Source organism: Burkholderia sp. AW49-1 (genome assembly GCF_053427845.1).
Genome location: NZ_JBSAXF010000010.1, coordinates 168421 through 226091, shown reverse-complemented (window position 1 = coordinate 226091; position 57671 = coordinate 168421). Strand labels below are relative to the sequence as shown.

Annotated in this window: 52 protein-coding genes and 1 tRNA gene (2 of these 53 only partly in view); 30 read left to right on the top strand and 23 right to left on the bottom strand. The window is 66.7% G+C overall.

Annotation, left to right across the window (positions count from 1 at the left end; genetic code table 11):
• The 4 genes from phaP to ACV22W_RS18065 all read right to left on the bottom strand — a co-directional run.
• Positions 1–167, bottom strand: partial view of a TIGR01841 family phasin gene (gene phaP / locus ACV22W_RS18080; RefSeq protein WP_448020826.1) — the start only. The gene continues 415 nt to the left of window position 1, outside the view; 167 of the gene's 582 nt are visible here — the first part of the coding sequence; it begins with the start codon at positions 165–167; its stop codon lies beyond the left edge, outside the window.
• Between the two features lie 470 nt (positions 168–637).
• Positions 638–1402 (bottom strand): ParA family protein, encoded by a 765-nt coding sequence (locus ACV22W_RS18075; protein WP_448020825.1) that lies wholly within the window; start codon positions 1400–1402, stop codon positions 638–640.
• Between the two features lie 342 nt (positions 1403–1744).
• Positions 1745–2299, bottom strand: a complete 555-nt coding sequence (locus ACV22W_RS18070) for a single-stranded DNA-binding protein (RefSeq protein WP_175815839.1) — start codon at positions 2297–2299, stop codon at positions 1745–1747.
• Positions 2300–2402: 103 nt separating this feature from the next.
• Positions 2403–3590 carry an MFS transporter gene (locus ACV22W_RS18065; RefSeq protein WP_044847451.1) on the bottom strand — a complete coding sequence of 396 codons (1188 nt, stop codon included), beginning with the start codon at positions 3588–3590 and terminating at the stop codon, positions 2403–2405.
• A 267-nt stretch (positions 3591–3857) separates the two neighbouring features.
• Between ACV22W_RS18065 and uvrA the strand changes: the two genes are divergently transcribed.
• Positions 3858–6743, top strand: coding sequence for an excinuclease ABC subunit UvrA (gene uvrA, locus ACV22W_RS18060; protein ID WP_059526073.1), 2886 nt, complete (start codon positions 3858–3860; stop codon positions 6741–6743).
• A gap of 255 nt (positions 6744–6998) precedes the next feature.
• Complete coding sequence (locus ACV22W_RS18055; RefSeq protein ID WP_448020822.1) at positions 6999–8081, top strand: AI-2E family transporter; 1083 nt, start codon at positions 6999–7001, stop codon at positions 8079–8081.
• Between the two features lie 108 nt (positions 8082–8189).
• Here ACV22W_RS18055 and purU read toward each other — a convergent pair whose 3' ends face one another.
• The 5 genes from purU to ACV22W_RS18030 all read right to left on the bottom strand — a co-directional run bounded on the left by purU (position 8190) and on the right by ACV22W_RS18030 (position 13325).
• Entirely contained in the window at positions 8190–9074 is an 885-nt protein-coding gene (purU, locus tag ACV22W_RS18050; protein ID WP_448020820.1) for a formyltetrahydrofolate deformylase, read from the bottom strand.
• An 88-nt stretch (positions 9075–9162) separates the two neighbouring features.
• Positions 9163–10020, bottom strand: coding sequence for an NUDIX hydrolase (locus ACV22W_RS18045; RefSeq protein ID WP_448020818.1), 858 nt, complete (start codon positions 10018–10020; stop codon positions 9163–9165).
• A 4-nt stretch (positions 10021–10024) separates the two neighbouring features.
• A complete protein-coding gene (locus ACV22W_RS18040; protein ID WP_060273314.1) occupies positions 10025–10639 on the bottom strand; it encodes a LysE family translocator in 615 nt (204 codons plus the stop codon).
• A 34-nt stretch (positions 10640–10673) separates the two neighbouring features.
• Positions 10674–11240 carry an adenine phosphoribosyltransferase gene (locus ACV22W_RS18035; RefSeq protein WP_059526281.1) on the bottom strand — a complete coding sequence of 189 codons (567 nt, stop codon included), beginning with the start codon at positions 11238–11240 and terminating at the stop codon, positions 10674–10676.
• Between the two features lie 78 nt (positions 11241–11318).
• The gene (locus ACV22W_RS18030; protein ID WP_059819992.1) at positions 11319–13325 is read right to left on the bottom strand and encodes a monovalent cation:proton antiporter family protein; all 2007 of its coding nucleotides are present in this window, start codon (positions 13323–13325) and stop codon (positions 11319–11321) included.
• Positions 13326–13450: 125 nt separating this feature from the next.
• Here ACV22W_RS18030 and kdsD point away from each other — a divergent pair, with 125 nt between their 5' ends.
• The 11 genes from kdsD to ACV22W_RS17975 all read left to right on the top strand — a co-directional run bounded on the left by kdsD (position 13451) and on the right by ACV22W_RS17975 (position 22684).
• Positions 13451–14434 carry an arabinose 5-phosphate isomerase KdsD gene (gene kdsD / locus ACV22W_RS18025; RefSeq protein ID WP_448020816.1) on the top strand — a complete coding sequence of 328 codons (984 nt, stop codon included), beginning with the start codon at positions 13451–13453 and terminating at the stop codon, positions 14432–14434.
• Positions 14434–14970: a KdsC family phosphatase gene (locus tag ACV22W_RS18020; protein WP_448020814.1), complete on the top strand. Its 537-nt coding sequence runs from the start codon at positions 14434–14436 to the stop codon at positions 14968–14970. The genes kdsD and ACV22W_RS18020 overlap by 1 nt, the downstream gene beginning before the upstream one ends.
• Before the next feature lie 3 nt (positions 14971–14973).
• The gene (gene lptC / locus ACV22W_RS18015; protein WP_059451451.1) at positions 14974–15588 is read left to right on the top strand and encodes an LPS export ABC transporter periplasmic protein LptC; all 615 of its coding nucleotides are present in this window, start codon (positions 14974–14976) and stop codon (positions 15586–15588) included.
• A 20-nt stretch (positions 15589–15608) separates the two neighbouring features.
• A complete protein-coding gene (lptA, locus tag ACV22W_RS18010) occupies positions 15609–16274 on the top strand; it encodes a lipopolysaccharide transport periplasmic protein LptA (RefSeq protein ID WP_059464489.1) in 666 nt (221 codons plus the stop codon).
• Positions 16271–17047 (top strand): LPS export ABC transporter ATP-binding protein, encoded by a 777-nt coding sequence (lptB, locus tag ACV22W_RS18005; RefSeq protein WP_021162599.1) that lies wholly within the window; start codon positions 16271–16273, stop codon positions 17045–17047. The genes lptA and lptB overlap by 4 nt, the downstream gene beginning before the upstream one ends.
• A gap of 167 nt (positions 17048–17214) precedes the next feature.
• Positions 17215–18720, top strand: a complete 1506-nt coding sequence (locus ACV22W_RS18000; protein WP_448020812.1) for an RNA polymerase factor sigma-54 — start codon at positions 17215–17217, stop codon at positions 18718–18720.
• A 159-nt stretch (positions 18721–18879) separates the two neighbouring features.
• Complete coding sequence (hpf, locus tag ACV22W_RS17995; protein WP_006477786.1) at positions 18880–19239, top strand: ribosome hibernation-promoting factor, HPF/YfiA family; 360 nt, start codon at positions 18880–18882, stop codon at positions 19237–19239.
• Between the two features lie 169 nt (positions 19240–19408).
• Positions 19409–19948 carry a PTS sugar transporter subunit IIA gene (locus ACV22W_RS17990; RefSeq protein ID WP_059526091.1) on the top strand — a complete coding sequence of 180 codons (540 nt, stop codon included), beginning with the start codon at positions 19409–19411 and terminating at the stop codon, positions 19946–19948.
• 119 nt (positions 19949–20067) lie between these two features.
• Positions 20068–21036 (top strand): HPr(Ser) kinase/phosphatase, encoded by a 969-nt coding sequence (gene hprK, locus ACV22W_RS17985; protein WP_011353227.1) that lies wholly within the window; start codon positions 20068–20070, stop codon positions 21034–21036.
• Between the two features lie 77 nt (positions 21037–21113).
• Entirely contained in the window at positions 21114–22022 is a 909-nt protein-coding gene (rapZ, locus tag ACV22W_RS17980; RefSeq protein WP_059526093.1) for an RNase adapter RapZ, read from the top strand.
• 26 nt (positions 22023–22048) lie between these two features.
• Positions 22049–22684 carry an LON peptidase substrate-binding domain-containing protein gene (locus ACV22W_RS17975; RefSeq protein ID WP_059526095.1) on the top strand — a complete coding sequence of 212 codons (636 nt, stop codon included), beginning with the start codon at positions 22049–22051 and terminating at the stop codon, positions 22682–22684.
• Positions 22685–22807: 123 nt separating this feature from the next.
• Here the strand turns inward: ACV22W_RS17975 and mutY are convergent, their stop codons facing one another.
• Positions 22808–23914 carry an A/G-specific adenine glycosylase gene (mutY, locus tag ACV22W_RS17970; protein WP_448020810.1) on the bottom strand — a complete coding sequence of 369 codons (1107 nt, stop codon included), beginning with the start codon at positions 23912–23914 and terminating at the stop codon, positions 22808–22810.
• Between the two features lie 37 nt (positions 23915–23951).
• Positions 23952–24779 (bottom strand): bifunctional DNA-formamidopyrimidine glycosylase/DNA-(apurinic or apyrimidinic site) lyase, encoded by an 828-nt coding sequence (mutM, locus tag ACV22W_RS17965; RefSeq protein WP_059526099.1) that lies wholly within the window; start codon positions 24777–24779, stop codon positions 23952–23954.
• An 86-nt stretch (positions 24780–24865) separates the two neighbouring features.
• Here mutM and ACV22W_RS17960 point away from each other — a divergent pair, with 86 nt between their 5' ends.
• From ACV22W_RS17960 to hisC, 8 genes are all read left to right on the top strand, one after another.
• Entirely contained in the window at positions 24866–26689 is a 1824-nt protein-coding gene (locus ACV22W_RS17960) for a tetratricopeptide repeat protein (protein ID WP_448020808.1), read from the top strand.
• Positions 26689–27309: a lipoprotein insertase outer membrane protein LolB gene (gene lolB / locus ACV22W_RS17955; protein WP_448020807.1), complete on the top strand. Its 621-nt coding sequence runs from the start codon at positions 26689–26691 to the stop codon at positions 27307–27309. The genes ACV22W_RS17960 and lolB overlap by 1 nt, the downstream gene beginning before the upstream one ends.
• A gap of 27 nt (positions 27310–27336) precedes the next feature.
• Entirely contained in the window at positions 27337–28218 is an 882-nt protein-coding gene (gene ispE / locus ACV22W_RS17950) for a 4-(cytidine 5'-diphospho)-2-C-methyl-D-erythritol kinase (RefSeq protein ID WP_448020806.1), read from the top strand.
• Between the two features lie 53 nt (positions 28219–28271).
• Positions 28272–28348 (top strand) — tRNA-Gln (locus ACV22W_RS17945).
• Between the two features lie 44 nt (positions 28349–28392).
• Complete coding sequence (locus tag ACV22W_RS17940; RefSeq protein WP_059526106.1) at positions 28393–29355, top strand: ribose-phosphate pyrophosphokinase; 963 nt, start codon at positions 28393–28395, stop codon at positions 29353–29355.
• A gap of 162 nt (positions 29356–29517) precedes the next feature.
• Entirely contained in the window at positions 29518–30126 is a 609-nt protein-coding gene (locus ACV22W_RS17935; RefSeq protein WP_059526288.1) for a 50S ribosomal protein L25/general stress protein Ctc, read from the top strand.
• 120 nt (positions 30127–30246) lie between these two features.
• On the top strand, positions 30247–30846 hold the full coding sequence (gene pth / locus ACV22W_RS17930; protein WP_059451462.1) for an aminoacyl-tRNA hydrolase: 600 nt from the start codon (positions 30247–30249) through the stop codon (positions 30844–30846).
• Positions 30847–30975: 129 nt separating this feature from the next.
• Positions 30976–32043: a histidinol-phosphate transaminase gene (gene hisC / locus ACV22W_RS17925; RefSeq protein ID WP_448020804.1), complete on the top strand. Its 1068-nt coding sequence runs from the start codon at positions 30976–30978 to the stop codon at positions 32041–32043.
• A gap of 75 nt (positions 32044–32118) precedes the next feature.
• Here hisC and ACV22W_RS17920 read toward each other — a convergent pair whose 3' ends face one another.
• The 3 genes from ACV22W_RS17920 to rsmD all read right to left on the bottom strand — a co-directional run bounded on the left by ACV22W_RS17920 (position 32119) and on the right by rsmD (position 33668).
• On the bottom strand, positions 32119–32385 hold the full coding sequence (locus ACV22W_RS17920; protein ID WP_059681674.1) for a YfhL family 4Fe-4S dicluster ferredoxin: 267 nt from the start codon (positions 32383–32385) through the stop codon (positions 32119–32121).
• A gap of 59 nt (positions 32386–32444) precedes the next feature.
• Positions 32445–32942: a pantetheine-phosphate adenylyltransferase gene (coaD, locus tag ACV22W_RS17915; RefSeq protein ID WP_006398238.1), complete on the bottom strand. Its 498-nt coding sequence runs from the start codon at positions 32940–32942 to the stop codon at positions 32445–32447.
• Positions 32943–33053: 111 nt separating this feature from the next.
• Entirely contained in the window at positions 33054–33668 is a 615-nt protein-coding gene (gene rsmD, locus ACV22W_RS17910; protein WP_059703347.1) for a 16S rRNA (guanine(966)-N(2))-methyltransferase RsmD, read from the bottom strand.
• 201 nt (positions 33669–33869) lie between these two features.
• On the opposite strand from rsmD, the gene ftsY reads away from it, so the two are divergent.
• Complete coding sequence (gene ftsY, locus ACV22W_RS17905) at positions 33870–35030, top strand: signal recognition particle-docking protein FtsY (protein ID WP_448020801.1); 1161 nt, start codon at positions 33870–33872, stop codon at positions 35028–35030.
• Positions 35031–35123: 93 nt separating this feature from the next.
• On the opposite strand, the gene maiA is transcribed toward ftsY, so the two are convergent.
• Positions 35124–35768 (bottom strand): maleylacetoacetate isomerase, encoded by a 645-nt coding sequence (gene maiA, locus ACV22W_RS17900; RefSeq protein WP_448020800.1) that lies wholly within the window; start codon positions 35766–35768, stop codon positions 35124–35126.
• Positions 35769–35951: 183 nt separating this feature from the next.
• On the opposite strand from maiA, the gene ybiB reads away from it, so the two are divergent.
• Together ybiB and leuA are read left to right on the top strand one after the other, a co-directional pair.
• Positions 35952–36926: a DNA-binding protein YbiB gene (gene ybiB, locus ACV22W_RS17895; RefSeq protein WP_448020799.1), complete on the top strand. Its 975-nt coding sequence runs from the start codon at positions 35952–35954 to the stop codon at positions 36924–36926.
• Positions 36927–37327: 401 nt separating this feature from the next.
• Positions 37328–38974, top strand: coding sequence for a 2-isopropylmalate synthase (gene leuA, locus ACV22W_RS17890; RefSeq protein ID WP_448020798.1), 1647 nt, complete (start codon positions 37328–37330; stop codon positions 38972–38974).
• Between the two features lie 143 nt (positions 38975–39117).
• Here the strand turns inward: leuA and ACV22W_RS17885 are convergent, their stop codons facing one another.
• Both ACV22W_RS17885 and ACV22W_RS17880 read right to left on the bottom strand, forming a co-directional pair.
• Complete coding sequence (locus ACV22W_RS17885) at positions 39118–39501, bottom strand: nuclear transport factor 2 family protein (protein ID WP_059526129.1); 384 nt, start codon at positions 39499–39501, stop codon at positions 39118–39120.
• A 45-nt stretch (positions 39502–39546) separates the two neighbouring features.
• Entirely contained in the window at positions 39547–40116 is a 570-nt protein-coding gene (locus ACV22W_RS17880) for an acyloxyacyl hydrolase (RefSeq protein ID WP_448020797.1), read from the bottom strand.
• Positions 40117–40478: 362 nt separating this feature from the next.
• On the opposite strand from ACV22W_RS17880, the gene rpoH reads away from it, so the two are divergent.
• From rpoH to ACV22W_RS17850, 6 genes are all read left to right on the top strand, one after another.
• Positions 40479–41414 (top strand): RNA polymerase sigma factor RpoH, encoded by a 936-nt coding sequence (gene rpoH / locus ACV22W_RS17875; RefSeq protein ID WP_448020796.1) that lies wholly within the window; start codon positions 40479–40481, stop codon positions 41412–41414.
• Positions 41415–41741: 327 nt separating this feature from the next.
• A complete protein-coding gene (gene cydP, locus ACV22W_RS17870) occupies positions 41742–42020 on the top strand; it encodes a cytochrome oxidase putative small subunit CydP (protein ID WP_059526138.1) in 279 nt (92 codons plus the stop codon).
• The gene (locus ACV22W_RS17865) at positions 42010–43590 is read left to right on the top strand and encodes a cytochrome ubiquinol oxidase subunit I (protein ID WP_059819811.1); all 1581 of its coding nucleotides are present in this window, start codon (positions 42010–42012) and stop codon (positions 43588–43590) included. The genes cydP and ACV22W_RS17865 overlap by 11 nt, the downstream gene beginning before the upstream one ends.
• A 31-nt stretch (positions 43591–43621) precedes the next feature.
• Positions 43622–44758, top strand: a complete 1137-nt coding sequence (gene cydB, locus ACV22W_RS17860) for a cytochrome d ubiquinol oxidase subunit II (protein WP_175909327.1) — start codon at positions 43622–43624, stop codon at positions 44756–44758.
• A gap of 54 nt (positions 44759–44812) precedes the next feature.
• Positions 44813–44935: a cytochrome bd-I oxidase subunit CydX gene (gene cydX / locus ACV22W_RS17855; RefSeq protein ID WP_006483737.1), complete on the top strand. Its 123-nt coding sequence runs from the start codon at positions 44813–44815 to the stop codon at positions 44933–44935.
• 560 nt (positions 44936–45495) lie between these two features.
• Positions 45496–47979 carry a family 20 glycosylhydrolase gene (locus ACV22W_RS17850; RefSeq protein ID WP_448020793.1) on the top strand — a complete coding sequence of 828 codons (2484 nt, stop codon included), beginning with the start codon at positions 45496–45498 and terminating at the stop codon, positions 47977–47979.
• Positions 47980–48153: 174 nt separating this feature from the next.
• On the opposite strand, the gene nagE is transcribed toward ACV22W_RS17850, so the two are convergent.
• The 6 genes from nagE to ACV22W_RS17820 form a co-directional block, all read right to left on the bottom strand.
• Entirely contained in the window at positions 48154–49917 is a 1764-nt protein-coding gene (gene nagE, locus ACV22W_RS17845; protein WP_448020792.1) for an N-acetylglucosamine-specific PTS transporter subunit IIBC, read from the bottom strand.
• Positions 49918–50003: 86 nt separating this feature from the next.
• Complete coding sequence (gene ptsP, locus ACV22W_RS17840; protein WP_448020790.1) at positions 50004–52586, bottom strand: phosphoenolpyruvate--protein phosphotransferase; 2583 nt, start codon at positions 52584–52586, stop codon at positions 50004–50006.
• Between the two features lie 15 nt (positions 52587–52601).
• Complete coding sequence (locus tag ACV22W_RS17835; RefSeq protein WP_448020831.1) at positions 52602–53609, bottom strand: SIS domain-containing protein; 1008 nt, start codon at positions 53607–53609, stop codon at positions 52602–52604.
• Complete coding sequence (nagA, locus tag ACV22W_RS17830; RefSeq protein WP_448020788.1) at positions 53602–54705, bottom strand: N-acetylglucosamine-6-phosphate deacetylase; 1104 nt, start codon at positions 54703–54705, stop codon at positions 53602–53604. Before nagA ends, ACV22W_RS17835 begins: the two co-directional genes overlap by 8 nt.
• 121 nt (positions 54706–54826) lie before the next feature.
• Positions 54827–55561 carry a GntR family transcriptional regulator gene (locus ACV22W_RS17825; protein WP_448020787.1) on the bottom strand — a complete coding sequence of 245 codons (735 nt, stop codon included), beginning with the start codon at positions 55559–55561 and terminating at the stop codon, positions 54827–54829.
• A gap of 320 nt (positions 55562–55881) precedes the next feature.
• Positions 55882–57671 carry the 3' portion of an error-prone DNA polymerase gene (locus ACV22W_RS17820; protein WP_448020785.1) on the bottom strand. It continues 1426 nt past the right edge of the window, so 1790 of the gene's 3216 nt are visible here — the last part of the coding sequence; its start codon lies beyond the right edge, outside the window — the gene reads right to left on this strand; its stop codon occupies positions 55882–55884.

The following is a 57671-nucleotide window of genomic DNA, read 5'->3' as shown; positions in this document are numbered from 1 at the left end:
GCATTCTTCAGCTTGTCCTCGTATTCCTCGAGCGCCGTCTTGGCCGCTTGCAGGTTGAGTTCGACGACTGCCTCGAAGCCATTAATTGCCGGGCGGGCAATCGCGAACCAGGCGGCGATTCCGGACTGATAATCGGAGGCGAATTTTTCGGGGGCAAATACGGACATCGGGCACGCTCCTGTTGGCAATGCGAGAGACGACGTAAAGAAAATGGAAGTCAGATCAAGGGGCCGCTTCCTTATTCACAACCACAACCCTCGGGCAAATTGATTGCGAAGAGTTGAGGATGGCCATTCTAGATGGATTAATTGTCAATTAAGTTGCATTAATACTAAGTAAAAACCCTTATATGTTGAAGTGACTGCTTCCCGACGAGGCTTTCTCATAATGGGGCCATGTCACGATACCTTGTCCGACAATGATTTTTACCTTTTTACAGCATAACCCGCCGTGACCAACAGCAACATTTACCCCGTCATTATTCCCGTTATTAGAAAAAGGGCACGCATGGGGAATGCACCGGATCACCATGTAATCGTTTTTCCAGGCGGATTTATTTGAAATCGTTTCCGGGATTATTAACGACAAACTCAATGATCGTATATAAATTTCCCGGCGAGAAGCTGTAGCGACACCCTTACCCAACGAGTTCGCGATGCAGTGCGCGAAACTCCTGCGCGAGCTTGTGAGCCGGCTCCAGATGGATCACCGGCGTCGACTGCTGATGCGACTCGCGGATCTTCACCGACGCCGACAGCCGCGACGCCAGCACCGGCAGCCCTTCCTCGACGAGTTCGTCGACCAGCCGCTGCGGCAGGCTCGCGCGTGGCTGGAACTGGTTGATGACGATCCCTTCGACCTCGAGCCCCGCGTTGTGGTCCTGCTGGATTTCCTTCACGTTCTCCAGCAGCGTGTATAGCGCACGGCGCGAGAAGTCGTCGCAGTCGAACGGAATCAGGCAACGCTCGACCGCGATCAGCGCCGAGCGCGTATAGAAGTTCAGCGCGGGCGGCGTGTCGATGTAGACGGCATCGTAAGTGTCGAGCTCATTGAGCGCATCACGCAGCTTGTAGATCTTGTAGCGCGATTCGAGCTTGCCGTGCAGCGTGTCGAGGTCCGGATGCGCGGGCATCACGTCGAGCCCGTCGAACGGCGTCGGATGGATGAACGATGCGACGTCGACCGGCCGGAAATTGAACGTCAGCGCGGTCTCGAAGAATCCGGCGACGCCGGGATGCGCGTCGGCCGCGCGATCGCCGAGCAGGTAGCGGGTGGAATTCGCCTGCGCGTCGAGGTCGATGACGAGCGTGCGCAGCCCTTCGCTCGCACTGATCGCCGCCAGGTTGCAGACGATCGTCGACTTGCCCACACCGCCCTTCTGGTTGAATACGACCCGCCGCATGGTGTCTCCTTCGATCGAAACGTCGAAAGGACGAGCTTAGCCGGTCAATCGTGGCGGCCGCGTGACATAGGTCAGATGCGCGGCAGCGGCCCTGACACATGACGGTTGCCGGGCACGCTCCATCGGTCCGCTGTCGCGAGGATCTTGTTCAGCAGTTGCGGTCACTCGGCGCGATTTCGTCGGCGTGAAGCCTGCGAGATGCTCGCCGCGGGGGGAGCGCGTCAGCCACGGCCGGTCTCCGGGGCGCCGGGCATAAACGAAAAAAGACCCGAAGGCCCGTGCCAAGCGATTCGCTTGACTCGGACATTCGGGCCCATTCCGGTGCGGGATGCCGACGTTCCGTCAGAACGGGATATCGTCGTCCATCTCGTCGAAACCGCCGCCTGCCGGCGCGCTCGGACGGCTCTGACCACCGCCTGCACCGCCGCGGGGCGCACCGCCGGCACGGCCGCCGCCGCCGCCGCCGCGTTCCATCTGTTCGCCGCCGCGACCGCCGCCGCCACCACCGTAGCCGCCGCCGTAACCGCCTTCGTCACCACCGCCACCGCCGCCGCCCGAACCGCCGCGGCCGCCGAGCATCTGCATCTGGTCGGCGACGATTTCGGTCGAATAGCGATCCTGGCCGTCCTGGCCCTGCCACTTGCGCGTGCGGATACGGCCTTCGATATAGACCGACGAACCCTTCTTCAGATATTCGCTGACGATTTCGGCGAGACGGCCGAAAAACGCGACGCGGTGCCACTCGGTCATTTCCTTGAAATCGCCGCTTGCCTTGTCCTTGTAGCGATCGGTCGTCGCGAGACGGATGTTCGCAACCGCGTCGCCGCTCGGCAGGTAACGGACTTCAGGATCGGCGCCGAGATTGCCGACGAGGATGACCTTGTTGACGGATGCCATGTGATTCTCCAGTAAATTCGATGCCGGGCCGCCCGCGCATGTCGTCGAGGCGGCCCGCCGGGCAAGCCGGCGAGCGCCGCCGGTGCCTGCCCGAAAAGAGGGTTCAGGCCTTGCGCGGCGGCGCTTTCATGCTGGCCGCGATTATAAGCCACGCCGCCACGAGCCCCGAGCATGCATAGAAGACGGTATTCGCGCCGCCGTGCTTCAGCAGCCAGCCGCCCACGATGCCGCCGAGCGCGAGCCCGATCGATTGCGTGGTGTTGTAGACGCCCGTGGCCGCGCCCTTGCGCGAACCAGGCGCGAGCTTCGACACGAGCGACGGCTGCGATGCTTCCAGGATGTTGAAGCCGAGGAAGTACACGAACAGGATCGCCGCCACAATCAGGATGGTATGCGGTGCGCTGCCGAGCAACAATTGGCCGATCAGGATAGCCAGAATGCCGCCGAGCAGCACCGGCTTCATCTTGCCCCGTTTTTCCGCGACGATGATCGCCGGAACCATCATCACGAACGCGAGCCCCATCACCGGCAGGTAGACCTTCCAGTGCGCAGCGACCGGCAACCCGCCGTCGACCAGCAAGCGCGGCACGACGAGGAACAGCGCCGTCTGCGTCGCGTGCAGCACGAGCACGCCGAAGTTCAGACGCAGCAGCTCGCCATTGTGGAGCACCTCGCCGAACGGCGCCGGCACGTGCACGGGCTTCGCCGCATCGGGCACGATCCACACCACGACGCCGATCGCGAGGATCGACAGCACGCCGACGATCGCGAACAGCCCGCTCATCCCGACCCAGTGGAACACGATCGGCGCGCCGACGATCGCCACCGCGAACGACACGCCGATCGAGCCGCCGACCATCGCCATCGCCTTCGTGCGGTTCTGCTCGGAGGTCAGGTCGGCGATGAACGCGAGCACCGCGGACGACACGGCGCCCATGCCCTGGATCACGCGGCCGACGATGATCCACGTGATGTCGTGCGCGAACGCGGCGACGAAGCTGCCGAGCGCGAAGATCAGGAGACCGGTGGCGATCACGGGCTTGCGGCCGAACTTGTCCGACGCCCACCCGTAGAAGATGTACAGCAGCGATTGCGTGACGCCGTAGGCCCCGAGCGCGATGCCGACGAGCAGCACGTTGTCGCCGCCCGGGATGGTTTTCGCGTAGACCGAGAAAACCGGCATGATCATGAACAGGCCGAGCATGCGCAGCGCGAAGATCGCCGCGAGCGACGTGGTCGCGCGCAGTTCGGGCGCACTCATGCGGGAAGACGTGGCGGACGGATTGGACATCGGGAATGAATTTCGAATGATCGGAATGTCCGCCCGGCGGCGGGCGGCGGAAGATCAGGGCCACCGGCCCGGCAGACGCTTTCCGGGACTGCTTTCCGGGACGTCACGCAGGCTGCCTGCGGGCCGCCTCGAGCCGTGCGGCGCGGCCGCTTCCCCGGCGTGGACACCGCCTTGCTGCCAGCTGCTGCAAAGGCTGGGGACCCCCGACGACGGCCTCGAAAAGCCGTTATAGTAGCAGGTTTGGTTCCCTCCATTTTCGCCAGGTTCATGGAACAGATCCGTATCCGTGGGGCACGCACCCACAACCTGAAAAACGTCAATCTCGACCTGCCGCGCCACAAGCTGATCGTGATTACCGGGTTGTCAGGGTCGGGCAAGTCGTCGCTCGCGTTCGACACCCTTTATGCCGAAGGCCAGCGCCGCTACGTCGAGAGCCTGTCCGCATACGCCCGCCAGTTCCTGCAACTGATGGAGAAACCCGACGTCGATCTGATCGAGGGCCTGTCGCCCGCGATCTCGATCGAGCAGAAGGCGACGTCCCACAACCCGCGTTCGACCGTCGGCACGGTCACCGAAATCCACGACTACCTGCGACTTTTGTTCGCACGTGTCGGCACGCCGTATTGCCCCGACCACGACATCCCGCTCGAGGCGCAGAGCGTGTCGCAGATGGTCGACGCGGCGCTCGCGCTGCCCGAGGAAACCAAGCTGATGATCCTCGCGCCCGTCGTCGCGAACCGCAAGGGCGAGCACGCCGAGCTGTTCGAGGACATGCAGGCGCAGGGCTTCGTCCGCTTTCGCGTGCGCTCGGGCGGCGGCACCGCGAACGAGGGCGTCGCGAAGATCTTCGAGGTCGAGTCGCTGCCGAAGCTCAAGAAGAACGACAAGCACACGATCGACGTCGTCGTCGACCGGCTGAAGGTGCGCCCGGACATGAAGCAGCGCCTGGCGGAATCGTTCGAGACCGCGCTGCGCCTCGCCGACGGCCGCGCGATCGCGCTGGAAATGGACACCGACCGCGAACACCTGTTCAGCTCGAAGTTCGCGTGCCCGATCTGCTCGTACTCGCTGCAGGAGCTCGAGCCGCGCCTGTTCTCGTTCAACAACCCGATGGGCGCGTGCCCGGAATGCGACGGCCTCGGCCAGATCACGTTCTTCGATCCGAAGCGGGTCGTCGCGCACCCGTCGCTGTCGCTCGCGGCGGGCGCCGTGAAAGGCTGGGACCGCCGCAACCAGTTCTATTTCCAGATGCTGCAGAGCCTGGCGGCATTCTACGAATTCGACATCGACGCCGCGTTCGAGGACCTGCCGGAGAAGATCCGCAAGGTGCTGCTGTTCGGCTCGGGCAAGCAGACGATTCCGTTCTCGTACATCAACGAGCGTGGCCGCACGACGATCCGCGAGCACGTGTTCGAAGGGATCATCCCGAACCTCGAGCGCCGCTACCGCGAAACCGATTCGGTCGCGGTGCGCGAAGAGCTCGCGAAATACCAGAACAACCAGCCGTGCCCGTCCTGCGACGGCACGCGGCTGCGCCGCGAGGCGCGCCACGTGCGGGTCGGCACCGGCGACTACGCGCGCGGCATCTATGAAATCAGCGGTTGGCCGCTGCGCGACGCGCTCGGTTATTTCGACGGCCTGTCGCTCGACGGTGCGAAGCGCGAAATCGCCGACAAGGTGATCAAGGAAATCGTCGCGCGCCTGACCTTCCTCAACAACGTCGGCCTCGATTACCTGTCGCTCGAGCGCAGCGCCGAAACGCTGTCCGGCGGCGAGGCGCAGCGGATCCGGCTCGCGTCGCAGATCGGTTCGGGCCTGACCGGCGTCATGTACGTGCTCGACGAGCCGTCGATCGGCCTGCACCAGCGCGACAACGACCGGCTGATCGCGACGCTCAAGCACCTGCGCGACCTCGGCAACTCGGTGATCGTCGTCGAGCACGACGAGGACATGATCCGCACGGCCGACTACGTCGTCGACATGGGCCCCGGCGCGGGTGAACACGGCGGCGTGGTGGTCGCCGAAGGCACGCCGAAGCAGGTGCAGTCGAACCCGCAGTCGCTGACGGGCCAGTATCTGGTCGGCAAGCGCACGATCGAGTATCCGGACGAGCGGATCGCGCCCGATCCGGAGCGGATGCTGCGCATCGTCGACGCGCACGGCAACAACCTGAAGCACGTCGATCTCGAGCTGCCGGTCGGCCTGTTGACCTGCATCACCGGCGTGTCGGGTTCCGGCAAGTCGACGCTGATCAACGACACGCTGTACCACGCGGTCGCGCGCCACCTGTACGGCTCGTCGGCCGAGCCGGCGCCGCACGAGGCGATCGAAGGCCTCGAGCACTTCGACAAGGTGATCAACGTCGACCAGTCGCCGATCGGCCGCACGCCGCGTTCGAACCCGGCCACCTACACGGGCCTGTTCACGCCGATCCGCGAGCTGTTCTCGGGTGTGCCGACCGCGAAGGAGCGCGGCTACGATCCCGGCCGCTTTTCGTTCAACGTCAAGGGCGGGCGCTGCGAGTCGTGCCAGGGCGACGGCGTGCTGAAGGTCGAGATGCACTTCCTGCCGGACGTCTACGTGCCGTGCGACGTGTGCCACGGCAAGCGCTACAACCGCGAAACGCTCGAAGTGCAGTACAAGGGCAAGAACATCAGCGAAGTGCTCGACATGACGGTCGAGCACGCGTACGAATTCTTCAGCGCGGTGCCGGTCATCGCCCGCAAGCTGAAGACGCTGCTCGACGTCGGCCTCGGCTACATCCGCCTCGGCCAGTCGGCCACGACGCTGTCGGGCGGCGAGGCGCAGCGCGTGAAGCTGTCGCTGGAGCTGTCGAAGCGCGACACGGGCCGCACGCTGTACATCCTCGACGAGCCGACCACCGGCCTGCACTTCCACGATATCGCGCTGCTGCTCGAGGTGATCCACCGGCTGCGCGACCAGGGCAACACGGTCGTGATCATCGAGCACAACCTCGACGTGATCAAGACCGCCGACTGGGTGATCGACCTCGGCCCCGAGGGCGGCGCCGGCGGCGGCCAGATCATCGCGCAGGGCACGCCCGAGCAGGTCGCGAAGACCAAGGCGAGCTTCACCGGCAAATACCTCGCGCCGCTGCTCAAGCGTCCGACCCGCAAGGCGGCGGCCGGTTGACACTTTCCGTTCCCGCGCGCGGCTGCCGGCCGCACGCGTCCGGCGCCGGCGGCGGCGCCGGCCTCATCGTTTTCCCTTCTGCGGTTTTCCCTTCTGCGTTTACACCACGAGCCAAACAGCCCCGTGGCAGGCCATAATGGCAGCTATACTTTACGGTCGTAAGGTTCGCCATCCGCACCAATCCGGTGCGGCGCCGGGCGACCGCCGTCCTGCCGCCCACCGCGCGGCACGACACACGAACGACAGGAATCCACGATGGAGAAGCAACAAGAGTCGCGCGACGCGCCGAACCGCGAGCCGCACCTGCGCAGCGTGCGGCTGACGAGCGACTTCAGCCTGCCGAAGCTGTCGGCGATCGAGCTCGGCAGCTACCTGTTCGCCCTCGTCGCGATGGTGCTCGTCATCGAACTCAAGCTGCTGGGTGGGCTGCTGGCCGGCATGCTGGTCTATCAGCTGATCCACACGATCGCCCCGGTGATCGAACGCCACACCACGAGCATGCGCGCACGCTGGGTCGCCGTCGTGCTGCTGTCGGTCGCCATCGTCGGCGGGCTCACGGGCCTGACGATCGGCATCATCGAGCACTTCGAGCACACGGTGCCGAACCTGCAAAGCCTGCTCGGCCAGCTGATGCAGATCGTCGAGCAGACCCGCGCCCGCACGCCGTCCTGGATCGCGAGCCTGCTGCCGGTCGACGTCGAACAGATGAAGACCAAGGCGGCGCTGCTGATGCACTCGCACATGGATCAGCTCCAGCAAGGCGGCAAGAGCGTCGCGCGCGGCTTCGGCCACGTGCTGTTCGGGATGATCATCGGCGCGATGATCGCGATCGGCGTCGAGCACGGCAAGGTGCGCCGGCCGCTGTCCACCGCGCTCGTCACGCGCGTGTCGCGCTTCGCCGAATCGTTCCGCCGGATCGTGTTCGCGCAGATCAAGATCTCGGCGATCAATGCGATCTTCACCGGCATCTACCTGCTCGTCGCGCTGCCGATCTTCCACCAGCGGTTGCCGCTGTCGAAGACGCTCGTGCTCGTCACGTTCATCGTCGGCCTGCTGCCGGTGATCGGCAACCTGATCTCGAACACGCTGATCGTCGCGGTGTCGCTGTCTGTCAGCATGGGCACCGCGATCGCGTCGCTCGCGTTCCTCGTCGTGATCCACAAATTCGAATACTTCCTGAACGCGAAGATCATCGGCGGTCAGATCGAGTCGCGCGCATGGGAGCTGCTGCTCGCGATGCTGATCATGGAGGCCGCGTTCGGGCTGCCGGGCGTGATCGCCGCGCCGATCTTCTATGCGTACCTGAAGCGCGAGCTGTACATGCTGCGGCTGATCTGACGCCCCCGGCGCTTCACGCGATAAAAAACGCCGCGCCCCGTCAAGGGCGCGGCGTTTTTTGCATGCGGGACGGCGGACGGACGTCCGATGGTCGCCCCGAACCACCGATCAGCGGAACACGACCGTCTTCGTCCCGTTCAGCACGATCCGGTGCTCGACGTGCCACTTCACGGCGCGCGCGAGCGTCACGCACTCGACGTCGCGGCCGATCGCGGTGAGCTGGTCGGGCGTCATGCTGTGATCGACACGCTCGACTTCTTGCTCGATGATCGGGCCTTCGTCGAGATCGGTCGTCACGTAGTGCGCGGTCGCGCCGATCAGCTTCACGCCGCGGTCGAACGCCTGGTAGTACGGCTTCGCGCCCTTGAAGCTCGGCAGGAACGAATGGTGGATGTTGATCGCCCGGCCGGCGAGCTGCTCGCACATGTTCGGCGACAGGATCTGCATGTAGCGCGCGAGCACGACGAGATCGGCCTGGTGTTCGTCGATCACTTCGAGCACGCGCGCTTCCTGCGCGGCCTTCGCCGCATCGGACGAACCGCCGACGAGCGGGAAGTGATGGAACGGGATGTTGTAGCTCGCGGCGAGCTGGTAGAACTCCTTGTGGTTCGACACGATCGCCGGGATCTCGATCGGCAGCTGGCCGGTGCGGTAGCGGAACAGCAGGTCGTTCAGGCAGTGGCCGATCTTCGACACCATGATCACGACGCGCGGCTTCACGGCCGCGTCGTGCATCTCCCAGCGCATCGCGAACTGCTCGGCGAGCGGCGCGAATTCGTTGCGCAGCGTGTCGAGCGCCGACGCGGCATCCGCGCCGCCGCCGTCCTGCACGAAGTGCACGCGCATGAAGAACTCGCCGGTGCGGCTGTCGCCGAACTGCGCCGAATCGAGGATGTTGTTGGCGCGTTCGAACAGGAAGCCCGAGACCGCGTGGACGATGCCGTGCCGGTCGGGGCACGACAGTTTCAAGATAAAGCTGTGATCGGTCGACATGACCGCTACTCCCTTCGTTTCGGTATTCGTCAAATGGGCCGTTCGTTCGGCCGCGCTCGTGCCCGAGCTCGGGCCGGCGTGCTGCGCGTTACGCGGCCGGCGCGAACAGCGCGTCGATGCCCGCCGCGTCGGCCGCCGCGAGCCAGCGATGGCGCAGCAGCGTGTCGAGCATCGCGAGGCTCGCATCCATCGTCGCGCGGCCTTCGCGCAGCCAGCCGATCACCTCGGACACACCGGCCAGCAGGTGCTCGGCCACTTCGCCATCCTGGTTGTGCGGCGCGAAGTCGCGCGGCAGCGGCAGGTCGTACACGAAGATCAGTTCGGACTGCGTGCCTTCCGGCAGCGAGCACAGAACCTGCACCGCCCGGCCCGCGATCGCGCGGGCCGCCAGTTCGGCCGGCATACCGGCCTCTTCCCAGCACTCCTTCGTGAGCGTCTCGTGAACGCCCAGGCCCCAGCCGATGCCGCCCGCGACGACGTTGTCGAGCATGCCGGGATCGGTGGCCTTCGTCGCGCTGCGGCGGCCGAGCCACATCCGCGGCCCGGCCGGCTCGCCCTGCGCAACCGCATATTCTACGATGCCGTTCAGGTGCACCGCATAGGTCTGCGTGCCGAAGAAGCGCGACGCGGCGCGTTCGATATACGCGAGCGGCGGATCGTCGAAGCGGTTGCGGATCGCGTAGATCTCGTCGCGCCAGCCCGGAATCGCGCCCTCGGCCGCCAGCGCGCCGATCGCGCTCGCGAGCGCCATGCTGCGCGCGTCGACCGTGTCGTAACGCGCCGACAGCACGACGCGCGCGTCGGTCAGCTCGAACACGTCGGGCCAGCGGGAGAGCTTCGCGACGTCCTGGCGGCGCACCCAGCCGACCTGCTCGCCGGCGATCTCGAATCGCAGGTGCGCGGCCGGATCGAAGCGGCGCGCGGCCGCGATGCACGGAAACGTCATCGGCTCAGTCCTTCAGCGCGACGCGAATGCCGATCGCGATGAAAGTCGCGCCGGCGATCCGGTCGAGCCACACGCCGGCCTTCGGGCGGCGCTTCAACCATGTGCCGATCGCGCCCGCGCCGACGCCGAACAGCGAGAAGACCGCGGCCGTCTGCAGCATGAACAGCGCGCCGAGCTCGAACATCTGCAGCGTCACGCCCTGCACGCCATGCGGATCGACGAATTGCGGCAGGAACACGACGAAGAACAGCGTGACCTTCGGATTCATCAGGTTGCCGATCACGCTCTGCCGGAAGATCGCGCCAAGCGGCTGCGGCGGACGCTCGTGCGCGTTCGCGAGACCCTGGCTGCGCAGCGCCTTGATGCCGATCCACACGAGGTACGCGGCGCCCGCGAGCTTCAGTGTCTGGAACGCGACCGGCGACGAGCGCAGCACGGCCGCGACGCCGAGCGCCGCGAGCGTCGTATGGAACAGGATCCCGGCCGTGAAGCCGAGCGCGGCGACGAAGCCGGCCGCGCGGCCCTGCGAGATGCCGCGCGCGAGCACCTGCAGGTTGTCGGGACCCGGGGCGAACGTGATCGCGATCGACGTGGCGAGAAACAGCATGAAGTTGGGCATCGTGACCTCGCGGCGTGGGGCGGCGTCCAGTGGTTCAGTGGCCGGCGAATTCGGTGACGGTATAGACGGGCAGCCCCGCGTTGCGCAGCAACGTCGAGCCGCCGAGATCGGGCAGATCGATGATCGCCGCGCCTTCGACGACGACTGCGCCGAGTCGCTGCAGCAGGTTGCGCCCCGCCATCATCGTGCCGCCGGTGGCGATCAGGTCGTCCATGATGATCACGCGGTCGCCGGCGCGGCACGCGTCTTCGTGGATCTCGACGGTCGCGCTGCCGTATTCGAGGTCGTACGACTCCGAGCACGTCTTGTACGGCAGCTTGCCGACCTTGCGGATCGGCACGAAGCCGACGCTCAATTCGTACGCGACGATCGGCGCGATGATGAAGCCGCGTGCGTCGAGCCCCGCGACGTAGTCGAGCTTCGCATCGACATAGCGTTCGACGAACAGGTCGACGAGGATGCGCAGCGCCTTCGGGCTCTGCAGCAGCGTCGTGATGTCGCGGAACATCACGCCCGGCTGCGGCCAGTCGGGCACGGTGCGGATCTGGCTGTGGATGAAGGCGACCGGATCGAGCGGTGCGCCCGACGACGAATGCGGCATGAAACTCTCCGAAAAAAACGGTGCGCGAAGATCGGGCACCGTTTCGAATAAATACGGGTCAGGTTATCGAATCGCAACTCAAGCGACCGCGGCCGGCGGTTCGCGCCGATGGCGCGACAGCCGCTCCTCCGCAAGCGCGAGCGCTTCGGGCAGCCCGCGCAGCACGACGATGTCGCTCGCGCGCAGCTTGGTCTGCGGGTCGGGTTCGACGCCGCGGATGCCGTGCCGGCGGATCGCCGTGACTTCCAGCCCGAGCGCATACAGCCCAAGCTCCTCCAGCGAGCGCCCGACCGCGTCAGCGCGCGCGTCGACCGGCACCGATTGTAGCCGCACCTGCTCGTGATCGTCGTCGTCCGCATCGTCCGCGCCGCGGAAATAGCCGCGCAGCAGGCTGTAGCGCTCGTCGCGCATCTCCTCGACGCGCCGCACGACCTTGCGCATCGGCACGCCCACCAGCACCAGCGTGTGCGACGCGAGCATCAGGCTGCCCTCGACGATTTCCGGAATCACCTCGGTCGCGCCGGCCGCGAGCAGCTTCTCGAGATCGGCGTCGTCGACCGTGCGCACGATCGCCGGCAGCGTCGGCTCCAGTTCGTGCACGTGATGCAACACGCGCAGCGCGGACGGCGTGTTCGCATACGTGATCGCGACGGCCGCCGCGCGATGGATACCGGCCGCGAGCAGCGACTCGCGGCGCGCAGCGTCGCCGAACACGACCGATTCACCGGCCGTCGCGGCCGCGCTCACGCGATCGGGGTCGAGGTCCAGCGCGACGTACGAAATGCCTTCCTGCTCGAGCATGCGCGCCAGGTTCTGCCCTGCGCGGCCGTAGCCGCAGATGATCACGTGGCCGCGCTGCTTGAGGCTTTGCGTCGCGATCCGCGTCATCTGCAGCGACTGCTGCATCCATTCCGTCGACGACAGCCGCATCACGATCCGGTCGGCGTTCTGGATCAGGAACGGCGCGGCGAGCATCGACAGCAGCATCGACGCGAGGATCGCCTGCAGCAGCGTCGAATCGACGAGATGCCGGTCGAGGATCAGGTTCAGCAGCACGAAGCCGAATTCGCCGGCCTGCGCGAGGCCGATGCCGGTGCGCATCGCGACGCCCGGCGTCGCGCCGAACAGCCGCGCGAGGCCCGCGATCATCGTCCCCTTGAACAATATCTGTCCGACGAAGAAGCCGAACACGAGCAGCGGATGCTCCCAGATCACGCGCGGATCGAGCAGCATCCCGGTCGTCACGAAGAACAGGCCGAGCAGCACGTCGCGGAATGGCTTGATGTCCTCTTCCACCTGGTGGCGGAACGGTGTCTCGGAGATCAGCATCCCCGCGATGAACGCGCCGAGCGCGAGCGACAGGCCGAAGCGGTCGGTGATGAACGCTGCGCCGAGCGTGACGAGCAGCAGGTTCAGCACGAACAGTTCCTGCGAGCGGCGCCGCGCGACGACGTTGAGCCAGCGCGTCATGAAACGCTGCCCGACGATCAGCAGCAGCGCCAGCGCGATCACGATCTTGACCGCCGCGAACCCGAGCGTGAGCGCGAGATCCTTCGACGACTCGGCGCCGAACGCGGCGATCACGATCAGCAGCGGCACCACGGCCAGATCCTGGAACAGCAGCACGCCGAAGATGTTGCGGCCGTGCGCGGTCTCGATCTCGAGCCGCTCGGCGAGCATCTTCGACACGATCGCCGTCGACGACATCGCGAGCGCGCCGCCGAGCGCGATGCAGCCCTGCCACGTGATGTGCACCCAACGCTCGAACAGCATGCCGAGCGCCAGCGCGAGCACGAGCGTCGCGACCACCTGCAGGAGGCCCAGCCCGAACACGAGCCGCTGCATCGCCCGCAGCTTCGCGAGCGAGAATTCAAGGCCGATCGAGAACATCAGGAACACCACGCCGAATTCCGCGAGATGCTCGGCCCGCTCCAGATCCGCGGCGACGCCGAAGGCGTGCGGCCCGACCAGGATGCCGACGGTCAGGTAGCCGAGCATCGGCGGCAGGTTCAACGAGCGAAATACGACGACGCCCACCACCGAGGCCAGCAGCAGCAGCAGGGTCATTTCGAGCGGGGAAATCACGGGCGAAGCGTCCTCGTTCGTCGGGGCCACGGCAATGCGGGCGCGGATGGTGGCGGTGGGCAAGCGGCATCGGACGAGTCCGAAGGCGCGGCGCGGCGAACAAACGCCTTTGCTATACTCCGCGCATGATAGCGAAAATCAATGATGATCGGGCGCTCGCGCTCGCCCGCGACGTGCTCGACATCGAGGCGGACGCCGTGCGCGCGCTGCGCGACCAGCTCGACGGCGACTTCGTCCAGGCCGTGGCGCTGCTGCTCGGCTGCCGCGGCCGCGTCGTCGTATCCGGCATCGGCAAATCGGGGCATATCGCCCGCAAGATCGCGGCCACGCTGGCGAGCACCGGCACGCCGGCCTTCTTCGTCCACCCGGCCGAGGCCAGCCACGGCGACCTCGGCATGGTCACGTCGGACGACGTCTTCATCGGCATCTCCTATTCCGGCGAGTCGGAAGAACTCGTCGCGATCCTGCCGCTCGTGAAGCGGATCGGCGCGAAGCTGATCGCGATCACGGGCCGTGCGGAATCGAGCCTCGGCACGCTCGCCGACGTGAACCTGAACGCCGCGGTCTCGAAGGAAGCCTGCCCGCTGAACCTCGCCCCCACCGCGAGCACGACCGCCGCGCTCGCGCTCGGCGATGCGCTCGCCGTCGCGGTGCTCGACGCGCGCGGCTTCGGATCCGAGGATTTCGCACGCTCGCATCCGGGCGGTGCGCTCGGGCGGCGCCTGCTCACTCATGTGCGCGACGTGATGCGCTCGGGCGACGACATTCCGCGCGTCGGGCTCGAAGCGACGTTGTCGGACGCACTGTTCCAGATCACCGCGAAGCGGCTGGGCATGACCGCCGTGGTCGACGCCGACGGCCGCGTGGCCGGCATCTTCACCGACGGCGACCTGCGCCGCGTGCTGGCGCGCGACGGCGATTTCCGCACGCTGCCGATCGTCGACGTGATGACGCGCAAACCGCGGACGATCGGCCCCGACCATCTCGCGGTCGAAGCCGTGGAACTGATGGAGCGCCACCGGATCAACCAGATGCTGGTGGTCGATGCCGACGGCGCGCTCATCGGCGCGCTGAACATGCACGACCTGTTTTCGAAGAAGGTGATCTGATGAGCGCAGCGCTGACTGCGGCCGAACGCGCGAGCCGCGTGAAGCTGATGATTTTCGACGTCGACGGTGTGCTGACCGACGGCGGCCTGCTGTTTACCGCGGCAGGCGACGCGATGAAGTCGTTCAATTCGCTCGACGGCCATGGCGTGAAGCTGCTCGGCGAGGCCGGCATCGCGACCGCTATCATCACCGGCCGCCGCTCGGAAATCGTCGCGGCCCGCGCGAAGGAAATGAAGATCGCGCATCTGTTCCAGGGCGTCGAGAACAAGCTCGTCGTGTTCGACGACCTGATCGCGTCGCTCGGCATCGCTGCCGACGCCTCCGGCTACATGGGCGACGACTGGCCCGACCTGCCGGTGATGCTGCGCTGCGGCTTCGCGACGGCACCGGCCAATGCGCACCCCGAGGTGATCGCCCGCGCGCACTGGGTGGCCGAGGCCCGCGGCGGCAACGGCGCGGTGCGCGAAGTCTGCGACGCGATCCTGCGCGCGCAGCGCCGCTACGACGCGCTGCTCGCGGCTGCCTGCGGAGCCTGACGGATGAACACGCATTTCCGCTGGACCCAGCTGCTGCCGCTCGTCGCGGTCGCCGCGCTCGCGGGCATCACGTGGTGGCTGCTGCAGGCGACGCTGCCGCCGCCCGGCGAAGGCACCGTGCAACCGAAACGCCACACGCCCGACTATTTCGCGGACAACTTCTCGGTCACCGAACTCGACCAGACCGGCACGACGCAGTACCGGCTGACCGCCGCGAAGCTGATCCATTACGAAGACACCGAAAACAGCGACCTGACCGATCCGGCCATGCGCGCATTCCAGCCCGGCAAACCGGTCGTGACGACCACCGCGAAGCGCGGCACCGTCAACGGCGACGTGTCGATCGTCGACTTGTACGACGACGCGCGCATCCTGCGCGTGGCCGGCGGCGGCGATCCGCAGATGCAGGCCGATTCCCAGCATTTCCGGATCTTCGTCAATGACGATGTGATCCAGACCGAAAAGCCGGTTAAACTTCAGCGCGGCCTGTCGCTCGTCAACGCGACCGACGGCATGAAGTACAACAACGTCACCCGGGTCATCGAGCTTTACGGCAACGTGCGCGGCACGATCGCCGCTGCGGACACGTCCGGCGGCTCGAAAGGTCAATCCAGGTGACGCATCCCTCACGTGACTGCATGAACGAACCGTTCCCTCGACAGAATTCCGGCGGCGCTGCGCGCGCCGTCCGCGCCGCGCTCGCCGCGACGCTCGTGGCGCTCCCGCTCGTCGGGCTGGCGCCGCTCGCCCATGCCGAGAAGGCCGACCAGAACAAGCCGATCAACGTCGAAGCGGACAACCTGACCTATGACGACCTGAAGCAGGTGACGGTCGCGACCGGCAACGTCGTGATCACGAAAGGCACGATCATCATCAAGGGCGACCGCGTCGAAGTGCGCCAGGATCCTGAAGGCTATCAGTACGCGACGTCGTTCGGCAGCGGCAAGAAGCACGCGACGTTCCGCCAGAAGCGCGAAGGTCTCGACGAATACATCGACGGCGACGCCGAGCGCATCGACTACGACGGCAAGCAGGACCTGACGACGCTGACGACCGCCGCGACCGTGCGCCGCCTGCAAGGCACGTCGACGATCGCCGATACCGTGCACGGCAGCGTGATCACGTACGACGGCCAGCGCGACTTCTACACCGCGAAGGGTGGCAAGGACGTCGCGGCGCCGGGCAACCCGAACGGCCGCGTGCGCGCGATGCTGTCGCCGAAGAACGGCGGCCCCGGGCAGTTGAACGGTGCGCCGGCGAAGCTGTCGCCGTCGACCACGATCCAGGGAGCGCCGGGCCAATGAACGCGCTTCCGAACCGCCAGCCGGCCGGCACGACGAGCTCGCTCGTCGTCCGCAACCTGAAGAAACGCTACGGCTCGCGCACGGTCGTCAAGGACGTGTCGCTCGACGTGAAGAGCGGCGAAGTCGTCGGCCTGCTCGGCCCGAACGGCGCCGGCAAGACGACGTCGTTCTACATGATCGTCGGCCTCGTGCCGCTCGACGCGGGCGAGATCTCGCTGAACGGCAGCTCGATCAGCCTGCTGCCGATCCACAAGCGTGCTTCGCTCGGCCTGTCATACCTGCCGCAGGAAGCGTCGGTGTTCCGCAAGCTGACCGTCGAGGAAAACATCCGCGCGGTGCTCGAACTGCAGCACGGCGAAGACGGCAAGCGGCTGTCCAAGGACGCAATCGCGTCGCGCACCGAGGCGCTGCTCGACGAGCTGCAGATCGGCCACCTGCGCGAAAACCCGGCGCTGTCGCTGTCGGGCGGCGAACGCCGCCGCGTCGAGATCGCGCGCGCGCTGGCGACCAACCCGAACTTCATCCTGCTCGACGAACCGTTCGCCGGTGTCGACCCGATCGCGGTGCTCGAGATCCAGAAGATCGTCAAGTTCCTGAAGCAGCGCAATATCGGCGTGTTGATTACCGATCACAACGTCCGCGAAACGCTCGGCATCTGCGACCACGCATACATCATCAGCGACGGTTCGGTGCTCGCCGCCGGCGCGCCGAGCGAAATCATCGAAAACGAAAGCGTGCGCCGCGTGTACCTCGGCGAGCACTTCCGCATGTAACGTCCCCCGTGGCTGGCCGCCGCTCCGGCGCCCGGCATCGCCGCGCGGGGCCGCGCCCGCGTGCCCCGCACGGCGGCCCCTGCGGCCGTGCGCCGCGCCGCGCGTAATCGCGGATGGCTCAAGGCGCCTGGGTCGTGGCAAACTGCCGGTATGACTCCCTCTCTGCCATGAAAGCCAGCCTTCAACTCCGCCTGTCGCAACACCTGGCGCTGACGCCGCAACTGCAGCAGTCGATCCGGCTCCTGCAGCTGTCGACGCTCGAACTGCAGCAGGAAGTCGCGATGGCCGTCGCGCAGAATCCACTGCTCGAGAACGACGACGAATGGATCGCGAGCCCGCTGCGCGTCGCGGCGGACGGATCGCTGATCGCGCAGACGCCTCCCGGCCAGAACACCGGGCCGGGTGCCACGAACGGCAGCAGCCAGGCGAGCGACCGCGCCGAGCGCGACGAGCCGGCCGCTGCCGACGAATACGACAGCTACGCATCGGGTGACACCGGCGACGGCCCGCAGTGGAATCTCGACGAGTTCGGCCGCTCGAGCAGTGCATCGGACGACGACGACCTCCCGCCGCTGCAGGTGCAGGAAGCCGCGACGTCGCTGCGCGACCACCTGTCCGCGCAATTGCGCGTCACGCAGGCCAGCCCGCGCGATCGCGCGCTCGTGATGTTCCTGATCGAATCGCTCGACGACGACGGCTACCTGACCGCCTCGCTCGACGAAGTGCTCGCCGACCTGCCGCCGGAACTGGAAATCGACTGCGACGAACTGAATGCGGCGCTCGCGCTGCTGCACAGTTTCGATCCGCCCGGGGTCGGGGCCCGCTCGGCGTCGGAATGTCTGAAGCTGCAGTTGTTGCGCCTCGATCCGTCCCCCACGCGCACGCTCGCGCTGGAGATCGTGTCGCAGCATCTCGAACTGCTCGCCGCGCGCGACTTCACGCGGCTGCGCAAGCACCTGAAGGCGAGCGACGATGCGCTGCGCGACGCGCACGCGCTGATCCGTTCGCTGGAGCCGTTCCCCGGCGCCGCGTACGGCAAGGCCGAGGCCGACTACGTCGTGCCCGACATCATCGTGAAGAAGGCCGGCCAAGGCTGGCTCGCGGAACTCAATCCGGAAGTGATGCCGCGCCTTCGGATCAACAACCTGTACGCGAACATCCTGCGCAACAGCCGCGGCGATCCGTCGGCCGGATCGTTGAAACAGCAGCTCCAGGAAGCACGCTGGCTGATCAAGAACATTCAGCAGCGATTCGACACGATCCTGCGTGTCGCGCAGGCTATTGTCGAACGTCAGAAGAATTTCTTTGCGCACGGTGAAATTGCCATGCGCCCCTTGGTTTTGCGGGAAATAGCTGATACGCTGGGCCTACACGAGTCGACTGTCAGCCGTGTGACAACAGGCAAGTACATGCTGACCCCGTTCGGGACGCTTGAATTTAAGTACTTCTTCGGATCACACGTTTCGACCGACACCGGAGGCGCCGCATCGTCGACCGCCATCCGAGCCCTGATCAAGCAACTGATAGGAGCTGAAGACCCAAAATCGCCACTTTCGGACAGCCGCATTGCCGAGCTGCTGGCAGAACAGGGATTCGTGGTCGCGCGCCGCACGGTTGCCAAGTATCGCGAAGCCCTCAAAATCCCGGCAGTGAATCTGCGCAAGTCTCTTTAAGCCTGCTGCCTGCCCGGCGGCAGGCGTGTTCCGGCCACCGCGCACACGGGGAACAGGCCGGGCGACTCGTCCGCGAATTTGCCGCTACCTGCGGCAGGGGCAAGTCGACCGGAGCGCCGCCTCGATGCGGCCGGGTGGTCACTCGCTTGGAGAAGCACTATGAACCTGAAGATCAGTGGACATCATCTCGAAGTCACGCCTGCAATTCGCGAATACGTGATCACCAAGCTGGACCGGGTGCTACGGCATAGCGATCAGGTGATCGATGGCACTGTGATCCTCTCGGTCGACAATCACAAGGAAAAGGACAAGCAGCAGCGCGCGGAAATCAACCTGCACCTGAAGGGCAAGGATATCTTCGTCGAAAGTGCGAACGGCAACCTGTACGCTGCGATCGATCTGCTGATCGACAAGCTGGATCGCCAGGTCGTCAAGCACATGGAGCGTCTGCAGACCCATGCGCACGATCCGATCAAGCTGCAGCCGTCGATCGATCAGATCGAATTGCCGCCGCAATAACGTTCACCGCAATACACACGCCGCCCGGTTCGCCGGGCGTTTTTTTTGTGTCCGAGCGGCAGTGGTGCGACCGGTCCGTCCATGCCGCGCCACGCACGCGGCTGTGCTCTATAATGTTCCGGTTATCGCCGGGGGGCGTTGGGTGCGGTAGCTGCCTTGCAGGTTTCCGATGCCGAACGCCTTGATATCGCCGAACATGGAAAATCAGTCTGCCGCCGCAAGGAGACCCCAGGCCGCCCAATCGCCTGCCAACATGAATCGCCTAGCCAAAATCCTGCCCATAGAGAACGTCGTCATCGACCTCTCCGTCACCAGCAAGAAACGCGTCTTCGAACAAGCCGGGCTGATGTTCGAGAATCAGAACGGCATCGCCCGCAGCACCGTCACGGACAACCTGTTCGCGCGCGAGCGCCTCGGCTCGACCGGGCTCGGCGAAGGCGTCGCGATTCCGCACGGGCGCATCAAGGGTCTCAAGCACCCGCTCGCCGCGTTCGTCCGGCTCGCCGACGCGATCCCGTTCGAAGCCCCCGACGGCCAGCCCGTCGGTCTCCTGATTTTCCTGCTCGTCCCCGAGCAAGCCACCCAGCAGCACCTCGAGATCCTGTCGGAAATCGCGCAACTGCTGTCCGATCGCGACGCGCGCGAGCGCCTGCACAACGAAACGGATATCGCCGAGTTGCATCGCCTGCTCACTCAGTGGCAACCTTGAGTTGATCCGGGCGGAATTTTTCCGATACGAGGCGGCACGCGCCGCCGTCCAGGGCCGCCCGGCATGGCGACGTCCGTCGCCGCGCGCCTGAACACCGGCCCATTGGAGTGACGAGAGTCATGGATACGTCCAGCATCAACGCCCAGAGCATCTTCGACGACAACGCGGCCACGCTGAAGCTGAGCTGGCTGACGGGGCATGAAGGCTGGGAGCGCGGTTTTTCGGCCGACACCGTCGGCAACGCAACGTCGAGCGCCGACCTCGTCGGCCACCTGAACCTGATCCATCCGAACCGGATCCAGGTGCTCGGCGAAGCCGAAATCGACTACTACCAGCGGCAAACCGACGAAGACCGCTCGCGCCACATGGCCGAGCTGATCGCCCTCGAACCACCGTTCCTCGTCGTCGCCGGCGGCGCCGCGGCACCGCCCGAACTCGTGCTGCGCTGCACGCGCTCGTCCACGCCGCTGTTCACGACGCCGATGTCGGCCGCTGCGGTGATCGACAGCCTGCGCCTCTACATGTCGCGGATCCTCGCGCCGCGCGCGACGCTGCACGGCGTGTTCATCGACATCCTCGGGATGGGCGTGCTGCTGACCGGCGATTCGGGCCTCGGCAAGAGCGAACTCGGCCTCGAGCTGATCAGCCGCGGCCACGGCCTCGTCGCCGACGACGCGGTCGATTTCGTCAGACTTGGCCCCGATTTCGTCGAAGGCCGCTGCCCGCCTCTGCTGCAGAACCTGCTCGAAGTGCGTGGCCTCGGCCTGCTCGACATCAAGACGATCTTCGGTGAAACAGCGGTGCGCCGGAAAATGAAGCTGAAACTGATCGTCCAGCTCGTGCGCCGCCCGGACGGCGAATTCCAGCGGCTGCCGCTCGAAAGCCAGACGGTCGACGTGCTCGGCCTGCCGATCAGCAAGGTCACGATCCAGGTTGCGGCCGGCCGCAACCTCGCGGTGCTCGTCGAGGCGGCCGTGCGGAACACGATCCTGCAGTTGCGCGGAATCGACACGTTGCGCGATTTCATGGATCGGCAACGACTCGCGATGCAAGATCCCGATAGCCAGTTCCCCGGCAAGCTCGTGTAACGCTCCCGCGCGCCGGCCTCGCAGCGCCGACGCGTCGAGCCGGTGCTATGATGAAACGTCAGGATTCTCTGCTTCCCATGCGCATCGTCCTCATCACCGGCATCTCCGGCTCAGGCAAGTCCGTCGCGCTGAACGCGCTCGAAGACGCAGGCTACTACTGCGTCGACAACCTGCCGCCGCACGTGCTGCCCGAACTCGCCCGCTACCTGGCCGACGGCGGCCAGCACCGGCTCGCGGTCGCGATCGACGCGCGTTCGAGCGCGTCGCTGGACGAAATGCCCGGCCTGATCCGCGCGCTGTCGCTCGAGCACGATGTCCGCGTGCTGTTCCTCAACGCGAGCACGCAGGCGTTGATCCAGCGCTTCTCCGAAACGCGCCGGCGCCACCCGCTGTCCGGCTCGCCGTCGCACGACGCGAACGTCGGGCTGCTGTCCTCGCTCGAGGAAGCGATCGAGCGCGAACGCGAGCTGGTCGCACCGCTCGCCGAATTCGGTCACCAGATCGATACCAGCACGCTGCGCGCGAACGTGCTGCGCACGTGGGTCAAGCGCTTCATCGAACAGAAGAACAACGATCTGATGGTGATGTTCGAGTCGTTCGGCTTCAAGCGCGGCGTGCCGCTCGATGCCGACCTGATGTTCGACGTGCGCGCGCTGCCGAACCCGTACTACGACCATGAGCTGCGCCCGCTCACCGGGCTGGACCAGCCGGTCATCGCCTTTCTCGACGCACTGCCGATCGTCCACCAGATGATCGACGACATCCATGCGTTCCTGACGAAATGGCTTCCGCACTTTCGTGAAGACAACCGCAGCTACCTGACCGTCGCCATCGGCTGCACGGGCGGTCAGCATCGCTCGGTGTTCATCGCGGAAACGCTCGCCGCGCGCCTCGCGCACGATGCGAACGTGATCGTGCGGCATCGTGACGCGCCCGTGGATGTCGACGCGTCGTCGCGGCTCGTCGCCGAGGTCGAACGACCTTAGCGACACCGCCTCCTTGCCGGTGCGCCATGTCCACGCTATCGACCACCCTGATCGACCTGCCGCTGTTTCCGCTGCACACGGTGCTGTTCCCCGGTGGCTGGCTGCCGCTCAAGGTGTTCGAGGCGCGCTATCTCGACATGTCCCGCGCATGCCTGCGCGACGACGCACCGTTCGGCGTGTGCCTGCTGAAGAGCGGGCCCGAGGTCGCGCAGGACGGCGCCGTGTCGGTGCCCGAGACGATCGGCTGCATGGCGCGCATCACCGAGTGCGATACCGGCGAGTTCGGGATGCTGTACCTGCAGGCGATCGGCACGCAGCGATTCGAGCTGCTGTCGTATCGCGTCGAAGGCAACGGGCTGCTGGTCGGGATCGCGGAGCCGTTGCCCGACGACATTCCGCTCGAAGGCGAACAGGCGCTTGCGCAATTCGGCTCGTGTGCCGAGGTGCTGGAGCGCATCATCGAAGCACTGAAGAAATCCGAACCGGACAAGATGCCGTTCGGCGAACCGTTCCGCCTCGACGACCCGAGCTGGGTATCGAACCGCCTCGCTGAACTGCTGCCGCTCGACCTGCGTGCGCGGCAGAAATTGATGGAATTTCCGGACGTCGGCGCGCGGATCGATGCCGTGCACCACGTGCTCGACCGGCACGGATGGCTGTAAGCCGCGGTCGGCCAAGCGCGTCGCAGCGGCAGCGTCGAGCGGATCATCCTGGCTGGCGGGCAAAACACGCGCTGCGGCCCGGCGCTTCGGTGAGCGCGACCGCGCCGCGCCCTTCCCCGTTCTTTACAGCAGCGGCCCGCTCAACGCATCGAGCAGCTTGCGCACGGGCGCCGGCACGCCGTACGCATCGAGCCCCGCCAACGGCACCCACGCCGTCTCGGCATCCTGCGCGTGCGTGAACGGCAGCTCGCCGTTCGCCACATCGCTCAGTCGCGGCTCGATCTCGAGCCGGAAATGCGTGAACGTGTGCGTGAACGGCGCGAGCGGCACCGGGCCGCAACCGCCGAAGCCGCGTGCGAGTTCCGCGAGTGCCGCATCGCCGTCTGCCTGCGGCAGGCACCACAGGCCGCCCCAGATGCCGACCGGCGGACGCCGCTCGAGCAGCACGGCGTCGCCGTCGCGCAGCACGAGCATCCAGGTCTTGCGCGTCGGCACGGCCTTCTTCGGCCGCGCGGCCGGCAGTTCGCGCTGCCGGCCCGTCGATTGCGCGACGCAGTCGCCCGCGAACGGGCAGCGCGCGCAATCCGGCTTGCCGCGCACGCACAGCGTCGCGCCGAGATCCATCAGCCCTTGCGTATAGGCACTCACGTCGGCCGCGTTCGCGGCATCCGGCAGCAGCGATTCCGCAAGCGCCCACATGTCGTTCTCGACGCGCTTTTCGCCCGGAAAGCCTTCGACGCCGAACACCCGCGCCAGCACGCGCTTCACGTTGCCGTCGAGGATCGTCGCGCGCGCACCGTACGCGAACGAAGCAATCGCCGCGGCCGTCGAACGGCCGATGCCCGGCAGTTCGGCGAGCGCTTCCGGCGTCGACGGGAATACGCCGCCATGCTCGGCGACGACGACCTGCGCGCAGCGATGCAGGTTGCGCGCGCGCGAGTAGTAGCCGAGCCCGGCCCATAGCGCCATCACGTCGTCGGACGGCGCGGCCGCGAGCGCGGCGACGTCGGGAAAGCGCTCGAGAAAGCGCGCGTAATACGGGACGACGGTCGAGACCTGCGTCTGCTGCAGCATGATTTCCGACAGCCAGATCCAGTAGGGATCGCGGGTGTTCTGCCACGGCAGGTCGTGGCGGCCGTGCACGCGCTGCCAGGCGATCAGGCGCGTGGCGAACGTGCGGTGCAGCGGCGTGACGGGGAACGGAGCGGGAGCAATGCGGGGCGGCTTCAAGTGTTCGAATCTTTGGAAAGTGGTTGCAACGCGCGACTCAACGCTGACAGGTCGGGCAGAAATAGGTCGAGCGCTGCCCCTGCACGATCTGGCGGATCGGCGTGCCGCATGCGCGGCAAGGCAGCCCGGCACGATCGTAGACGAAGCAGTCGAGCTGGAAATAGCCGCTTTCGCCGTTGCTGCCGACGAAATCGCGCAGCGTGCTGCCGCCGCGCTCGATCGCGTCGGCGAGAGTCGCGCGCACCGCGTCGGCCAGCCGCTCGTAGCGCGGCAGCGACACCTTGCCGGCGGCGGTCGTCGGCCGGATGCCCGCGCGAAACAGGCTCTCCGACGCATAGATGTTGCCGACGCCGACGACCATGTCGCCCGCGAGCAGCGCCTGCTTGACCGACACCGTGCGGCCGCGCGTGCGCGCGTGCAGCAGCGCGCCGGTGAACGCCGGCGAGAACGGCTCGACGCCGAGGCTCGCGAGCAGTGGATGCGCATGCACGTCACCCGCTTCGCGCGGGTGCCACAGCACCGCGCCGAAACGGCGCGGATCGCGGAACCGCAGCACGAATTCGTCGAAGATCCAGTCGATGTGATCGTGTTTTGCAGCGACCGGCACGCCGGCCGCGGGCAGCACGCGCAATGTGCCCGTCATCCCGAGATGAACGATGAACCAGCCCGCGTCGACCTCGAACAGCAGATATTTGCCGCGACGCTCGACGGCGAGCACCTCGCGCGCGCGCAATTGCTCGGCGAGCCCCGCCGGCACGGGCCAGCGCAGCATCGCGGTACGGACGTCGACACGCTCGACGCGGCGGCCCGCGACAAAGGGCTCGATGCCCCGGCGCGTGACTTCGACTTCTGGCAACTCTGGCATGTTTTGCGGGTCTGAGACTGGATTCACGATCGTGCGTGTATTGTAGCGAGCGCGTTACAATCGGTTGAAACATCGAACGGATTTCCATGACCTTGCCCTCGAAGCTGCTTCTGAAGCGCCCCGCCGCCGTGCGCGGCGCGCGCGCCTTCCCGGTCCGCCGTGCGCTCGGCGCCGCGCTGTTCGCCGCGTGGACCCTCACCGCCTTCCCGGCTCACGCGCAGAATCCGGCATCGGACGACGCGGAGCCGCAGGGCGCGTTCGAGCACGTGTTGCCGGACGAGAAAAAGGATCTCCCGGGCGTCCCGCTGACGAGCCAGATCGTCTACCAGGTGCTGGCCGCCGAGGTCGCGCTCCAGCGCAACCAGCCTGCGCCGGCCTACCAGACCTACCTCGCGCTCGCCCGCGACACGCGCGACCCGCGCATGGCGCAGCGTGCGACCGAGATCGCACTCGGCGCGCAAAGCCCGGCCGACGCGCTGTCCGCGGCCGATCTGTGGCGCCAGTACGCCCCTGGTTCGAACCGCGCATCGCAAGTCGACGCCGCGCTGCTCGTGCTCGCCGGCAAGCCGGCCGACGCACAGCCGATGCTCGCGCGCGAACTGGCCCGCGCGACCGGCGAAACGCGCGGCCCCGCGATCCTTGCGCTGCAGGCACTGCTGGTGCGCGGTGCCGACCGCGTCGGCGGCCTCGCGGTGCTGAAGGACATGCTGAAGAACGACATGAACCGCCCCGAGGCACAGCTCGCGATCGCGCGGCAGCAACTCGCGGTCGACGACAAGGAAGGCGCGGCGCAGTCGCTGAAGCAGGCGCTGCAGATCCGCCCCGACTATCTGCCGGCGGCGCTGATGCTGTCGCAGATGGGGCCCGCCGAGCGCAAGACCGGCATCGCGTCGTTCGAGAAATATGTTCAGCAGAATCCGAAGTCACGCGATGCGCGCCTCGCGCTGTCGCAGCTCTATCTCGCCGACGACCGTCTCGACGACGCGCAGAAGCAGTTCGAGACGATGCGCAAGCTCGACTCGAAGGATCCGACGCCGCTGATGGCGCTCGCGTTGATCAAGATCCAGCAGAAGAAGCTCGACGACGCGACCGCGTACCTGAAGCAGTACGTGCAGCTCGGCGACAAGCAGCCGAACCTCGACGTCGGTCAGGGCTACATCTACCTCGCGCAGATCTCGATCGAGCAGGGCAACGACGCGCAGGCGTCGCAATGGCTCGACAAGGTCGACCAGACGAGCCAGCACTACCTGCCCGCGCAGATCACGCGCGCGCAGCTGCTGCAGAAACAGGGCAAGACCGACGAGGCGCGCAAGGTGCTCGACGACCTGCCGATCAGCGATCCGCGCGATGCTGCCGTGGTCGCACGCACCGATGCGTCGATCCTGTTCACCGCGAAGCGCTACCCGGAAGCCGAGGCGCGACTCGCGCAGGCGGTCCAGGATTTCCCGGACGATCCCGACCTGCGCTACGACTACGCCATGGCGGCCGAGAAGACCGGCCACTACGCGGCAATGGAAAAGCAGCTGCGCGAGCTGATCCGCACGCAGCCCGACAACCCGCAGGCGTACAACGCGCTCGGCTATTCGCTGGCCGACCGTAACCAGCGCCTGCCCGAGGCGAGCAAGCTTATCGACAAGGCGCTGTCGCTCGCGCCGAACGACGCGTACATCATGGACAGCCTCGGCTGGGTGAAGTACCGGATGGGCGACACGGCCGGCGCGACGAAGGTGCTGCGGCGCGCGTACGAGCTGCAACCCAACGCCGAGATCGGCGCGCACCTCGGCGAAGTGCTGTGGAAGAGCGGCGCGCAGGAAGACGCGCGCGTCGCGTGGCGTGCCGCGCAGAAGCTCGAACCCGACAACGACACCCTCGTGCAGACGCTCAAGCGCCTGCAGGTCAACGGCCTCTGATGCGGATGTTCCCGATGTTTTCCTCGTCTTCCCGCGCGCTGCGCACGCTGGCCGCGACCGGCGCCGTGCTCGCGCTCGCCGGCTGCGCGAGCACGCCACCGTCGGCGAATGCGCCGTCGGGCGCCGTGCTGCAAACCGCCGCGACACACGCGTACCATGGCCGCTTCGCCGTGCAATACAGCGACCGCCTCGGCCGACCGCAGAACGTGTACGGCAACTTCGACTGGCAGGAGCGCGGCGACGACGTGTCGCTCGAACTGCGCAGCCCGCTCGGCCAGACGCTCGCGGTCGTGAAGTCGACGCCGCAGGCCGCATCGCTCGAACTGCCGAACCGCCAGCCGCAATACGCGACGGACGTCGGCGAACTGATGCAGAACGCGCTCGGCTTCTCGCTGCCGCTGGCCGGCCTGCGCTATTGGCTGCTGCCGACGCCCGCGCCCGCGACGCCCGCGCAGACGGTGCGCGACCCGGCGGACACGACGCACGTCAAGCAGATTCGCCAGGACGGCTGGACGATCGACTATCTCGCCTACGCGGACGCACCGGCCACGGGCGTCAAACGCGTCAACCTCGTGCGCGCGACGCCGCCGCTCGACATCAAGCTCGTGCTCGACCAGTAAGCACGTGAACCTAGCCCCGACATACGCATGACCGATTCGACCCGCTCGCTGCGCAACTGCCTTGCGCCCGCGAAACTCAACCTGTTCCTGCACATCACCGGCCGTCGGCCGAACGGCTATCACGATCTGCAGAGCGTGTTCCAGCTGCTGAACTGGGGCGATACGCTGCACTTCACGCTGCGCGACGACGGTCGCGTCGCACGCGTCACCGACGTGCCGGGCGTGCCCGAGGAGAGCGATCTCGTCGTGCGCGCAGCCAACCTGCTGAAAACGCACACGGGCACCACGGCCGGCGTCGACATCGAGATCGACAAGCGCCTGCCGATGGGCGCGGGCCTTGGCGGCGGCAGCTCCGACTCGGCGACGACGCTGCTCGCGCTGAACCGCCTGTGGCAGCTCGATCTGCCGCGTGCGGAACTGCAGTCGCTCGCGGTGAAACTCGGCGCGGACGTCCCGTTCTTTGTTTTTGGAAAAAATGCGTTCGCAGAGGGTATCGGAGAAGAATTAGCTGAGGTAGAATTGCCGACTCGCTGGTTCCTGGTTGTGACGCCACGAGTTCATGTCCCAACCGCTGAAATTTTTTCAGACGAGTTGTTGACAAGAGATACGAAGCGCGTCACAATTACGGACTTTCTTGCACGGCAAAACAGCGATGCGGGATGGCCAGACAGTTTCGGCCGGAACGACATGCAGCAAGTTGTGACAAGTAAGTACGCGGAAGTTGCGCAGGTGGTCAAATGGTTGTATAATGTGACCCCCGCGAGGATGACCGGCTCCGGAGCAAGCGTGTTTGCAGCGTTTCACAGCAGGCACGAGGCAGAAGCGGCGAAAGCCAAGCTGCCCACCGGTTGGAACGGTGCAGTTGCCGAGAGCCTGAACGAGCATCCGCTCTTCGCTTTCGCGTCATGAAGTTTTGCTTTATCGGATGGCCTACAAGTCCGGTAAAGTTATCAGTTGAGTGTAGGGGAGTCGCCAAGTTGGTCAAGGCACCGGATTTTGATTCCGGCATGCGAGGGTTCGAGTCCTTCCTCCCCTGCCAAAAATTTTCCCGCATTTCCCGCCTAAGCCTGAAGCAGGTGCACGATGAGCAGCCACAGCCATGATGGCTTGATGGTCTTTACTGGCAACGCGAATCCCGCGCTCGCCCAGGAAGTCGTCAATATCCTTGGAATCCCCCTCGGCAAAGCAATGGTCAGCCGTTTCTCCGACGGCGAGATCCAGGTCGAGATCCAGGAAAACGTGCGCGGCAAGGACGTCTTCGTCCTGCAATCCACGTGCGCGCCGACGAACGACAACCTGATGGAACTGATGATCATGGTCGACGCGCTCAAGCGCGCGTCAGCCGGCCGGATCACTGCCGCCATCCCCTACTTCGGCTATGCCCGCCAAGACCGTCGCCCGCGTTCCGCGCGCGTCGCGATCTCGGCGAAGGTCATCGCGAACATGCTGGAAATCGCCGGCGTCGAGCGGATCATCACGATGGATCTGCACGCCGACCAGATTCAAGGCTTCTTCGACATCCCGGTCGACAACATCTACGCAACGCCGATCCTGCTGGGCGACCTGCGCAAGCAGAACTACTCGGATCTGCTCGTCGTGTCGCCGGACGTCGGCGGCGTGGTCCGTGCCCGGGCACTCGCGAAGCAGCTCAACTGCGATCTCGCGATCATCGACAAGCGTCGTCCGAAGGCGAACGTCGCCGAAGTGATGAACATCATCGGTGAAGTCGAAGGCCGCACCTGCGTGATCATGGACGACATGGTCGATACGGCCGGCACGCTCTGCAAGGCAGCGCAAGTGCTGAAGGATCGCGGTGCGAAGCAGGTGTTCGCGTACGCGACGCACCCGGTTCTGTCGGGCGGCGCCGCCGAGCGTATCGCCGCATCGGCACTCGACGAGCTGGTCGTCACCGATACGATCCCGCTGTCGGCCGAATCGCTCGGCTGCTCGAAGATCCGCTCGCTGACGAGCGCGAGCCTGCTGGCCGAAACGTTCTCGCGGATTCGCCGCGGCGACTCGGTGATGTCGCTGTTCGCGGAATCCTGATCGCGGACCGACACGACAAAGCATGCGCGGAAAGCGAAGCGGCAACGCTTCGCTTTTTGCACAATCGGACGGGATAGACGAAACCCCGTCCGTTTCATCGGGGGCCGCCATTTCGCCGGCCCCGTTTTACTGCCTGGTCGCGGGCAGCTAATGGAGAATCACATGAAAGTCGTCGCTTTCGAGCGCCAAGAGCAAGGTACGGGTGCGAGCCGCCGCCTGCGCAACGCCGGTAAGACCACGGGTATCGTCTACGGTGGCGAAGCAGCCCCGCAAAAGATCGAACTCGATCACAACGCGCTGTGGCACGCACTGAAGAAGGAAGCCTTCCACTCGTCGATCCTCGACCTCGAAGTGGCTGGCCAGTCGCAACAGGTTCTGCTGCGCGACGTGCAATACCACCCGTTCAAGCAACTCGTGCTGCACGTGGACTTCCAGCGCGTCGACGCGAAGAAGAAACTGCACACGAAGGTGCCGCTGCACTTCCTGAACGCTGAAGTCAGCCCGGCAGTGAAGCTGTCGAGCGCAATCGTCTCGCACGTCGCGACGGAAATCGAAGTCGAGTGCCTGCCGTCGGCTCTGCCGGAATTCCTCGAAGTCGATCTGTCGAAGATCGAAGCAGGTCAGTCGCTGCACGCGAAGGACATCGCACTGCCGAAGGGCGTGACGCTGGTCGCGCACGTCGACGCGGAAAACCCGGTTGTCGCATCGGCGACGGTCCCGGCTGGCGCCGTGTCGGACGCAGCAGGCGAAGGCGAAACGCCGGCTGCCTAAGCGGCCGCCTATGCGCCCGTTCGATCCGTTTCAATAAACGGTCGACGCAACCCGCCGCGGCTTGCCCGGCGGGTTTTTCTTTTTCTGCGCCCAGGCGGGCGCTGCCGCCTACGAAACGTCATGATCAAACTGATCGTCGGCCTCGGCAATCCCGGGGCGGAATACACTGCGACGCGCCACAACGCCGGCTTCTGGCTGATCGACCAGCTCGCCCGCGAAGCCGGCGCGACGCTGCGCGACGAGCGCCGCTTCCATGGCTTCTACGCAAAAGCGCGCCTGCACGGCGAGGAAGTCCACCTGCTCGAGCCGCAAACGTACATGAACCGCTCAGGCCAGTCGGTCGTCGCGCTCGCGAGTTTCTTCAAGATCCTGCCCGACCAGATCCTCGTCGCACACGACGAACTCGATCTGCCACCCGGCACCGTGAAGCTGAAGCTCGGCGGCGGCAGCGGCGGCCACAACGGCCTGAAGGACATCACCGCGCATCTGTCGTCGCAGCAGTACTGGCGCCTGCGCATCGGCATCGGCCATCCGCGCGACCTGATCCCGGAAGGCGCGCGCGCCGGCGCAAAGCCCGACGTCGCGAACTTCGTGCTGAAGCCGCCGCGCCGCGAGGAGCAGGACGTGATCGACGCATCGATCGAGCGCGCGCTCGCCGTAATGCCGATGGTCGTCAAGGGCGAACTCGACCGCGCGACGATGCAACTGCATCGCAACTGACTTCCGCTGCACCGGCATGGTGCAACGTGCCGTCCGGCGGCGCCGGGCGGTGTCTCCGTCGTGCGCAATCGCGCACCGCAGCGTCCACATGCGGTAATCTGGTCGCTTTTGCCCGTCAGGAGCCAAGCGGTGAGCCGTTACTGGAGCGACGTCGTTCAGCAACTCGTGCCTTACGTGCCGGGCGAACAGCCCGCGCTCGCACACCCCGTCAAGCTGAACACCAACGAGAATCCCTATCCGCCTTCGCCGCGCGTCGTCGCGGCGATCGCACGCGAACTCGGCGACACCGGCGACACGCTGCGCCGCTATCCCGACCCGCTCGCGCGCGCGCTGCGCGAGACGGTCGCTGCACATCATCGCATCAAGCCCGAGCAGGTCTTCGCCGGCAACGGCTCCGACGAAGTGCTCGCGCACGCGTTCCAGGCTCTGCTCAAGCATGACCGGCCGCTGCGCTTTCCCGACATCTCGTACAGCTTCTACCCGACCTACGCGCGCCTGTACGGCGTAGAGACCGCAGTCGTGCCGCTCGCGGACGACTTCTCGATCCGTGTCGAAGACTATCTCGACGATGCGGGCGGCGTGCTGTTTCCGAACCCGAACGCGCCGACCGGGCGCGCGCTACCGCTCGCGGACATCGAGCGGATCGCGGCAGCGAACCCGTCGTCGGTCGTGCTGATCGACGAGGCGTACGTCGACTTCGGCGCGCAATCCGCGATCACGCTGATCGACCGCCATCCGAACCTGCTCGTCGTGCATACGACGTCGAAGGCGCGCTCGCTCGCGGGCATGCGCGTCGGCTTCGCGTTCGGCGATGCGGCGTTGATCGACGCACTGAATCGTGTGAAGGACAGCTTCAATTCCTATCCGCTCGATCGGCTCGCGCAGGTCGCCGCGCAGGCGGCATACGAAGACACCGGCTACTTCAGTGCGACCTGCCGACGCGTGATCGACAGCCGCGCGCGGCTCACGCACGCGCTGGAGGCACTCGGTTTCGACGTCGTGCCGTCGGCCGCGAATTTCGTGTTCGCGCGCCATCCCGCGCACGATGCGGGCACGATCGCGGCAAAGCTGAAGGAGCGGGAAATATTCGTACGGCACTTCCGGGCGCCACGCATCGAACAGCATTTGCGCATCACCGTCGGCACCGACGCCGAATGCGACGCGCTCGTCGCGGCATTGCGCGACCTGATCGGCTGAAGCGAAGGGAGAAGTGGAACCGGCGCCAGGCGGCGCCGGCCCAGCAATTCGCGACGCGCGCGCGTCACCGCGCGGTCACTGCGCGTCGTCGCCCTTGGCGGCGATCAACGCGTGATACTTCGCCATCAACTGCGCATGCGATTCGTCATGCTGCGGATCGCGCGGAATGCATTCGACCGGACACACCTGCTGGCACTGCGGCTCGTCGAAATGGCCGACGCACTCGGTGCACTTGTTCGGGTCGATCACGTAGATATCCGGGCCCATCGAAATCGCGCCGTTCGGGCACTCGGGCTCGCACACGTCGCAATTGATGCACTCGTCGGTAATCATCAAAGACATACTGATCTCACTTCTTCAGGCCGGCGGCCGGCTTCGCGACGAAACCGGCCGGCGCCGCGTCATGCGGCCGGGCCTCCCATCGCGGCGACTTTCTCGGTCAGCCACTTCTCGACGGACGGGAACACGAACTTGCTGACATCGCCGCCCAACTGCGCGATTTCGCGCACGATCGTCCCCGAGATGAACTGATACTGATCGGACGGCGTCATGAACATCGTCTCGACGTCGGGCAGCAGATAGCGGTTCATCCCCGCCATCTGGAACTCATATTCGAAATCGGACACGGCACGCAAGCCGCGCACGATCACGCGCGCGTTGTTGGTGCGGACGAAGTCCTTCAACAGGCCCTTGAACCCCATGACCTTCACGTTCGGATAATGGCCGAGCACCTCGTTCGCAATCTTCAGACGTTCTTCCAGCGAGAAAAACGGCTTCTTCGCGCGGCTGTCGGCAACACCGACCACCAGCGTATCAAAAATGCTCGACGCACGCCGCACGAGGTCTTCGTGCCCGCGCGTCAGCGGATCGAACGTACCGGGATACACGGCGACTACCATGTCGCTCCTCCTGTCATCACGCAAACGGGGTGGCAGCCGTGCGACGCGCACGCCGCTGCCGAGATGGGCATGCGTCGCCTTTGCGGCGCGCCGCCTCGTATGGAACGCGCATTATTCATCATTTTCGCGCCGCAGCAAATGATAGTGAACCGCACCCGCCTTGCCGTGCTTCACCACCTGCCAACCGGCCAGCGCTTCGTGCGCGGCCGGGTCGAGCTCCGCGCCCGTCTCGACGTACAGCGCGCCATCCGGCGCAACGAGCGGCGCCGCCAGCGCGATCGAGCGATCGAGCACGGCCGGCTCACCGAACGGCGGATCGAGGAACACGACGTCGAACGCGCCCGGCGTCAGCCCGGCAGCGAGCCGCAGCGCGTCGGCTTCCGCGACCTCGACCGAGCGTGCACCGAGCTTGTCCTTGATCGCGCGCAGCTGCTGTGCCGCGCGCGGGTGGCGCTCGACCATCACGACGCTCGTCGCGCCGCGCGACGCAGCCTCGAATCCGAGCGCGCCGGTGCCCGCGAACAGGTCGAGGCAGCGCCGGCCTTCGAGATCCTGGCCGAGCCAGTTGAACAGCGTCTCGCGCACGCGATCGGGCGTCGGCCGCAGGCCGTCGAGATCGAGCACGGCGAGCGGCGTGCGCTTCCAGTCACCGCCGATGATGCGGATCGTGTGCGGCTTGCCGCGGCCAGGGGGGGCCGTCGGGCGGCCGGAAGAGGAACGGGACATACGGAATATCGACGACGGGGGGACCGGGTGCGCGGAGGGCGCACCGCCAAACAGGCGCACGTTACCACAGCGGCAGCACCGGCTGACGCGAGTGCGCCGCCGCACTGATAAAATGCACGGTTTCGGCCGCCGTGCGCACGCATGACGGCCCCTCGGGCGCTCCGCCCTGGCGGCGCCCCGCCCTCTTCCCGACGTCAGACCATGTTCAGCTTCTTCAAACGATTCAAGAAAACGCAGGAGCCCGACTCCGCGGAATCGCAATCGATCGATGCGCCGCAACCGGACGAACCGTCCGATACGCCCGCCGCCGACGCGCGCCAGGCGATCGAAGCGCCGCCAGCGCCCGCGCAACCGCAGCCGGCCGCGCCGGCTGTCGTGATGACGGTCACGCCGACCAACGACGGCAGCGACGAAGTCGTCGAAGCGGTCGAGATCGTGCCGCCGCCGACGCAGGACGCCTCCGCGAAGAAATCGTGGCTCGCGCGCCTGAAGTCGGGCCTCGCGAAGACGGGCTCGAGCATCACCGGCGTGTTCGTCAACACGAAGATCGACGAGGATCTGTACGAAGAGCTCGAAGCCGCGCTGCTGATGTCCGACGCCGGCGTCGATGCGACCGAGTACCTGCTCGGCGCGCTGCGCGAGAAGGTGCGCACGGGCCGGCTGACCGATCCGCAGCAGGTGAAGGGCGCGCTGCACGACCTGCTCGTCGAACTGCTGAAGCCGCTCGAGAAATCGCTGATGCTCGGCCGCGCGCAACCGCTCGTGATGATGATCACGGGCGTGAACGGCGCAGGCAAGACCACCAGCATCGGCAAGCTCGCGAAGCACCTGCAGAGCTTCGACCAGTCGGTCCTGCTGGCTGCGGGCGACACGTTCCGCGCAGCGGCGCGCGAACAGCTGGCGGTCTGGGGCGAGCGCAACAATGTGACGGTCGTCCAGCAGGAAAGCGGCGACCCGGCCGCGGTGATCTTCGACGCGGTCAGCGCCGCGCGCGCGCGCAGGATCGACGTGATGATGGCCGACACGGCCGGCCGCCTGCCGACGCAACTGCACCTGATGGAAGAGCTGAAGAAGGTGAAGCGCGTGATCTCGAAGGCACACGATGGCGCGCCGCACGAGGTGCTGCTCGTGATCGACGCGAACACGGGCCAGAACGCGCTCACGCAGGTGAAGGCATTCGACGATGCGCTCGGCCTCACGGGCCTGATCGTCACGAAGCTCGACGGCACCGCGAAGGGTGGCATTCTCGCCGCGATCGCGCGGCAGCGCCCGGTGCCCGTCTACTTCATCGGCGTCGGCGAGAAGGTGGAGGACCTGCAGCCGTTCAGCGCGGTGGAATTCGCGGACGCGCTGCTCGGCTGAACGCCGCCGGCCGGCACCGCACGGGGCGCCTTCGGGCGCCCTTTTTCATGCGCGTCCGGAAGCCGACAGCGGACGGCTGGCGGCCCCACGGCGTCATTCGGCGTCGGGCTGCACGCCGGGTTCGGCGGCCTTGAACGCGTCGAGCGTCGACGCATGATCGGCGATCCGCTGGATCGTCGGAAAGCGCGTCGTGTCGATCGAGAAACGGTTCGCGTTGAACACCTGCGGCACGATGCAGATATCGGCGAGCGTCGGCGTGTCGCCGAAGCACAGCTTGCCGGTGCGCGGATCGTTCGCGAGGCGCGCCTCGAGCGATGCGAAACCCGCCTCGATCCAGTGCCGGTACCAATCGTTTTTCGCTTCCTCGGACACCTTCAGCGTGTGCTTCAGGTACTTGAGCACGCGCAGGTTGTTCAGCGGATGGATCTCGCACGCGACCTGCAGCGCGATCGCTCGCACATACGCGCGGTCGACCGGCTGCTTCGGCAACAGCGCCGGTTCGGGATGCGTTTCCTCGAGATATTCGATGATCGCGAGCGACTGCTGCAGCGTGGCATCGCCGTCGATCAGCGTCGGCACGACCGCATCCGGATTCACCGCGCGGTAGGCGTCCTTCAATTGCTCGCCGCCATCGCGCAGCATGTGCACGGGAACCGTGTCGTACGGCAGCTGCTTCAGGTTCAGGGCGATCCGCACGCGGTACGACGCGGAACTGCGGAAATAGCTGTAGAGCTTCATGGGATGTCTCTCTGGAATTCGTATTCGGCCGGCGACGGCGTCCACGGCGCACGCGGCACCGCCGGGAACCCGAGTTTAGCGCGCCGCGCCGCGTCGGCGCGCGCAGCCGTGCCCGTGCGATACTCGGGGCATTCCTTACCGCTCACCGCGCGGCCCGATGCCGGCCGCCCGCCCCACGCCCCGATGACCGCTTCCCTCGACCCCGCAACCTCGCCGTTCCCTTGCGCCCGCTTCATCAAGGAAATCGGCCGCGGCCCGCACGGCGCACGCGCGCTGTCCGCCGAAGACACGTTCGAGCTTTATCGCGCGATGCTCGACGCGCGCGTGTCGGACGTCGAACTCGGCGCGATCCTGATCGCCTATCGTCTGAAGGGTGAAAGCGCCGACGAACTGGCCGCGATGCTCGCCGCCGCGCAGGCGTCGTTCGAACCCGTGCACGTGCAGGATGCCGCGTTCCGCCCGGTGTCGATCCCGAGCTACAACGGCGCGCGCAAGCAGCCGAACCTGGTGCCGCTGCTCGCGCTGCTGCTCGCGCGCGAAGGCGTGCCGGTGCTCGTGCACGGTGTCGAGCGTGATCCGGGCCGCGTGACGAGCGCGGAGATCTTCTCTGCACTGTCGATCCCACCGTCGGCATCGCACGATGCGATCGAAGACACGCTCGCGGAGCGCCGCGTCGCGTTCGCGCCCATCGGCGCGCTGGCGCCGCGCATCGCGCGTCTGCTGTCGCTGCGCGGCGTGCTCGGCGTGCGCAACTCGACGCACACGCTCGTGAAGATCCTGCAGCCGTTTGCACCGGCCGGGCTGCGGCTCGTCAACTACACGCATCCGCCGTACCGCGACAGCCTTGCGCAACTGTTCCGCGATCATCCGGACGCCGCACTCGGCGGCGCGCTGCTTGCGCGCGGCACCGAAGGCGAAGCGGTGGCCGACACGCGGCGCCAGGTGCAGGTCGACTGGCTGCACGACGGCGTGTGCGACACGCTGATCGAGCCCGAGCGCTCGTCGAGCGATGCGCCGCCCGTCGCACTGCCCGAATCGCGCGACGCGGCAACCACGGCCGCGTGGACGGACGCCGTGCTGCGCGGCGAAATTCCGGTACCCGACACGCTTGCGCGGCAGGTCGAGACGATCGTACGTATCGCCCGGCTCGCACCGTGACCGGCATCCGGGGCCGGCACGCGGTCGCGCCGGCCTATCGCCTATCAACCGACCATTTGACACGCGCACGCATCCTGGCATAGAGTTGTCGCCATGCGTTCCTTTCCGAACACCCTCCGAATTACCTCCGGCCGCCTAGCGCGGTCGCTATCGCTACGACTAGCCTAAGGCTGTCTTAGCGCCGTGTGCTGTCCGCACGGTCCCTCCCTGCAGTTCCTCGCAGCACCCTTCTCGCAGTTTTTACAACCCGAAGTCGTCAGCATTCGTCCGTCTATCCGTCGGTCGATTCGCGAAGATCATCCGCATCCGCAGCGCGTTTGCCGCGCCACGGTGCGAGGCAGCGCCACCCGTCGCCCATGCCGCCCGTCTTCGCTCGCGACTCGAGACCCGAGGTCCAGAAGATGAAGCGCAACCCGCAAGACAAGTACCGTCCGTTCGAACCCGTCCGCATCAATGGCCGCCGCTGGCCGACCCGCACCATCGAGCGTGCGCCGGTCTGGATGAGCACCGACCTGCGCGACGGCAACCAGTCGCTGATCGAGCCGATGAGCATCGAACAGAAGCTGGAATTCTTCGACATGCTGGTCGCGATCGGTTTCAAGGAGATCGAAGTCGGTTTTCCGTCGGCGTCGCAAACCGACTTCGATTTCGTCCGCAAGCTGATCGACGACAAGCGCATTCCGGACGACGTGACGATCGAAGTGCTCGTGCAGTCGCGCGAAGACCTGATCGCGCGCACCTTCGATGCACTCGAAGGCGTGCCGCGCGCGATCGTGCACCTGTACAACGCGATCTGCCCGTCGTTCCGGCGCATCGTGTTCGGGATGTCGAAGGACGACGTGAAGGCGCTCGCGGTCGAGGGCACGCGGCTCATCAAGGAACACGCGGCAGCCCGCCCGGACACGCACTGGACCTACCAGTACTCGCCGGAAACCTTCAGCATGACCGAGCTGACGTTCGCGCGCGAAGTGTGCGACGCGGTCGCGCAGGCGTGGCGGCCGACCCGCGATCACAAGATGATCGTCAACCTGCCGGCGACCGTCGAAGCCGCGAGCCCGAACGTGTTCGCCGACCAGATCGAGTGGATGGACCGCAACCTCGCGTATCGCGACAGCATCGTGCTGTCCGTGCATCCGCACAACGATCGCGGCACCGCGGTCGCGGCTGCGGAACTCGCGCTGCTCGCGGGCGCCGACCGCATCGAGGGCTGCCTGTTCGGCAACGGCGAGCGCACCGGCAACGTCGATCTCGTCACGCTCGCGCTGAACCTCTATACGCAGGGCATCGATCCGGGCCTCGATTTCTCCGACATCGACGCGGTGCGCCGCGTGGTCGAGCGCTGCAACCAGATTCCGGTGCATCCGCGCCATCCTTATGCGGGCGACCTCGTCTTCACCGCGTTCTCGGGCTCGCACCAGGATGCGATCCGCAAGGGCTTCGCGCAGCAGCGCCCCGACGCGGTGTGGGAAGTGCCGTACCTGCCGATCGACCCGGCCGACCTCGGTCGCAGCTATGACGCGGTCATTCGCGTGAACAGCCAGTCCGGCAAGGGCGGCGCGACGTTCCTGCTCGAACGCGGGATGGGCTTCACGCCGACGCGGCGCGTGCAGATCGAGTTCAGCCACGCGGTGCAGACGCTCGCCGACGCGTCCGGCGAGGAAGTGACCGGCGACGCGATCTGTGCGCTGTTCGCCCGCGAATTCTTCGAGACCGACGGCCCGGCCGCGCGCCACGGCGACGCCGCACGCTGGCAGAACCGCGACATCGCGGGCGCGCCGCCGGCCGGCGCGACGCCCGAAGACGTCGTGCAACGCACGGCCGCAGCCTTCGCGACGGCGGCCTGCGCGACGATCGACGTCGCCTCGTGCGAACACGCGCGCACGACGGACGGACGAATCGCGGTATCGGTCGGCTGCCGGGTCGGCGATGCACCGCTGCGGCATGGCGTCGGCGTGCACGCCGATGCGGCGAGCGCCGCGCTCGATGCGGTCGTCAGCGCGATCAACCGCTCGGCCTGGCAGTGCGCCGACCGCCGTGCGGCGGCCTGACCGGCAGGTTTTCGTTTCAGGGTTCGAACGTCAGCGAGCGGTGCGTGACCGCCCGTGCGTCGCGCGATCCGCGCCGCACGGGCAATGAAAAGCGGCCCAGAAGGCCGCTTCGGTCGGGACACGAAAAGGAGCGCCACGCGCGCTCATGTCTCGGTCGCGCACCGCGTCGCCTGCCACGCCAGCAGGCGCCACTGCCCCTGCTCATGGGTATGGACGGCGGTATAGGCGATCGGAAACACCAGCCCGCCGTTGTTCGTTTCCATCTCGATCAGTGCGCGCCCGGTGACGACGCAGGTTGCGTCGCCGACGGGCAGCAGGTCCTGCGACTGGATTTCGATCTGACGATAGCGGCGGCGGCCGGCGACGATGGCGTCGATGAACTGCTGCTTGGTTTCGCGTTTGCCGTTGGTGTGCACGAAGAACACCTTGTCCGACAATTGCGCCTCGAGCGCCTCGCCGTCCCCGTCGACCATCGCCCGGAACCGATCGCGCTCGAGCGCGCGAATCGCATCGACCACCTTCGCCATCGCCTGACTCCTCGGCAACGCGCCCGCCATGCGCGGGCGTGCGGATCAGAAGTTGTACTGCACGTAGAACTGGTGGAAATTTATACCAGGATTCGGCTCTTTGATACCCGCGTTAGACACATGTTGAAAACGGTAGCCGAGCTGATACTGTTGCCGTTCTCCGAACTGCGCGCCGACGCCGACGACGTCCACGAACTGGAACGACGTCGCCAGCGACAGTTTGTTGGAGATCGTCGGGGACGTCAGGAAGCGGATGCCGGCGCCGGCCTCGATGAACGGACGCACCTGCCCCGCGCTCTTGATGAAGCGGAACATCGGCGTCGCGCCGAATTCGCCGATGCTGCCATGAACATTGCCGCCCGTGTGCCAGTAGCCGGCGTGGCCTTCCATCACGAACGCGAAGTGCCAGCCGCCGATTTCCCACCAGTTCCAGCCTGGATCCCACACGACGCCGAGATCGGCCTTGTCGATCCCGTGGCGATCCGAAAACCCGCCGCCCGCCTGGACTCCCCATCGATCCGCGAATGCGGCGCCCGATCCGCCCAGCAGCGACACCGCCAGCAGCGCATGCAGCGCAAGCCGACTACGGGGCCGGCAATTCTTCTTATTGTTCATCAGACACTCCAACTTTGTGGGTTGAATGGAGCCTTGCCGCAGAGGCCGGGCCCGAGCGAACTGAATGGTATGGTAAAGGACTTTCCGAATCGGCATCACGAAGCGAAATTGTTTGCTTCCAAAACTACAAAAATCGAAACCGTCTACTGATTACTATCAGAAACAACAACTTACGGAACTTCCCAGGGCCGGTCCGGTCGCAGATTAGACTATCGATTCGACAAGTTCGATAGATAACCGGGAACTTGGATGCCCGCACCCCCTCTAAGGAATTAGCACTCGGATTACGGGAGTGCTAAGATGGGCCCCGGAATCTCATCCGAGACCAGGGGTTTGTCCCTGATTCCAAAGGAGTTTTTTTAGTGAGCCACGCCCTGACCCTTCCGAACACCCTGAGCCCGACGCCGGCCAAGGCCGAATCGGCAGGCTCGCTGGCGCTCGCGACTCAATCGATGTTGTCGGGCCAGCTCGGCAACATCGACGCGTACATCCAGGCCGTCAACCGGATCCCGCTCCTGACCGCCGAAGAGGAACGCCAGTACGCGACCGAATTCCGCGAAGACAACAACCTCGACTCGGCACGCCGCCTCGTGCTGTCGCACCTGCGGCTCGTCGTGTCGATCGCGCGCAACTACCTCGGCTACGGCCTGCCGCACGGCGACCTGATCCAGGAAGGCAACATCGGCCTGATGAAGGCTGTGAAACGTTTCGACCCGGCGCAAAACGTGCGCCTGGTGTCGTATGCGATCCACTGGATCAAGGCCGAGATCCACGAGTACATCCTGCGCAACTGGCGGATGGTGAAGGTCGCGACGACGAAGGCGCAGCGCAAGCTGTTCTTCAACCTGCGCAGCCACAAGAAGAGCATGCAGGCGATGACGCCCGAGGAAATCGACGGCCTCGCGCAGGAGCTCAACGTCAAGCGCGAAGACGTGACCGAGATGGAAACGCGTCTGTCGGGCGGCGACGTCGCGCTCGAGGGCCAAGTGGAAGACGGCGAGGAGTCATACGCACCGATCGCCTACCTGGCCGATTCGCACAACGAGCCGACCGCCGTGCTCGCTGCGCGTCAGCGCGACATGCTGCAGACGGACGGCATCGCGCAGGCGCTCGAGGCACTCGACGCACGCAGCCGCCGGATCATCGAGGCGCGCTGGCTGAACGTCGACGACGACGGCTCGGGCGGCTCGACGCTGCACGATCTCGCGGCCGAATTCGGCGTATCGGCGGAACGCATCCGCCAGATCGAAGCGAGCGCCATGAAGAAGATGCGCACGGCACTCGCCGAATACGCGTAACTCCGCGATTTAGAGCGCTTCACCCAAAACCGCTGCCCGCCCGGCAGCGGTTTTTTTTCGTCTATGGTTTTGCCTCGATCACCCCGTATTAATCGACCTTATTGATCGGGTATCGGGCAAATTCCGGCCCCTTCCGCATAACCTTGATCTGCCTCAAGTTTCGACACGTGCTTCGCGACGGTCTGCCGCAGCGCAACACTCGGCATCGGAAAGCCGGCATTTTAAAATTGGCATGTCGGCTTAAAAGGATTAAAACAGCTTAACTGCCGTCATAAATCCGACGTAGAGTCGCCCCAAACCCACGTAAATCGATTCAGGATAATCGCCTTGATCTCGATCAATAAAGAGCCTGCGCCGCCTCCCCCGCAGGCCGCCGGCACGCTCGGCTGGCGCGCACGCATCGCCGCGTGGGCGCGCGGGCCGACCCTCATGCGCGACATCACGCTGGTGGTGATCGTCAAGCTGATCCTCCTGATGTCGCTCAAATACGCATTCTTCAATCATCCGCAGGCCAAGCACATGTCGCTGCCGCCTGCCGTCGTCGCCGAGAAGCTGCTCTCGGTGCCGGCGCCTGCATCTACCGAGGGAGACCACCATGATAAGTAGCGAAGTCGTCGATCTGTCGCGTCTGCAGTTCGGCATCACGGCGCTCTACCACTTCCTGTTCGTGCCGCTGACGCTCGGCCTGTCCTGGCTGCTCGTCATCATGGAAGCCGTCTACGTGATGACCGGCAAACAGGTCTACAAGGACATGACCCAGTTCTGGGGCAAGTTGTTCGGGATCAACTTCGCGATGGGCGTGACGACCGGCATCACGCTCGAATTCCAGTTCGGCACGAACTGGTCGTACTACTCGCACTACGTCGGCGACATCTTCGGCGTGCCGCTCGCGGTCGAAGGCCTGATGGCATTCTTCCTCGAATCGACGTTCGTCGGCCTGTTCTTCTTCGGCTGGAACCGCCTGTCGAAGGTCAAGCACCTGATGGTCACGTTCCTCGTCGCGCTCGGCTCGAACCTGTCCGCGCTGTGGATCCTGGTCGCGAACGGCTGGATGAACAATCCGGTCGGCGCCGAGTTCAACTACCAGACGATGCGCATGGAGCTGACCAATCTGTTCGACGTGCTGTTCAACCCGGTCGCGCAGGTGAAGTTCGTGCACACCGTGTCGGCCGGCTACGTGACGGCCGCGATGTTCGTGCTGGGCATCTCGTCGTGGTACCTGCTGAAGAAGCGCGACACCGACTTCGCGCTGCGCTCGTTCGCGGTCGCGGCGGGCTTCGGTCTCGCGTCGACGCTCTGCGTGATCGTGCTCGGCGACGAATCGGGCTACACGACCGGCGAAGTGCAGAAGATGAAGCTCGCCGCGATCGAATCGGAATGGGAAACCCAGCCGGCGCCGGCATCGTTCACGCTGATCGGCATTCCGAACCAGAAGGAAGAGCGCACCGACTATGCGATCAAGATCCCGTACGCGCTCGGCCTGATCGCGACGCGCTCGATCGACGAGCCGGTGATCGGCCTGCGCGAACTCGCAAAGCACAGCGAGGAACACATCCAGAGCGGGATGGTCGCGTACGGCGCATTGCAGAAGATCAAGGAAGGCGACACGAGCGACGCGACTCGCGCGCTGTTCGATCAGCACAAGCAGTATCTCGGCTACGGGCTGATGCTCAAGCAGTTCACGCCGAACGTGGTCGACGCGACGCCGGAGCAGATCAAGGCCGCCGCGAAGAAGACGATCCCGCCGGTCGCGCCCGTGTTCTTCTCGTTCCGGATCATGGTGTTCCTCGGCTTCCTGTTCCTCGCGACCTTCGTCGCCGCGTTCTGGTTCTGCGCGCGCCGGCAGGTGCTGCAGGACAACCGCCGCTGGTTCCTGCGCTATGCGGTGTGGGCGATCCCGCTGCCGTGGCTCGCCGCGGAATTCGGCTGGGTCGTCGCCGAGCTCGGCCGCCAGCCGTGGACGATCGCGGGCATCCTGCCGACGCATCTGTCCGCGTCCAGCCTGACGTCGACGGACCTGTACCTGAGCCTCGCCGGTTTCATCGCGTTCTACACGGCACTGTTCGTCATCGAGATCAAGCTGATGTTCAAGTACGCGCGTCTCGGCCCGTCCTCGCTGCATACCGGCCGCTATCACCACGAGCTGGCGGCCGCCGGCGAGCACGCGTCGGCCTGAGCGCGCACCTGAAACCGAACAAGGAATCGCTATGGACTATGCAACTCTCAAGCTGATCTGGTGGCTGCTCGTCGGCGTGCTGCTGATCGGCTTCGCCGTCACCGACGGCTTCGACATGGGCGCGACCGCGCTGCTGCCGTTCCTCGGCAAGACCGACGAGGAACGCCGCATCATCGTCAACACGGTCGGCGCGACGTGGGAAGGCAACCAGGTGTGGCTGATCACGGCCGGCGGCGCGATGTTCGCCGCCTGGCCGCTCGTCTATGCCGCGTCGTTCTCCGGCTTCTACTTCGCGATGCTGCTCGTGCTGTTCGCGCTATTCTTCCGGCCGGTCGGCTTCGACTATCGCAGCAAGCGGCCCGACCCGCGCTGGCGCGCCGGCTGGGACTGGGGCCTGTTCGTCGGCGGCTTCGTGCCGGCGCTGGTGTTCGGCGTCGCGTTCGGCAACCTGCTGCAGGGCGTGCCGTTCAAATTCGACAGCGACCTGCGCGTGACCTACTACGGCGGCTTCTGGGCGCTGCTGAACCCGTTCGCGCTGCTCTGCGGGCTCGTCAGCCTCACGATGCTCGTCGCGCACGGCGCCGCGTTCATCAAGATGAAGACCGACGGCGTGATCGCACGCCGCGCGTCGATCGCGCTGCGCGTGTCGGCGCTCCTCGCGGTCGTGCTGTTCGTGCTGGCCGGCGTGCTGATCGCGTCGACCATCGGCGGCTTCCACATCACGCACGCCGCGCCGACCGACACGGTCGCGAACCCGCTGCTCAAGGACGTCGCCGCCGGCTCGGGCCTGTGGCTCGCGAATTACGGCGAGTATCCGTGGATGATCGCGGCCCCCGTCGTCGGGATCGCGGGTGGCCTGCTCGCGCTGCTGCTCGCCGGCTCGAAGCAGGAAAAGACGGCGTTCTTCTGCACCGGCCTGATGATCACCGGCGTGATCCTGACTGCAGGCTTCTCGATGTTCCCGTTCATCATGCCGTCGTCGCTCGACCCGCGCAGCAGCCTGACCGTGTGGGATTCGACGTCGAGCCACATGACGCTGCAGGTGATGCTGTTCGCGGTGATCGTGTTCCTGCCGATCATCCTGCTCTACACGAGCTGGGTGTATCGCGTGATGCGCGGCAAGGTCACGCATCAGTCGCTCGAAGAGAACAAGCACTCGATGTATTGAACCTGGCCGGGGCGCCCACGCGCCCTCGCCCACCGTTTCGCAAGGAGTCGGATCATGTGGTATTTCAGCTGGATTCTCGGTATCGGCGTCGCGCTGTCGTTCGGCATCGTCAACGCGATGTGGCTCGAAGCGCGGCAGAAGCCGCAGGAAGCGCCGGTGCGCGCACGCCGCGACTGATCGCGCGCGGGGCGGCTTGCACCGCCCCTCCCGTCCGGAACGAACCTCGCGTCACGCGAGGTTTTTTTTCGTCCGTGCCATCGGCGCACCCGCGATTCCTCGATGCCAATTTAGCGCCAGATTGATACCACTTGAATACCAATCAAAGGTTTCATAAGATCTTTGGACACGGCCGCCGACAGGCCGAATCCATCTGGTGGGGGAGACATGCGAATCCCGTGTCTGGCGCGCGCCCGCGCGCCGAGTTGCCATGCGTATGCGGCAGCGGCCGCCGTTGCGATCGTGCGCGGCCGCCGGTCTAACCCATTCCGCCGCGGTCGCATCGTTGCCGCGGCGATTGTCGTGCGCCGCCGATGAGCACGCATCCGCCACCCCACCGATCCGATCGGCACGCTTGTCCGCCTCCCGTTCCGTAACGCACGCCCCCGCGTGCCGAATGCGCGCGGTGCGGCCGCATCGCCCCGTGCGCGGGCATTTCCCGCAGCTCCATTGAAAGACCCGATCGCGGCGACGTCGCCCCCAACGACGCCGCCACGCCCACTTTTTTCTCAGGAGTTCGAATGAAGCACACCTTGCCATCCTTCGTTGCCGCCCTGTTGATCGCGGCGCTGCCGCCTGTCGCCATCGGCGCGCAGCCGACGCCGACCGCCGCTGTCGCGGCGACCGGCATCGCACAACCGGCCGCGCAAGCGGCCAGTCTCGCGATGCTTCTGTCGAACGGCCTCGCGCTGCGCGTCGCCGTCGACAACAACCACGCGGCCGCGGCCGGCGTGCCGTGCGCCGATCTCGGCGCCGACGGCGCGGCCTGCGCGACCGGCCGCCTGATCCTGCAGAACCGCGGCCACCAGACGATCGCCGACGGTGGCTGGAAGCTGTACCTGCACAGCATCCGCCGGCTGCTGCGGATCGATCGTCCGGGCTTCGCGCTGCGGCGGCTCACCGGCGACCTGTACGAGCTGACGCCGCAGCCGGGCTCGGTGCGGCTCGCGCCCGGCGAACGCATCGAACTGCCGTTCGTCGCCGAATACTGGCTGCTGCGCTACAGCGACGTGATTCCGCGCCCGTATGTCGTCGTCGACGGCGCACCGCCCGCCGTGCTCCGCTACAACGACACCGACGACGAGCTCCGCTATGTCGAATCGCTACCGGCCGACGCGCAGAACAATTCGACCGGCAACGCGCCGCCCGTGGCGGCACGCCCCGACGCGAGCCGCGCACTGCCGAGCGTGAAGCGCGAACAGCCACTGCCCGGCACGCTCGACCTGCGCGGCGTCGAGCTCGCGCTGCCGGACCTGCCGGACGTGCAGATCGCTGCGCTGCGCGAACGTGCGACGACACTCGGGCTCGACGGCGCGCGCGTGCCGGTCCGCGGAGCAGTCGCACCGCGCCGGCTGCCGGCCGACATTGCGGTACCGGGCGGCTACCGGCTCGCGATCGGGCCGCGCGGCGTGCTGATCGAAGGCTACGATCGCGCGGGCCTCTACTACGGCGTGCAGACGCTCTACTCGCTCGCGCCCGCCGGCGGCGGCCCGATCCCGGCGATGCTCGTCGAGGATGCGCCGCGCTTCACGCATCGCGGGATGCACGTCGACCTCGCGCGCAACTTCAAGCACCCGGCGACGCTGCGCCGCCTGATCGACCAGATGAGCGCGTACAAGCTCAACCGCCTGCACCTGCATCTGTCCGACGACGAAGGCTGGCGCATCGAGATTCCCGGTCTGCCGGAGCTGACCGACATCGGCTCACGCCGCTGTCACGACCCGAGCGAGACGCGTTGCCTGCTGCCGCAACTCGGCTCGGGCCCCGACAACCGCTCGGGCGGCGGCTACCTGACGCGCGACGACTACGTGGCGCTCGTACGCTACGCGGCTGCACGCTTCGTGAGGATCATCCCCGAGATCGACATGCCCGCGCATGCGCGCGCAGCCGTCGTGACGATGGAGGCGCGCTACCGGCGGCTGCACGCGGCCGGCCGCGAGCAGGAAGCGAACGCGTACCGGCTGCTCGATCCGCAGGACACGACGAACCTGACGACGGTGCAGTTCTACGACCGGCGCAGCGACCTGAATCCGTGCGTGCCGGGCGCGCTCAATTTCGCGTCGAAGGTGATCCGCGAGATCGCGGCGATGCATGCGGACGCGCAGGCGCCGCTGCACACCTGGCACTACGGCGGCGACGAGGCGAAGAACATCTTCCTCGGCGGGGGCTTCCAGCCGCTGAACGGCACCGACCCGAACAAGGGACGCATCGATGTCGCCGCGCAGGACAAGCCGTGGGCGCGTTCGCCCGCGTGCACGGCACTGCTCCAGCGCGGCGAGATCAAGTCGATCGACGAGCTGCCGACGCGTTTCGCGAAACAGGTGAGCGCGGCGGTCGACGCGAACGGGATCGACACGATGGCCGCGTGGCAGGACGGCATCAAGCATGCGAACGGGCCGCAGGACTTCAGCACGCGCCACGTGATGGTGTCGCTGTGGGACACGATCTTCTGGGGCGCGTCGGACAGCGCACGCGACCTGAGCGGCAAGGGTTACCAGACGGTGCTCGCGCTGCCCGACTACCTGTACTTCGACTTCCCGTACACGCTCAACCCGCGCGAGCGCGGCTATTACTGGGGCTCGCACGCGACGGACGAGTACAAGGTGTTCTCGTTCGCGCCCGAGAACCTGCCGCAGAACGCCGAAGTGATGGGCGATCGTGACGGCAACGCGTTCGAGGTGACGGGCACCGGCCCCGCGCCGCGCATCGAAGGCATGCAGGGGCAGGCGTGGGGCGAGGTGATGCGCAACGACACGTTCCTCGAATACATGGCCTATCCGCGGCTGCTCGCGCTCGCCGAACGCGCGTGGCACCGGGCCGACTGGGAGCTGCCGTATGCGGCCGGCGTGCGCTTCAAGCGCGGCGACACGCATCACGTCGACCTGGCCGCGCTGCAGCGCGACTGGGCTGGCTTCGCGACGCTGCTCACGCAACGCGAATTGCCGAAGCTCGACCGGGCCGGCATCGGCTACCGGAAGCCGACCTTCACGCTGACGAACCCGTGAACGATTGAGCAGTTGCAGATCCGCGCAAGCGGTGCGCGATGCGGACGATTGCATCGCGCCCACGCCCTGCCAAAGCAAAACGGCTTGCGACGTATCGCAAGCCGTTTTCGTTTTACCGACCGGCGGCCCGAACCCGCCACACGGATCGGGCCCACCTCATCGCATCGTGCCGGATCAGGCCGGTTGCGGTGCCGCCCCGCCGCCCGTCGACGTCAGGCGCGCGCCGAGCTGTTCCGCGTAGCGTGCCGCCGCGTTGCCGCAGACGATGTGGAACGTGTCCGGCGACACCCATGCGACATCGAGCGCGCCGAGTCGATCGCGATCGACCGCGGATGCGTCACGCACGACGACGCGCAAGCGCGTGGTCGCGATCGCGTCGAGCGAAGCGACGTTGGTCGCCCCGCCGAACACCGCGAGCCAGCGCAGCGGATCGGGATCGAGCGGACCGGCTGCCGCGCCCGTGACCGGTTGAGCCGCAGCGGCCGTGGCCGTCACGGCGGCGCCGGTCGCGCCGCTGCCGATCGCCGAGCGCATCTCGTCGGCAATGATGTCGGCCTCGGGCCCGATGATCACCTGCACGCTGTTGCCGCCGCGCTTGAGCACGCCGCGCGCGCCGATCGACTTCAGTTCCGGCTCCGACACCTTCTCCGGATCGACGACGGTCAGGCGCAGGCGCGTCGTGCATGCGTCGACGACCGTCAGGTTGCCGGCACCACCGAGCGCGGCGATATAGCGCTGCGCACGCGGTGCTGCCGCGGCGGCGCCGGCCGCCGGCGCGACGAAGCCGCCCGATGCGTACGAATCGGCCGCCGCATCGCCCGAGGCCGGCTCGCGGCCCGGCGTCGCCATGTTGAACTTGCGGATGAAGAAGCGGAACAGTCCGTAATACGCGACGCCGTATGCGATACCGAGCGGCACCGCGATCCAGCCCTTCGTCGACAGCCCGTAGTTCAGCACGTAGTCGATCGCGCCGGCCGAGAACGTGAAGCCGAGCTTCACGCCGAGGATCTGGCAGATCGCGAGCGACAGCCCCGTGAGCACCGCGTGGATCACGTACAGCACCGGTGCGAGGAACATGAAGCTGAATTCGATCGGCTCGGTCACCCCGGTCAGGAACGACGTGAGCGCCATCGAGAACAGCAGGCCGCCGACCATCGCGCGGCGCTCCTTCGGCGCTTCATGCAGCATCGCGAGACACGCGGCCGGCAGGCCGAACATCATGATCGGGAAGAAGCCGGCCATGAAGGTGCCCGCGGTCGGATCGCCCGCGAAGAAGCGGTGCAGGTCGCCGTGCACGAGCTCGCCGCCGGCCGGCGGCGTGAAGTTGCCGAACACGAACCACGCGAGCGAGTTGATGATGTGGTGCAGGCCAGTGACGAGCAACAGGCGGTTCAGGAAGCCGAACACGAACGCACCGATCGCGCCTGCCGTCGTCAGCCACTGGCCGGCCGCGTCGATCGCATGCTGGATCGGCTGCCACACGTACCCGAACGCGATGCCGAGTACCACGCACACCAGCCCCGTGATGATCGGCACGAACCGCTTGCCGCCGAAGAACGCGAGGTAGTCCGGCAGCTTGATGTCCTTGTAGCGGTTGTACAGCAAGCCCGCGACCACGCCCGCGATGATCCCGGACAGCACGCCCATGTTCAGCTTGGGATCGATATCCTTCATGATCGCGGTTTCGATCAGGTAACCGATCGCGCCCGCGAGTGCCGCCACGCCGTTGTTGTCCTTCGCGAAACCGACCGCCACGCCGATCGCGAACAGCAGCGGCAGGTTGTCGAAGATCGCGCCGCCGGCATCGGCGATCATCTTGATGTTGAACACGTCCGGCTGTCCGAGCCGCAGCAGGATGCCGGCGACCGGCAACACCGCGATCGGCAGCATCAGCGCCCGGCCCAGGCCCTGTATCTTCAGAAACGGATTCCCGTCCATTCAGTCCTCCAATCCATGTCTCGTCATTAATCGTCGTTGACCTAATTGCTTGCGTGGTGAAACGCTCGCGCGCCCGCCGTCGACGTTCAGTCGAGCGGCCAAACCTCGCGGCTTGCTGCCCTTACCGCCTGTGCCGAGTCGAGTGCGAGCAGATCCTGTGCACGCTGGCGACACAGCTGGTAATCGAGACGGCGCACGCGCGCCTTGATGCCCGGCACCGACACCGGGTCGACCGACAGTTCGGTCACGCCGAGGCCGACGAGGATCGGCACCGCGAGCGGATCGCCGCCGAGCGCGCCGCACACGCCGACCCACTTGCCGTGCTTTGCCGCGCCGCGCACCGCGATGTCGATCAGGCGCAGCACGGCCGGATGCAGGCCGTCGGACTGCGCGGCCAGATCGGCCTGGCAGCGGTCCATCGCGAGCGTGTACTGCGTCAGGTCGTTGGTGCCGATCGACAGGAAATCCGCGTGCTGCGCGAGTTGGTCGGCGAGCAGTGCCGCCGACGGCACCTCGATCATCACGCCGACCTCGATCGGCTCGGTACGGCCCTGCGCACGCGCGAATTCGTCGATACGCTTGCGCAGCCGCACGAGCTCGCCCGCATCCGTCACCATCGGCAACAGGATCCGCACCGCGCCGAACGGCTTCACCGCGAGCAGGCCCTGCAGCTGATCGTCGAGCAGATCGGGGCGCACCTGCGCGAGGCGAATGCCACGGAGGCCGAGCGCCGGGTTCGGTTCGGGCGGCAGCGTCAGGTAGTCGACTTCCTTGTCGGCGCCGACGTCGAGCGTGCGGATGATCGCGGTGCGGCCCTGCAGCGCGTCGACGATCGACTGGTAGCTCTGCTGGTGCTCGACGACGCTCGGCGCGGCCTGGCGATGGATGAACATCAGTTCGGTGCGCAGCAGGCCGACCGCGTCCGCACCGTTGTCGACCGCGGTGTTCGCGTCGTCGAGCGTCGCGATGTTCGCGGCGACCTCGATGGCGCGGCCGTCGATGGTCGCGGCGGCAGCGCCGGCCTGTTGCCGGTTCGCTTCGCGCACGCCGTCCAGGCGCTGGCGTTCGTGGCGTGCGCGTTCGACGTCGAGCGCGGTCGGTGCGTGTTCGAGACGGCCCGCGCTCGCATCGACGACGACCTGCGTGCCGTCCGGAATCGCGTACAGCGCGTCGCCGACCGCGACGAGCGCCGGAATGCCGAGCTGGCGCGCGATGATCGCCGCATGCGACGTCGCACCGCCGCGCGCCATCACGAGCGCGGTCACGCGCTGGCGATCGAGCGACGACAGATCCGACGGCGTGAATTCCTCTGCGGCGAGCACGGCCTCGTCGGGCAGCGTGCGCGTCGCGCCGCTCGTGTGGCCGAGCGCGCGCAGCACCCGCTTCTCGATGTCGCGAAGGTCCGCCGCGCGCTCGGCGAGCAGCGCGTCGTCGAGCTTCGACAGCGTATCGATCTGCGCGCGGATCGTCGCGCGCCACGCGAAGCCCGCGCTCTTGCCGAGGCTGATCTGGTCGCGCGCCGCGTCGACCAGCGTCGGGTCCTCGAGCAGAACGCGATGCACCGCGAAGATTCCCGCCTCGCCGACCGCGCCGCGCGCCGATGCGTTACGCACCGTTTCGTCGAGTTCGGCATCGACCGCCGTCAGCGCCTGGTCGAGCCGGCGGCTTTCCGACGCGGGCGTGCCGGTCGCCTGTTCGGGCGGCACGATGTCCGCATCGTCGAGACGCACCAGCGTGCCGACCGCGATGCCGGGCGCCGCGCACACGCCCGCGAGCGTGTTCGGATCGAGTGTTGCGCCGGTGTTGCGCACGATCGGCTGCGGTGCGGGCGACTTGAGCCGCGCCGGCCTTTCCTCGACCTCGCCGTGCGCTTCGCGCAGCAACTCATGCTCGACCGCTTCGACGGCTTCCCGCGCGTGCGCGCCGCGGCCGACCAGTTCGATCGTCGCGCCTTCGCCGGCGCCGAGGCCGAGCAGGCCGACCACGCTTGCGATCGGCGCCTTGCGGCCGTCGAAAAGCACATCCACATGTGCGTCGAGCCCGCGCGCGGCTTCGCGCACCCGCGCGGCCGGACGCGCGTGCAGGCCGCCGGGCTGCGTCAGCACGACTTGGCGGCGCACTTCGTTCAGCGCCGCCGCGCCGGCCTGCGCCGCCCGCGCGGCGGCCTCGCCCTTGCCGCGCAGCGTCAGCAGCGGCGTCTCGCCGGCCGTCGCGAAACCGCTCGCGCGCTCGACGACGTCGAACGCGTCCGAGTTCGCGATCGCGATCACCGAAACCAGCGAATGCGCACTGCGCGCGACCGCGTCCTGATCGAACTCGATCAGCAGGTCGCCCGCCGCGACGCGCGCGCCGGCTTCGACGCGCGCGGTGAAGCCCTGCCCGTTCAGCTCGACGGTGTCGATGCCGATGTGCAGCAGCACTTCCGCGCCCTGCGGCGTCGTGATCGTCACCGCATGGCCGGTGCGCGCGAGATGCGACACGATGCCCGCGCACGGCGCGACGAGCCGGCCCGCGAGCGGATCGATGCCGATGCCGTCGCCGAACATCCCGCCGGAGAACACCGGATCGGGCACGTCGGCCAGCGCGACGATCGGCCCGGTCAGCGGGGCAAGCAGGACGATCTGATCATGGGCGGAACTCTTCAACTGGGACTCCTCGGCGCGTCTCATCGGCTGTCTCGGCTATCAGTGCGTTTCGGTGACTTTGTTCAGGTGGCGCGGCGTGTCGGGATTGCGGCCGCGCGCGACGGCGAGATCCGCCGCCATCACGTAGAACGAAAGAATGGCGGCGATCGGGTCGAGCGCCGAATGGGCAGACTGCGCGAGCGGCAAGGTCGCGCCGGGCGTGCCGGCGGGCGCCGCGAGCAGCACGGCCGCACCGCGTGCGCGCATGTCCTGCGCGAGCTGCAGCAGCCCGGCCTGCTCCGGGCCCGGCGGCGCGAACACGAGCAGCGGATAGTCGCGGTCGATCAGTTCCATCGGGCCGTGTCGGACTTCGGCGCTCGAGAACGCCTCGGCCTGGATGCCGGAGGTTTCCTTCAGTTTCAGCGCCGCTTCCTGCGCGATCGCAAGACCGAGGCCGCGGCCGATCACGATCATCCGCTCGATGCCCGCGAGCGCGGCGACGGCCGGCGACCAGTCGAGCCGGCCCGCCTGCGCGAGCACGTCGGGCAGGCCGCGCAGTGCCGTGATCAGCGCGGCGTCGCGTTGCCAGTACGCGACGATCTGCGCGGACAGCGACAGCATCGCGATGTAGCTCTTGGTCGCGGCGACCGACAGTTCGGGTCCGGCCAGCAGCGGCAGCTGATGCTCGCACGCGTCGGCGAGCGGCGACGGCAGCACGTTGACGGCGGCGACGGTGCGCGCGCCGGCCTCGCGCAGCGCGGCCATCGTGTTGACGAGGTCGGGGCTCTTGCCCGACTGGGAGAATGCCAGCGCGAGCTGGTCCTGCACCTTCAACGGCGCCTGCTGCAGCGTCGCGACCGACATCGGCAGCGATGCGACGGGCACGCCGAGTCGGCTCATCGTCAGGCTCGCGAAATAGCTGGCGGCGTGATCCGAGCTGCCGCGCGCGACCGTCAGCGCGACGGCCGGCGGGTGATCGAGGAGTTGGCCGGCGAGCGCTTCGACGCGCGCGGTGTCGGCGAGTTGCGCGGCGACGACCTGGGCGGACTCGCGCGCTTCCTTAAGCATATTCGACAATCGATTCTCCTTCGACGTAGGTCGCGGTGAGGTTCAGGTCGCGATCGAACACGGCGAGGTCGGCCCATGCGCCTCGCTCGAGGCGGCCGCGATCGGCGACGCCGAGGTAGTCGGCCGCATAGCGCGACATCCGGTTCGACACGTCGGCGATCGGCAGGCCGAGCGACACGAGGTTGCGCAGCGCCTGGTCCATCGTCAGCGTGCTGCCGGCAAGCGTGCCGTCGGCGAGCCGCACGCCGCCGAGGCACTTGGTCACGTGCTGGCTGCCGAGCCGGTATTCGCCGTCGGGCATGCCGGTGGCGGACGTGCTGTCGGTCACGACGTACAGGCGCGGGATCGCGCGCAGGGCCGCACGAATCGCGCCCGGATGCACGTGCAGCAGGTCGGGGATGATTTCCGCGTATTCGGCATGCGCGAGTGCGGCGCCGACGAGGCCCGGGTTGCGGTGATGCAGCGGCGACATCGCGTTGAACAGGTGCGTGAAGCCGCATGCGCCGTGCTTGAGCGCTGCGACGGCGTCGTCGTAGGTCGCGAGCGAGTGGCCCAGCTGCACGCGCACGCCGCGCGCGGCCATCTCGCCGATGATCTCGATGTGACCGGCGATTTCCGGCGCGAGCGTGACGACCCGGATCGGCGCGATCGACAGGTACTTCAGCACTTCGTCGAGCACGGCCGACACGGCCGCGTCCGGCTGCGCGCCGAGCTTGCCGGGGTTGATGTACGGCCCTTCGAGATGCACGCCGAGCACGCGCGCGCCGCCGGGCGTACGGGTGCGCGCGACGGTGCCGAGATTCGCGACGACCTGCATCAGTTCGTCGCGCGGCGCGGTCATCGTCGTCGCGAGCAGGCTCGTCGTGCCGAACTGCGCGTGCGTGCGCGCGATCGTCTCGATCGCGTCGCCGCCTTCCATCACGTCGGCGCCGCCGCCGCCGTGCACGTGCAGGTCGATGAAGCCGGGCAGGATGTACGGCGCGTCGTTCTTCGCGGGATCGGCAGGCGTGCCGTCGAGCGTGGTGATGCGGCCGTTCTCGCTGTCGAGCGAGCCGAGAATCCAGCCGTCGGGGGTGAGGATGTTTCCAGTCAGCATGACGTTTCTCTTGATGATCTGGTGACGCGGACATTCGCGTCGCGATTTGCAAATTCGTTGCGATTCATTGCGCGCGATTGCGTTCCATTGCGATCGCGCGGAGTGCGCGCAGTCCCGCGCGTCAGCGTTTCAGTTCGGCGACGAAGTCGTAGTAATCGTCGCGGCAATACGTTTCGGACACTTCGATCGCGCGCTGGTCGGCACCGTAGCCGATGCGCGTGATCACGAGCAGGGCCGAGCCCGGCTTCACTGACATCCACTTCGCGATCTCGTGCGTCGCGTTCGCCGCGCGAAAGTGCTGCAGCGCGCGCACGACGGTCATCCCGCGGGCGTCGAGGTATTCGTACAGCGACGCGCCGAGCGCCTGCGGATCGGGCACCACCGCGGCCGGCAACGTCGAATGCTCGACGGCCATCACGATGCCGTCCGCGCGGCGCAGCCGCTCGAGCCGCGCGACCGTCGCACCCGGCGCGAGGCCGAGACGCGTGATCTCGTCGCGGCTCGCGGTGCGCAGCGTGCGCGACAGCCACACCGAATCGGGGACGAAACCGCGCTGCTGCATCTTCGCGGTGAAGCCGACGAGACGCGACAGCGGATCGGCGACGCGCGGCGTGATGAAGCTGCCCGCACCGCGCGCCCGCTTGATCAGCCCCTGCTCGACCAGCAGCGCGAGCGCACGGCGGGCCGTGATACGCGACACGCCGACCGACCCCGACAGCAGCCGCTCCGACGGCAGCGCCTCGCCGGCCCGCCACGCGCCGGCGTGAATCGCGCTCGCCAGGTTGCGGGCGAGCTGCAGATACAGCGGCGTGTCGTCGAGGGGATCGGGCGCCAGTTCGGACCAGCCGGTTTCCATGTGCCTCCGGGTGTCGGACGACGATCTCGGACCGTCGAAAGTGAACGCATTATATAACCACCATAATACCAGTCAACGAACTGGTATTAGCGGCGCGAAAATCGCCGGGAGCCTTGCCCGGCAAGCGTTTTAGTTGCCGCAAAGCCTTTGTTTACAATGCGATGCGGGATAGGGATTTACCCGGATTGGTATGCAAGGGGACAGTTCCCGGGCCGGATTTGCCAAGCTTGAGAAGCCGAAAACGATACCGAAATAGAACCAGTTCGGCCGACTGGTATGCATCCGGAGACAGCGTGCGGGCGGCGTGCCGGCACGCCGCGTCAGTGGAACTCGCGGCTCGACGTGCGCAGGCCGCCGAGCAGCGGCGTCAGATCCTCGAAATGCTGCGCGACGAGGTGCCTCACGTCGCTGACGACCTGCCACACGCCCGACGCCGCGAGCAGCCGCGAATCGAGCGTTTCGCGGCGCTGCCGCGCGAGCAGTTCGGGCCGCACGATCACGTTCACGCAGCCCGTCTCGTCCTCGAGCGTCATGAACATCACGCCCTTCGCGGTGCCCGGCATCTGCCGCGCGATCACGAGCCCGCACGCGCGCGCGAGCCGGCCGTCGGGACGGTCGCGCAACTCGACCGCGGACGACAGCCGCTGCGCGCGCAGCGCGGGACGCAGCAGCGCGACCGGGTGGCGGTTCAGCGTGAGGCCGGTGGTGTGATAGTCGGCGAGGATATCGTCGGCTTCCGACGGCGCGCCGAGCACGGGCTGCTCCGTTTCGTCGATCGGCGCGGCGGCGAGCAGGTCGCGCTCCGGTGCTGCGGCGACGGCCTGCCACAATGCATCGCGGCGATGGCCGGCGAGCGTCGCGAGCGCGTTCGCGGCGGCGAGCGCTTCGAGATCGCGCCGTTCGAGCTGCGCGCGGCGCGCGAGCGCATCGACGTTCTCGAACGGGCCGGCCGCGCGCGCGGCCTCGATGCGCCGCGCGGCGGCCTCGCCGAGGCCGCGCACGAGCGACAGGCCGAGCCGCACCGCGGGCTGGCCGCGTGGCGGCGGCTGGCTGGGCAGCGCTTCGAGCGACGCCTCCCAGCCGCTGCGCGTGACGTCGGCCGGGAAGACCTTCACGCCGTGGCGCTTCGCGTCCTGCACGAGCTGCGCGGGTGCGTAGAAGCCCATCGGCTGGCTGTTCAGCAGCGCGGCGACGAAGATCGCGGGTTCGTGGCATTTGAGCCAGCTGCTCGCGTACGCGAGTTTCGCGAAGCTGGCCGCGTGGCTCTCGGGAAAGCCGTATTCGCCGAAGCCCTTGATCTGCTCGAAGATCTGCTCGGCGAATTCGCGCGTGTAGCCGCGCTCGAGCATCCCGCTGACGATCTTGTCGTGATACTTCTCGAGGTTGCCCTTGCGCTTCCATGCGGCCATCGCGCGGCGCAAGTCATCCGCTTCACCGGGTGTAAAACCCGCGGCGACGATCGCGATCTGCATCACCTGCTCCTGGAAGATCGGCACGCCAAGCGTGCGTTCGAGCACTTCCTTGAGCGCGTCGCTCGGATACGTGATCTCACCCTCCTCTTCGCCGGCCATGATCCTGCGCCGCTTCAGGTACGGATGCACCGCGCCGCCCTGAATCGGGCCGGGTCGCACGATCGATACCTGGACAACAAGATCGTAGTAGTTGCGCGGCTTCAGCCGCGGCAGCATCGACATCTGCGCACGCGATTCAATCTGGAACACGCCGACCGTATCGGCGCGGCAGATCATGTCGTAGGTTGTTTCGTCATCCTGCGGAATATGCTTCAGCGTGAACGGTTCGCCGTCCTTCTCCGGCCCGCGCCATGCGGTGCGCAGGTCGAACGCGCGATGCAGCGCCGACAGCATGCCGAGCGCGAGCACGTCGACCTTCATCAGCCCGAGCGCCTCGAGATCGTCCTTGTCCCACTGGATCACGCGCCGCCCGTCCATCGCCGCGTTCTCGACCGGCACGAGCCGCGTGAGCTTGCCGCGGCTGATCACGAAGCCCCCCGAGTGCTGCGACAGGTGGCGCGGAAAATTGAGCAAGCGCGCGGCGAGTTCGGCCCACGTGCGGATCAGCGGCGTTTGCGGGTCGAGCCCCGTGGACGAGA

Excerpts from the sequence above, each read along its gene's own strand:
- ACV22W_RS18075 (WP_448020825.1), bottom strand. The coding sequence starts at position 1,402 with ATGCGGCGGGTCGTATTCAACCAGAAGGGCGGTGTGGGCAAGTCGACG.
- ACV22W_RS18070 (WP_175815839.1), bottom strand. The coding sequence starts at position 2,299 with ATGGCATCCGTCAACAAGGTCATCCTCGTCGGCAATCTCGGCGCCGAT.
- ACV22W_RS18065 (WP_044847451.1), bottom strand. The coding sequence starts at position 3,590 with ATGTCCAATCCGTCCGCCACGTCTTCCCGCATGAGTGCGCCCGAACTG.
- uvrA (WP_059526073.1), top strand. The coding sequence starts at position 3,858 with ATGGAACAGATCCGTATCCGTGGGGCACGCACCCACAACCTGAAAAAC.
- ACV22W_RS18055 (WP_448020822.1), top strand. The coding sequence starts at position 6,999 with ATGGAGAAGCAACAAGAGTCGCGCGACGCGCCGAACCGCGAGCCGCAC.
- purU (WP_448020820.1), bottom strand. The coding sequence starts at position 9,074 with ATGTCGACCGATCACAGCTTTATCTTGAAACTGTCGTGCCCCGACCGG.
- ACV22W_RS18045 (WP_448020818.1), bottom strand. The coding sequence starts at position 10,020 with ATGACGTTTCCGTGCATCGCGGCCGCGCGCCGCTTCGATCCGGCCGCG.
- ACV22W_RS18040 (WP_060273314.1), bottom strand. The coding sequence starts at position 10,639 with ATGCCCAACTTCATGCTGTTTCTCGCCACGTCGATCGCGATCACGTTC.
- ACV22W_RS18035 (WP_059526281.1), bottom strand. The coding sequence starts at position 11,240 with ATGCCGCATTCGTCGTCGGGCGCACCGCTCGATCCGGTCGCCTTCATC.
- kdsD (WP_448020816.1), top strand. The coding sequence starts at position 13,451 with ATGATAGCGAAAATCAATGATGATCGGGCGCTCGCGCTCGCCCGCGAC.
- ACV22W_RS18020 (WP_448020814.1), top strand. The coding sequence starts at position 14,434 with ATGAGCGCAGCGCTGACTGCGGCCGAACGCGCGAGCCGCGTGAAGCTG.
- lptC (WP_059451451.1), top strand. The coding sequence starts at position 14,974 with ATGAACACGCATTTCCGCTGGACCCAGCTGCTGCCGCTCGTCGCGGTC.
- lptA (WP_059464489.1), top strand. The coding sequence starts at position 15,609 with ATGAACGAACCGTTCCCTCGACAGAATTCCGGCGGCGCTGCGCGCGCC.
- lptB (WP_021162599.1), top strand. The coding sequence starts at position 16,271 with ATGAACGCGCTTCCGAACCGCCAGCCGGCCGGCACGACGAGCTCGCTC.
- ACV22W_RS18000 (WP_448020812.1), top strand. The coding sequence starts at position 17,215 with ATGAAAGCCAGCCTTCAACTCCGCCTGTCGCAACACCTGGCGCTGACG.
- hpf (WP_006477786.1), top strand. The coding sequence starts at position 18,880 with ATGAACCTGAAGATCAGTGGACATCATCTCGAAGTCACGCCTGCAATT.
- ACV22W_RS17990 (WP_059526091.1), top strand. The coding sequence starts at position 19,409 with ATGCCGAACGCCTTGATATCGCCGAACATGGAAAATCAGTCTGCCGCC.
- hprK (WP_011353227.1), top strand. The coding sequence starts at position 20,068 with ATGGATACGTCCAGCATCAACGCCCAGAGCATCTTCGACGACAACGCG.
- rapZ (WP_059526093.1), top strand. The coding sequence starts at position 21,114 with ATGCGCATCGTCCTCATCACCGGCATCTCCGGCTCAGGCAAGTCCGTC.
- ACV22W_RS17975 (WP_059526095.1), top strand. The coding sequence starts at position 22,049 with ATGTCCACGCTATCGACCACCCTGATCGACCTGCCGCTGTTTCCGCTG.
- mutM (WP_059526099.1), bottom strand. The coding sequence starts at position 24,779 with ATGCCAGAGTTGCCAGAAGTCGAAGTCACGCGCCGGGGCATCGAGCCC.
- ACV22W_RS17960 (WP_448020808.1), top strand. The coding sequence starts at position 24,866 with ATGACCTTGCCCTCGAAGCTGCTTCTGAAGCGCCCCGCCGCCGTGCGC.
- lolB (WP_448020807.1), top strand. The coding sequence starts at position 26,689 with ATGCGGATGTTCCCGATGTTTTCCTCGTCTTCCCGCGCGCTGCGCACG.
- ispE (WP_448020806.1), top strand. The coding sequence starts at position 27,337 with ATGACCGATTCGACCCGCTCGCTGCGCAACTGCCTTGCGCCCGCGAAA.
- ACV22W_RS17940 (WP_059526106.1), top strand. The coding sequence starts at position 28,393 with ATGAGCAGCCACAGCCATGATGGCTTGATGGTCTTTACTGGCAACGCG.
- ACV22W_RS17935 (WP_059526288.1), top strand. The coding sequence starts at position 29,518 with ATGAAAGTCGTCGCTTTCGAGCGCCAAGAGCAAGGTACGGGTGCGAGC.
- pth (WP_059451462.1), top strand. The coding sequence starts at position 30,247 with ATGATCAAACTGATCGTCGGCCTCGGCAATCCCGGGGCGGAATACACT.
- ACV22W_RS17920 (WP_059681674.1), bottom strand. The coding sequence starts at position 32,385 with ATGTCTTTGATGATTACCGACGAGTGCATCAATTGCGACGTGTGCGAG.
- coaD (WP_006398238.1), bottom strand. The coding sequence starts at position 32,942 with ATGGTAGTCGCCGTGTATCCCGGTACGTTCGATCCGCTGACGCGCGGG.
- rsmD (WP_059703347.1), bottom strand. The coding sequence starts at position 33,668 with ATGTCCCGTTCCTCTTCCGGCCGCCCGACGGCCCCCCCTGGCCGCGGC.
- ftsY (WP_448020801.1), top strand. The coding sequence starts at position 33,870 with ATGTTCAGCTTCTTCAAACGATTCAAGAAAACGCAGGAGCCCGACTCC.
- maiA (WP_448020800.1), bottom strand. The coding sequence starts at position 35,768 with ATGAAGCTCTACAGCTATTTCCGCAGTTCCGCGTCGTACCGCGTGCGG.
- ybiB (WP_448020799.1), top strand. The coding sequence starts at position 35,952 with ATGACCGCTTCCCTCGACCCCGCAACCTCGCCGTTCCCTTGCGCCCGC.
- leuA (WP_448020798.1), top strand. The coding sequence starts at position 37,328 with ATGAAGCGCAACCCGCAAGACAAGTACCGTCCGTTCGAACCCGTCCGC.
- ACV22W_RS17885 (WP_059526129.1), bottom strand. The coding sequence starts at position 39,501 with ATGGCGAAGGTGGTCGATGCGATTCGCGCGCTCGAGCGCGATCGGTTC.
- ACV22W_RS17880 (WP_448020797.1), bottom strand. The coding sequence starts at position 40,116 with ATGAACAATAAGAAGAATTGCCGGCCCCGTAGTCGGCTTGCGCTGCAT.
- ACV22W_RS17865 (WP_059819811.1), top strand. The coding sequence starts at position 42,010 with ATGATAAGTAGCGAAGTCGTCGATCTGTCGCGTCTGCAGTTCGGCATC.
- cydB (WP_175909327.1), top strand. The coding sequence starts at position 43,622 with ATGGACTATGCAACTCTCAAGCTGATCTGGTGGCTGCTCGTCGGCGTG.
- cydX (WP_006483737.1), top strand. The coding sequence starts at position 44,813 with ATGTGGTATTTCAGCTGGATTCTCGGTATCGGCGTCGCGCTGTCGTTC.
- ACV22W_RS17850 (WP_448020793.1), top strand. The coding sequence starts at position 45,496 with ATGAAGCACACCTTGCCATCCTTCGTTGCCGCCCTGTTGATCGCGGCG.
- nagE (WP_448020792.1), bottom strand. The coding sequence starts at position 49,917 with ATGGACGGGAATCCGTTTCTGAAGATACAGGGCCTGGGCCGGGCGCTG.
- ptsP (WP_448020790.1), bottom strand. The coding sequence starts at position 52,586 with ATGAGACGCGCCGAGGAGTCCCAGTTGAAGAGTTCCGCCCATGATCAG.
- ACV22W_RS17835 (WP_448020831.1), bottom strand. The coding sequence starts at position 53,609 with ATGCTTAAGGAAGCGCGCGAGTCCGCCCAGGTCGTCGCCGCGCAACTC.
- nagA (WP_448020788.1), bottom strand. The coding sequence starts at position 54,705 with ATGCTGACTGGAAACATCCTCACCCCCGACGGCTGGATTCTCGGCTCG.
- ACV22W_RS17825 (WP_448020787.1), bottom strand. The coding sequence starts at position 55,561 with ATGGAAACCGGCTGGTCCGAACTGGCGCCCGATCCCCTCGACGACACG.